The 57,671-nt window shown below is 70.7% G+C and carries 45 protein-coding genes and 1 tRNA gene (2 of these 46 only partly in view); 31 read left to right on the forward strand and 15 right to left on the reverse strand.

The annotated features are described in order from the left end of the window. On the forward strand, positions 1-279 hold the 3' portion of the coding sequence (locus AAW14_RS11940) for a hypothetical protein (RefSeq protein WP_265562929.1). Its footprint begins 420 nt before the window's first position; 279 of the gene's 699 nt are visible here — the last part of the coding sequence; its start codon lies beyond the left edge, outside the window; it ends in the stop codon at positions 277-279. A gap of 356 nt (positions 280-635) precedes the next feature. On the opposite strand, the gene AAW14_RS11945 is transcribed toward AAW14_RS11940, so the two are convergent. Beyond that, positions 636-709, reverse strand: a tRNA-Gly gene (locus AAW14_RS11945). 501 nt (positions 710-1,210) lie between these two features. Between AAW14_RS11945 and dcd the strand changes: the two genes are divergently transcribed. The 3 genes from dcd (at position 1,211) to AAW14_RS11960 (ending at position 3,068) form a co-directional block, all read left to right on the forward strand. After that, positions 1,211-1,786, forward strand: a complete 576-nt coding sequence (gene dcd, locus AAW14_RS11950) for a dCTP deaminase (RefSeq protein ID WP_265562932.1) — start codon at positions 1,211-1,213, stop codon at positions 1,784-1,786. Between the two features lie 7 nt (positions 1,787-1,793). Further along, positions 1,794-2,303, forward strand: coding sequence for a phosphoribosyltransferase (locus tag AAW14_RS11955; RefSeq protein WP_265562934.1), 510 nt, complete (start codon positions 1,794-1,796; stop codon positions 2,301-2,303). Between the two features lie 330 nt (positions 2,304-2,633). Beyond that, on the forward strand, positions 2,634-3,068 hold the full coding sequence (locus tag AAW14_RS11960) for a hypothetical protein (RefSeq protein ID WP_265562935.1): 435 nt from the start codon (positions 2,634-2,636) through the stop codon (positions 3,066-3,068). Positions 3,069-3,202: 134 nt separating this feature from the next. Here the strand turns inward: AAW14_RS11960 and AAW14_RS11965 are convergent, their stop codons facing one another. Together AAW14_RS11965 and wecB are read right to left on the reverse strand one after the other, a co-directional pair. Next, positions 3,203-4,099, reverse strand: a complete 897-nt coding sequence (locus AAW14_RS11965; RefSeq protein WP_265562937.1) for a YIP1 family protein — start codon at positions 4,097-4,099, stop codon at positions 3,203-3,205. A 278-nt stretch (positions 4,100-4,377) separates the two neighbouring features. Beyond that, positions 4,378-5,655: a non-hydrolyzing UDP-N-acetylglucosamine 2-epimerase gene (wecB, locus tag AAW14_RS11970; RefSeq protein WP_322741064.1), complete on the reverse strand. Its 1,278-nt coding sequence runs from the start codon at positions 5,653-5,655 to the stop codon at positions 4,378-4,380. Positions 5,656-6,054: 399 nt separating this feature from the next. On the opposite strand from wecB, the gene AAW14_RS11975 reads away from it, so the two are divergent. Beyond that, positions 6,055-6,807 carry a WecB/TagA/CpsF family glycosyltransferase gene (locus AAW14_RS11975; RefSeq protein ID WP_265562939.1) on the forward strand — a complete coding sequence of 251 codons (753 nt, stop codon included), beginning with the start codon at positions 6,055-6,057 and terminating at the stop codon, positions 6,805-6,807. A gap of 92 nt (positions 6,808-6,899) precedes the next feature. Beyond that, complete coding sequence (gene wecC / locus AAW14_RS11980; protein ID WP_265562941.1) at positions 6,900-8,141, forward strand: UDP-N-acetyl-D-mannosamine dehydrogenase; 1,242 nt, start codon at positions 6,900-6,902, stop codon at positions 8,139-8,141. A gap of 75 nt (positions 8,142-8,216) precedes the next feature. Here the strand turns inward: wecC and AAW14_RS11985 are convergent, their stop codons facing one another. Further along, positions 8,217-8,876, reverse strand: coding sequence for a class I SAM-dependent methyltransferase (locus AAW14_RS11985; protein ID WP_265562943.1), 660 nt, complete (start codon positions 8,874-8,876; stop codon positions 8,217-8,219). Positions 8,877-9,276: 400 nt separating this feature from the next. Here AAW14_RS11985 and AAW14_RS11990 point away from each other — a divergent pair, with 400 nt between their 5' ends. The 6 genes from AAW14_RS11990 to asnB (AAW14_RS12015) all read left to right on the forward strand — a co-directional run bounded on the left by AAW14_RS11990 (position 9,277) and on the right by asnB (AAW14_RS12015) (position 20,169). After that, positions 9,277-10,818: a glycosyltransferase family 4 protein gene (locus AAW14_RS11990; RefSeq protein ID WP_265562945.1), complete on the forward strand. Its 1,542-nt coding sequence runs from the start codon at positions 9,277-9,279 to the stop codon at positions 10,816-10,818. 1 nt (position 10,819) lies between these two features. Beyond that, positions 10,820-12,739: an asparagine synthase (glutamine-hydrolyzing) gene (gene asnB, locus AAW14_RS11995; protein WP_265562947.1), complete on the forward strand. Its 1,920-nt coding sequence runs from the start codon at positions 10,820-10,822 to the stop codon at positions 12,737-12,739. Further along, entirely contained in the window at positions 12,726-14,732 is a 2,007-nt protein-coding gene (locus tag AAW14_RS12000) for an alginate lyase family protein (RefSeq protein WP_265562949.1), read from the forward strand. The genes asnB (AAW14_RS11995) and AAW14_RS12000 overlap by 14 nt, the downstream gene beginning before the upstream one ends. Continuing rightward, positions 14,729-15,934, forward strand: coding sequence for a glycosyltransferase (locus AAW14_RS12005; protein ID WP_265562950.1), 1,206 nt, complete (start codon positions 14,729-14,731; stop codon positions 15,932-15,934). The genes AAW14_RS12000 and AAW14_RS12005 overlap by 4 nt, the downstream gene beginning before the upstream one ends. A gap of 1 nt (position 15,935) precedes the next feature. Further along, on the forward strand, positions 15,936-18,218 hold the full coding sequence (locus AAW14_RS12010) for a bi-domain-containing oxidoreductase (protein WP_265562953.1): 2,283 nt from the start codon (positions 15,936-15,938) through the stop codon (positions 18,216-18,218). A gap of 61 nt (positions 18,219-18,279) precedes the next feature. Then, on the forward strand, positions 18,280-20,169 hold the full coding sequence (asnB, locus tag AAW14_RS12015; protein WP_265562955.1) for an asparagine synthase (glutamine-hydrolyzing): 1,890 nt from the start codon (positions 18,280-18,282) through the stop codon (positions 20,167-20,169). Here the strand turns inward: asnB (AAW14_RS12015) and AAW14_RS12020 are convergent. From AAW14_RS12020 to AAW14_RS12055, 8 genes are all read right to left on the reverse strand, one after another. Then, entirely contained in the window at positions 20,148-21,461 is a 1,314-nt protein-coding gene (locus AAW14_RS12020; RefSeq protein WP_265562957.1) for a lipopolysaccharide biosynthesis protein, read from the reverse strand. The two genes, asnB (AAW14_RS12015) and AAW14_RS12020, sit on opposite strands and share 22 nt — an antisense overlap. Before the next feature lie 41 nt (positions 21,462-21,502). Further along, positions 21,503-23,005, reverse strand: coding sequence for an O-antigen ligase family protein (locus tag AAW14_RS12025; RefSeq protein ID WP_265562959.1), 1,503 nt, complete (start codon positions 23,003-23,005; stop codon positions 21,503-21,505). Between the two features lie 220 nt (positions 23,006-23,225). Beyond that, entirely contained in the window at positions 23,226-24,533 is a 1,308-nt protein-coding gene (locus AAW14_RS12030) for a hypothetical protein (protein WP_265562961.1), read from the reverse strand. Positions 24,534-24,604: 71 nt separating this feature from the next. Beyond that, entirely contained in the window at positions 24,605-26,077 is a 1,473-nt protein-coding gene (locus AAW14_RS12035; protein ID WP_265562962.1) for a sugar transferase, read from the reverse strand. 240 nt (positions 26,078-26,317) lie between these two features. After that, positions 26,318-28,585 carry a (Fe-S)-binding protein gene (locus AAW14_RS12040; protein ID WP_265562964.1) on the reverse strand — a complete coding sequence of 756 codons (2,268 nt, stop codon included), beginning with the start codon at positions 28,583-28,585 and terminating at the stop codon, positions 26,318-26,320. Between the two features lie 218 nt (positions 28,586-28,803). Then, a complete protein-coding gene (locus tag AAW14_RS12045; protein WP_265562967.1) occupies positions 28,804-29,763 on the reverse strand; it encodes a glutaminyl-peptide cyclotransferase in 960 nt (319 codons plus the stop codon). Between the two features lie 35 nt (positions 29,764-29,798). Then, positions 29,799-31,676 (reverse strand): DUF4012 domain-containing protein, encoded by a 1,878-nt coding sequence (locus tag AAW14_RS12050; protein ID WP_265562969.1) that lies wholly within the window; start codon positions 31,674-31,676, stop codon positions 29,799-29,801. Continuing rightward, positions 31,673-32,377, reverse strand: a complete 705-nt coding sequence (locus tag AAW14_RS12055; RefSeq protein WP_265562971.1) for a hypothetical protein — start codon at positions 32,375-32,377, stop codon at positions 31,673-31,675. Before AAW14_RS12055 ends, AAW14_RS12050 begins: the two co-directional genes overlap by 4 nt. Before the next feature lie 329 nt (positions 32,378-32,706). Between AAW14_RS12055 and AAW14_RS12060 the strand changes: the two genes are divergently transcribed. From AAW14_RS12060 to AAW14_RS12095, 8 genes are all read left to right on the forward strand, one after another. Next, on the forward strand, positions 32,707-34,170 hold the full coding sequence (locus AAW14_RS12060; protein WP_265562973.1) for a polysaccharide biosynthesis tyrosine autokinase: 1,464 nt from the start codon (positions 32,707-32,709) through the stop codon (positions 34,168-34,170). After that, entirely contained in the window at positions 34,167-34,736 is a 570-nt protein-coding gene (locus AAW14_RS12065) for a low molecular weight phosphatase family protein (protein WP_265562974.1), read from the forward strand. The genes AAW14_RS12060 and AAW14_RS12065 overlap by 4 nt, the downstream gene beginning before the upstream one ends. A gap of 155 nt (positions 34,737-34,891) precedes the next feature. Beyond that, the gene (gene dnaK / locus AAW14_RS12070; protein WP_265562976.1) at positions 34,892-36,739 is read left to right on the forward strand and encodes a molecular chaperone DnaK; all 1,848 of its coding nucleotides are present in this window, start codon (positions 34,892-34,894) and stop codon (positions 36,737-36,739) included. Beyond that, positions 36,736-37,389, forward strand: a complete 654-nt coding sequence (gene grpE / locus AAW14_RS12075) for a nucleotide exchange factor GrpE (RefSeq protein ID WP_265562978.1) — start codon at positions 36,736-36,738, stop codon at positions 37,387-37,389. The genes dnaK and grpE overlap by 4 nt, the downstream gene beginning before the upstream one ends. Before the next feature lie 39 nt (positions 37,390-37,428). Then, entirely contained in the window at positions 37,429-38,598 is a 1,170-nt protein-coding gene (gene dnaJ, locus AAW14_RS12080) for a molecular chaperone DnaJ (protein WP_265562980.1), read from the forward strand. A 4-nt stretch (positions 38,599-38,602) separates the two neighbouring features. Beyond that, entirely contained in the window at positions 38,603-39,052 is a 450-nt protein-coding gene (locus AAW14_RS12085) for a heat shock protein transcriptional repressor HspR (protein ID WP_265562982.1), read from the forward strand. Between the two features lie 466 nt (positions 39,053-39,518). Next, entirely contained in the window at positions 39,519-40,625 is a 1,107-nt protein-coding gene (locus tag AAW14_RS12090; RefSeq protein ID WP_265562984.1) for a sugar ABC transporter substrate-binding protein, read from the forward strand. Positions 40,626-41,083: 458 nt separating this feature from the next. Further along, entirely contained in the window at positions 41,084-42,121 is a 1,038-nt protein-coding gene (locus tag AAW14_RS12095) for a helix-turn-helix transcriptional regulator (RefSeq protein ID WP_265562986.1), read from the forward strand. Between the two features lie 116 nt (positions 42,122-42,237). Here the strand turns inward: AAW14_RS12095 and AAW14_RS12100 are convergent, their stop codons facing one another. After that, entirely contained in the window at positions 42,238-43,224 is a 987-nt protein-coding gene (locus AAW14_RS12100; protein ID WP_265562988.1) for a helix-turn-helix transcriptional regulator, read from the reverse strand. A 366-nt stretch (positions 43,225-43,590) separates the two neighbouring features. On the opposite strand from AAW14_RS12100, the gene AAW14_RS12105 reads away from it, so the two are divergent. The 3 genes from AAW14_RS12105 to AAW14_RS12115 all read left to right on the forward strand — a co-directional run bounded on the left by AAW14_RS12105 (position 43,591) and on the right by AAW14_RS12115 (position 47,591). Next, the gene (locus AAW14_RS12105; protein WP_265562990.1) at positions 43,591-43,926 is read left to right on the forward strand and encodes a hypothetical protein; all 336 of its coding nucleotides are present in this window, start codon (positions 43,591-43,593) and stop codon (positions 43,924-43,926) included. A 288-nt stretch (positions 43,927-44,214) separates the two neighbouring features. Beyond that, on the forward strand, positions 44,215-46,812 hold the full coding sequence (gene clpB / locus AAW14_RS12110) for an ATP-dependent chaperone ClpB (protein ID WP_265562992.1): 2,598 nt from the start codon (positions 44,215-44,217) through the stop codon (positions 46,810-46,812). Positions 46,813-47,066: 254 nt separating this feature from the next. Further along, the gene (locus AAW14_RS12115; protein WP_265562994.1) at positions 47,067-47,591 is read left to right on the forward strand and encodes a YbjN domain-containing protein; all 525 of its coding nucleotides are present in this window, start codon (positions 47,067-47,069) and stop codon (positions 47,589-47,591) included. A gap of 140 nt (positions 47,592-47,731) precedes the next feature. Here the strand turns inward: AAW14_RS12115 and AAW14_RS12120 are convergent, their stop codons facing one another. Beyond that, positions 47,732-48,046 (reverse strand): hypothetical protein, encoded by a 315-nt coding sequence (locus tag AAW14_RS12120; protein ID WP_265562997.1) that lies wholly within the window; start codon positions 48,044-48,046, stop codon positions 47,732-47,734. Between the two features lie 57 nt (positions 48,047-48,103). Continuing rightward, positions 48,104-49,303: a pyridoxal phosphate-dependent aminotransferase gene (locus AAW14_RS12125; RefSeq protein ID WP_265562999.1), complete on the reverse strand. Its 1,200-nt coding sequence runs from the start codon at positions 49,301-49,303 to the stop codon at positions 48,104-48,106. Positions 49,304-49,441: 138 nt separating this feature from the next. Here AAW14_RS12125 and AAW14_RS12130 point away from each other — a divergent pair, with 138 nt between their 5' ends. The 8 genes from AAW14_RS12130 to AAW14_RS12165 form a co-directional block, all read left to right on the forward strand. Then, on the forward strand, positions 49,442-49,711 hold the full coding sequence (locus tag AAW14_RS12130; protein WP_265563001.1) for a hypothetical protein: 270 nt from the start codon (positions 49,442-49,444) through the stop codon (positions 49,709-49,711). A gap of 539 nt (positions 49,712-50,250) precedes the next feature. Continuing rightward, positions 50,251-50,823 (forward strand): DUF2617 family protein, encoded by a 573-nt coding sequence (locus AAW14_RS12135; RefSeq protein ID WP_265563003.1) that lies wholly within the window; start codon positions 50,251-50,253, stop codon positions 50,821-50,823. Positions 50,824-50,968: 145 nt separating this feature from the next. Then, a complete protein-coding gene (locus AAW14_RS12140; RefSeq protein WP_265563005.1) occupies positions 50,969-52,621 on the forward strand; it encodes a polyamine aminopropyltransferase in 1,653 nt (550 codons plus the stop codon). Between the two features lie 67 nt (positions 52,622-52,688). Beyond that, entirely contained in the window at positions 52,689-53,621 is a 933-nt protein-coding gene (locus AAW14_RS12145; RefSeq protein WP_265563008.1) for an SRPBCC family protein, read from the forward strand. A gap of 182 nt (positions 53,622-53,803) precedes the next feature. After that, positions 53,804-54,592, forward strand: a complete 789-nt coding sequence (locus AAW14_RS12150) for an aldose 1-epimerase (RefSeq protein WP_265563010.1) — start codon at positions 53,804-53,806, stop codon at positions 54,590-54,592. Between the two features lie 10 nt (positions 54,593-54,602). Continuing rightward, positions 54,603-55,151 (forward strand): orotate phosphoribosyltransferase, encoded by a 549-nt coding sequence (gene pyrE, locus AAW14_RS12155; RefSeq protein WP_265563012.1) that lies wholly within the window; start codon positions 54,603-54,605, stop codon positions 55,149-55,151. Positions 55,152-55,291: 140 nt separating this feature from the next. Continuing rightward, positions 55,292-56,323 carry a class II fructose-bisphosphate aldolase gene (fbaA, locus tag AAW14_RS12160; RefSeq protein ID WP_265563014.1) on the forward strand — a complete coding sequence of 344 codons (1,032 nt, stop codon included), beginning with the start codon at positions 55,292-55,294 and terminating at the stop codon, positions 56,321-56,323. A gap of 93 nt (positions 56,324-56,416) precedes the next feature. Further along, positions 56,417-57,671: the 5' portion of an MFS transporter gene (locus AAW14_RS12165; protein ID WP_265563016.1), read on the forward strand. Its footprint extends 245 nt past the window's final position; 1,255 of the gene's 1,500 nt are visible here — the first part of the coding sequence; its start codon is at positions 56,417-56,419; its stop codon lies off the right edge, out of view.

The raw sequence follows: 57,671 nt of genomic DNA on the forward strand, positions 1-57,671 counted from the left end.
GCGACCTCATACGAGAAGCAGCTCAACGAGCTGGTGCGCAGCTGCCAGGACGAGCCGGCTGGTCACTGGTACTACGGCAAGGGGCACACCATCAACGTGAGGGCCGGCGAGGGCAGTTGGTACCCGGTCTTCAGCGGCGACAGCAAGGTTGCCGGTGGTGTCGCGGTGATCCGTAGTGGTCACAGGTTCGGCATCGTCGAACTCTCCGGTCAGCCCAGCGACGACCCCAGCTACATGGAAGGCATCGCGGCCGCTGCCATCAACCGGCTGGCCGACTGATCTTGCTGCGCCACACAGCGTGTCGGTGATCAACGCCCGAACCAATACCGTCGTCGGCACCATCGGAACCGGCATCGGCCCGGACTCAGAGGGAGTGGGGACCGTGGATTCCCAGGGATCGATCTGACGTATCCAAGGGGGACTCGGTCAGTGGCACTCCGACGAGGACCGGCAACGCGAACTCGCCGCCGGGCTCGACGACCTGGTGCGCGCCGCACGTGCGAGGCACCGCAAGGATGCGCGCACGCACCACAGGGAGGAGCCACCGCAGAGCCAATGGTGCGGTCATGGTGCGCACCCTGCCCACCGGTCTAGACAACAAAGAACCCCCCGGTCTCTGACCTGGGGGTTTCGCATGGAGCGGGTGACGAGAATCGAACTCGCGCTCTCAGCTTGGGAAGCTGATGTTCTACCATTAAACTACACCCGCGTAAGACGCCGGTTCATCCGGTGTCCGAACGCTCGCTCACTGTACCTCATGTCGGACCCCCGATGCTGAAGCCGTGGGGTCCGACGTCGTTCCGGGGTGTGGATCCGGCTGCGGCGGGCGCGAGTTGGGGCGTACGGTGGGTTGGGGAAGAGGCGCCGCGCGTGGTCGGAGTGGCCCCTGGAGGGCCGTCCCTTTCATCCCGTAATGTGGCTTTCGTCGTCCGTCACGCCAGTGAGACGAAGGCTCTTGGGGAAGGGACTCTGAGGACTTGATGGAGCGCACCGTCGTCCGTTGTGCCGAAGGGCACGTGTTCAGCACCGCTTCGTTCCCGATGCAGCAGGCCGAGCGCCTCGGCCCCGGCCGGCTCGTCCGGTGTCCGCGCTGCGCCCGGCTCCGCAGTGCGGTTCCGGTGGCCTTGCAGAAGCAGTAGCGAGGGAGCGATCCGGGCGCGCGGGTCATCACGATTGTGGTGGCTCCGCGCGCCTTGCGTATTCTCAGGGAGTGCTTCTCTCAGACAAGGACATCCGGACCGAGATCGACAAGGGGCGGGTCGTGATCGACCCGTTCGATCCGACCATGGTGCAGCCCTCGAGCATCGACGTGCGGCTCGACCGCTACTTCCGGGTGTTCGAGAACCACAAGTACCCCCACATCGACCCCTCCATCGAGCAGGTCGACCTCACACGGCTCGTCGAGCCCGAGGGCGACGAGCCGTTCATCCTCCACCCCGGGGAATTCGTCCTCGCCAGTACGTACGAGGGCATCTCCCTGCCCGACGATCTTGCGTCGAGGCTCGAGGGGAAGAGCTCCCTCGGCCGGCTCGGGCTCGTCACGCACTCCACGGCCGGGTTCATCGACCCCGGCTTCTCCGGGCATGTGACGCTCGAGCTGTCCAACCTCGCCACCCTGCCGATCAAGCTCTGGCCGGGCATGAAGATCGGGCAGCTGTGCATGTTCCGGCTCAGCTCGCCGGCCGAGTTCCCCTACGGCAGCGAGCGGTACGGCTCGCGCTACCAGGGCCAGCGAGGACCCACCGCCTCCCGGTCCTTCGTGAACTTCCACCGGACGCAGGTGTGAGCGAGGCATGACCGAGGCTCGGGAGAACCTGACCTACGAGGCGTTCGGGAACGCCGTCCGCGATCTCGCCCAGGCCATCTCCGACGACGGGTACGAGCCCGACATCGTGCTCAGCATCGCGCGCGGCGGAGTGTTCGTGGCCGGCGGGCTCGCGTATGCGCTGGACTGCAAGAACATCCACCTGGTCAACGTGGAGTTCTACACGGGTGTGGGCACCACGCTCGAGATGCCCGTCATGCTGGCTCCCGTCCCCAACGCGATCGACTTCACCGAGAAGAAGGTGCTGATCGCCGACGACGTGGCCGACACCGGCAGGACGCTCAAGCTGGTGCGCGACTTCTGTCAGGAAACCGTCGCCGAGGTCCGCTGCGCGGTGATCTATGAGAAGCCCCACTCGCTCGTGAAGTGCGAGTACGTGTGGAAGCGGACGGACAAGTGGATCAACTTTCCCTGGAGCGTCCTGCCTCCGGTACGTAAGTCGGGGGAGCCGATCACGCCTTCCAGGGAGGCCTTCTAGGCCTGCCCCCGGCCTGGGTCGATGGCAGAGTCTTTGGCAGACGGGATGGGAGCTCTGTTCGCCGGTTCCGCCGGGCGGGCGCCGCGTCCTCGGGGGAGTCCAAGTCCACGGTCACCCCATGACGTGCCCCGGCGGTAGGCACATGGGCCATTGAGATGATGATCCGGCATGTCTGACCCGGCCCCGGCTGCGGCCGCCGCATCCTGAGGGAGGCCACCCCCCTCGGAGGCCGCCTCGCTCCCCGCGAGCAGGGCACAGTCCGACGTAGAAAGCAGGTCGGTCATGCGTGCTGGACCCGGATCGGGGCGCTTTCCCCGCTATACGAGCGTGTTGACCGGCAGCCTCATGGCTCTGCTGGCCCTGTTCGCCTTCGGCCTGGTCACCCCGGCCCAGGCGACCGCTCCCGCTCATCAAAAGGCATCCCGGGTGATCGCGGCACCGGTTTCGGCGCACAACCGGTGCGGTGGACATGTCCACAATGACCGCCATTCGCGCGTGCGCGGCGGCCGGGACAAATGCAGATACCAACAGGTCTCCCACACCGAGCAATGCGGGCCCGATACCTTCTGCGAGGCCACGGCGACCTGTCCGCCCGGGACGGTGGTCACAGGCGGGGGCATCGGCACCAACACCTTCATCAGTGATCAGGTCTGGCTCTACGAGACCAAGCCGACCAGCGACACCACGTGGCAGGGCACCTACCGCAACCGAACCAACATCACCTTCCCCATCACTGCCTGGGCCGTCTGCGCCAACCTCACCTGACGCCTCAGCCACGTGCCTGCGGGCCCGACCGTGAGCAGGGGCAGCCCGTCACACCGAAAGGGCCCCGACGGACGCTGCGCCGGGGCCCTGGTGCGGGGTACATCAGCCTCGGCTACGACCGCGGCGGCCGTGCCTCAGAACGTGCCCAGCTTCACGATCGACAGGATCGCGATCAGCTGGATGGCCGACGCGCCCAGGGCCTTGGGCCAGGGCAGGTCGTGGGACTTGGAGACCATCAGGGTCAGCAGCGCACCCGCCGCGATCCAGGTGGCCCAGCCCAGCAGCTGGACGAAGGGGGCGTCGCCGCCGAAGAACATCGCGACGACCAGGCGTGGCGCGTCCGTTATGGACATGATCAGCATGGAGAGGCCGACCGTGGGCTGCCAGGCGCCGTCACCGCCGAGCTGGCGGGCCAGGGTGTGGGTGACCACGCTCAGGATGAAGGTGCTGAGCACCATCGCCACGGCCGTCGTCAGGACGATCGGCACCGCGTTGGAGAGAGTGGCGTTGATCGCGTCATGGCGCGCGCCGTCGAACCCGAAGACCGCGAGCAGCCCGTACAGGAAGGTCACGATCAGGGCCGGGGCCCACATCGTGTAGTCGCGCATCTGCAGGAAGGTGCGGGACGGGGACATCACGATGCCCCGCAGCAGGTCCTTCCAGTGCAGACGCGGCCCGATCGGGGGCGCCGAGGCCTGGCCCGCGCGGTAGGTCCCGCCCTGGTTGTAGGGGTCCTCGCCGACGGCGAACGCCTGGGTGTGGCCCGGGTTGTTGGCGGCATACGGGTCCGGGGTGCCCGGGTGGCCGTGGCCGCCGTCGCCGAAGTACTCCGGCTCGCCCTGGCCCCGCGGCGCCTGCCACTGCGGGCGGCCACCGTAGGGCTGTGCTCCGCCGTACTGCTGCTGCGGCGGCGCGGAGGGGTAGCCGTACGGCGGGCCCTGTGGCGCCTGCTGTCCGTACGGGGGTCGTTGCGATCGCGCTTGAGGCGCGCGGTTGTTGTCCCGGCCGCGCCCGATCCTGAATCCAGCCACGTCTTCGAACGTACCCGGTCCCGGAGGGCGGCGTGCCGGGCCCAGGGCAAGGGCCCGGCTTTGCTGCCGAGCTGTGACATCCCCTAGGGGCCCCTGAAGTGGAGAATCAGGGGGGTCTCAGTGACCCCCGGGGTTTTGGGGTACGACACGGGGAAACTTCGCGCCCCACACCCCGTACCCAGGCTCGTAACCCACACCCCGTACCCCACATCCCGTACCCCACGTCACCGGCACCGCGAGGCGGCAGCCTGCGGTCCCGGTGACCGAGGACGGCTCCCTCACTGGTGGCCGGCGCTGCCCGACAGGGAGAGGCGGAGCCCGTCCCCTTCAGGACCGGCGGCCAGGGCGTCGTGCCGGCGAGTCTGCGCCGGGAGGTCGTCCCCGGCCGTCGCCGCGGCGGACACGGCGGACGTGCCGATGAAGTCCGCCGGTGCGTCGGACAGTCCGAACCAGTGGCCCAGGGCCTGCACCATGCGCTCCGCCGCGCGCCCGTCACCGTAGGGATTCACGGCCTGCGCCATCCTGGCGTGCGCCACGGGGTCGTGCAGCAGTCGTGTCACCTCCGCCACGATGCGTGCGCCGTCGGTGCCCACGAGCGCCACGGTTCCCGCGGCCACCCCTTCGGGGCGTTCGGTGCTCTCACGCATCACCAGGACCGGCTTGCCGAGGCTCGGTCCCTCCTCCTGGACGCCGCCACTGTCGGTGAGAATGAGGTGCGCACGGTTCATGAGATGGGCGAAGCCCTCGTAGTCCAGCGGCTCGACGACCCTGACGTTCTCACGTCCCGCGACCTTGGGCAGGATGGCGGACCGTACCGCCGGATTGCGGTGGATGGGGAAGACCACCAGCAGGTCGGGGTGGAGCGCGGCCAGTGTGGCGAGGGCGCGGCCGATGGACTCCATGCCTTCGCCCCAGGACTCACGACGGTGCGCTGTGACCAGGAGCACTCGTCGGGGGTCCGTCTCCAGGAGCCTCACGACGGGGTCGGACACCTGGCCGGCCGTGCGGTCCACGGTCCTGAGCAGGGCGTCGATGACCGTGTTGCCGGTGACGACGACCGATTTCTCCCCGACTCCCTCGCGCAGCAGGTTCTGCCGTGCGGTCGTGGTCGGCGCCAGGTGCAGGTCCGCGAGCCGGGTGGTGAGCCGGCGGTTCATCTCCTCCGGATACGGGGCGTACTTGCTCCGTGTCCGCAGCCCCGCCTCGAGATGGAAGACGGGGATCTTCTGGTAGAACGCGGCCAGCGCACCCGCCAGTGTGGTGGTGGTGTCCCCCTGGACGAGCACTGCGTCCGGACGCTCCTTCTCCAGGACGGGCCGCAGCCGGTGCAGCGTGCGGTTGGTGATGTCGGTCAGCGTCTGCCCCGCGCTGAGGATGTCCAGGTCGTAGTCGGGTTCGATCCCGAACAGCCGGTTCACCTGGTCGAGCATGGACCGGTGCTGCCCGGTGACCGCGACCAGCGGCTCGAAATCGGCCGACTCCCGCAGCGCCTCGACAGCGGGAGCCATTTTGATCGCCTCCGGCCGGGTTCCGTAAACGGCCATGATTCGCTTCACGTTTCTCCTCCGGCTGTGGGGTCACCGCACGGGTGCATATGCAGCTAGCTATCGCGCGGGACCACGGCCGCAGCGCAGGCGAGCACGTCGGTCGGCTGGCCGGATGAGAGAAATCGCCCTTTCAGGTTGTCGGTGATCGGCCGGACCGCTGTTCCCGCGGTCCTTTCGGCCGGGAGCGCCGTGTGCGTCGCGGCGCGGACCGGGGCGTAAGGCGGCCGCTCTCCGGCGGAGACCGGCGTCGGCGGGCGGGGTGGTCCATTCGAGTTGCGTTACCGGCCGGTCGCTCACTTCGCGACGGTGTGGGCGGCGCAGGCGCATAGCGTGGCGGACACGTCCACTGTCCAGGCGGAGGCTATGGGGCCAGACAATGTTCCCGCACCGATGGACCGGTCGGCGCGCTTGAGCGAGACGCTTCCGGTTCCCGTCTGCGGGGTGCCGGTGCACGCGTTGACCCTGGCGGAAAGCGTCGCCGCGGCCGAGGAGTTGATCGCCGAAGGACGGCCTCACCAGCACATGTCGGTGAACGCGGCGAAAATCGTCAGGGCCCGACGCGATCCCGGGCTGGCGAGCATCATCCGTTCCTGTTCCCTGGTCAACGCCGACGGGCAGGCGGTGGTGTGGGCCGGTCGCATGCTCGGCCGGACCCTTCCCGAACGGGTCACCGGGATCGACCTCATGCTCGCGCTGTGGGAAAGCGCGGCGCGCCGGCACTACCGGGTCTTCCTGCTGGGCGCCGAGCCCGACGTGGTGCGCAAGGTGGCGGCCGTCGCGACCAGCCGGGGCGTGGACGTCGTAGGGCACCGCGACGGCTACTGGCGGGAGGAAGAGGAGCCGGATGTGGTCGCCGCCGTCCGTGCGGCCCGTCCCGACCTGCTCTTCCTCGCGGTGCCGACGCCACGGAAGGAGTACTTCCTCGCCCGGCATCTGGCCGCTCTGAACTGCGGGCTGGCGGTGGGCGTCGGCGGGTCCTTCGACGTGGTGGCCGGGCTCAGGGCGCGTGCCCCCCGATGGATGCGCAGGGCCGGCCTGGAGTGGTTCTTCCGGCTCCTGCAGGAGCCGCGGCGTCTGTTCACGCGCTACCTCGTCGGCAACACCGCCTTCGTCCTGCTGGTCCTGCGCGATGCCGTGGCGCGGCGGAACCCCCGCGGATAGCACCGTGGCCGTTCCCCCTCCTCCTCGTCCTTGGGCAATGACTCCGCTCCCCCCGTGTGCTTCTGCCAGACGAAGTTGAGAAAGGAAATCGTGTGTTCAGCACCGTCTCCGTTGTAGGGCTCGGATACATCGGGCTGCCGACCGCTGCCGCGCTCGCCACCAAGGGAGTGGACGTCGTCGGCGTGGACGTCAACCAGGCCACGGTCGACCTCATCAACGCCGGACAGGCGCCCTTCGTGGAACCGGACCTCGCCGTCGCGGTGAGCGGTGCGGTGGCAATGGGACGTCTGCGCGCCTCGTCGAAGACGGAGCCCGCCGACGCGTTCATCATCGCCGTCCCCACGCCCGTGGGCGAGGACCAGGAGCCGGATCTCTCCTGTGTCCGTGACGCGGCGGCGGCGGTGGCCGATGTGCTGCAACCCGGCGCGCTCGTGGTCCTGGAGTCGACGTCGCCGCCGGGAACGACGCTGCGGCTCTCCCAGTGGCTCGCCGAGCGGCGGCCGGACCTGACCTTCCCGCACAGCGCCGGCAGTGCCGCGGACGTGCATGTCGCGCACTGCCCGGAGCGTGTGCTGCCGGGCAGGATCATGATCGAGATCGTCACCAACGACCGTCTGATCGGCGGGGTGAGCGAATGCTGCGGCGCGCGGGCCAAGGGCCTGTACGAGTTGTTCACCCAGGGGCGGTGCCATGTCACGGATGCCACCACCGCGGAGATCGCCAAGCTGAGCGAGAACGCGTTCCGCGACGTCAACATTGCCTTTGCCAATGAGCTTTCGATGATCTGCGACCGGCTCGGCGTCGACACCGCCGATGTGATCGCCCTGGCCAACCGGCATCCGCGGGTCAACATCCTGCAACCGGGCCCCGGGGTGGGCGGGCACTGCATCGCCGTGGATCCGTGGTTCATCGTGAGCGCGGCACCCGAACAGTCCCAGTTGATCAGAACCGCGAGGCAGGTGAACGACACCAAGCCGGGGCACGTCATCGCCGAGGTGAAGAACACGGCCTCGCGCTTCAAGTCCCCCGTCATCGCCTGCCTGGGACTCGCCTTCAAGGCGAACGTCGACGATCTGCGGGAGAGTCCCGCCCTGCACATCGCCTCGGAGCTCGCCCGGCAGGAGGTCGGCCGCCTGCTCGTGGTCGAGCCGCACATCGACGAACTGCCCGCCGTGCTGGCCGAGACGGGACAGTCGAAGCTCGTCGACCTCGAGGCGGCTCTCCACGAAGCCGACGTCATCGTCCTGCTGGTCGACCATGACGCGTTCCGTCCGGTCAAGCGGACCCAGCTGAGGGGGAAGGTCGTCTTCGACACGCGGGGCATCTGGCGGTAGCGCCCGGCGGGCGGCGCCGGCTCTCCGCGAGCCGGCGCGGCGAGGTGGACCGGCCGGGCCGTCGGCCCGGCCCCGTCACCGGCGGCCGGTCACCACGACGTACCAGCCGAAGGGGCGGAGCCAGTCCGGCAGGAGGTAACCGCTGAGGGCCGGGTGCTCGGTGCGTACGCGGACGTCATGGAATTGCGAGAACAGGCTCCTTGCGGACTGCCGGCTGTAAAGACGCACGAGCGGGCGCTGTTCCAGGGCGTCCGCTCCGTATTCGAGCTCCGGAAGATAGTCCCGCCACGTCTGCGAACGCCAGCGAAGCCGCACCGCGTATTCCACAGCCTTTTGCGCGGCGAACATGCTGTGTTTGTGGTACAGCGCGACCAGGAATGTCGCGCCCGGACGCATGACCCGCCACATCTCCGCGATCGCGCGCTCCGGGTGGTCCGTGTGGTGCAGCACCCCGAAGGAGTAGACGCCGTCGAACGACTGGTCCGGGAAGGGCATGTCCTCGGCATCGGCCACCTGAGCGGTTCCGGGACGCCCCTCCAGCTCCAGACGTGTCTGAGTCAACTGGGCGCCGTGGGAGGCCAGGTCGATCGCGGCGGTGTCCCCGGCGAGTGAGGCGATGACGGAGTGGTCGGTGCCGGCGCCGCACCCGATCTCCAGGACGCGCCCCCCGCGGGGCACCCACGAGCGGATCAGATCGGGAAGCCAGGGCTGCAGCGCGTATCGACTGCGTGTCATTTGTTCGTAGAATTCTGATGTTCCTTCCGGTGCGGCTGCGAGGTTGATGCCCGCCGGATTCTCCGACCATTGTTTTGTCGCAGCTGCGCGCGCTTCGGTTTCCATGAAGTGGATGCTACCCACTACGGTTGGAAAAGCGTTTTCCATGGGGCGGCGATTCATGGTCCCGGGATGATTTTTCTGTATTCCGGTGTTGCAGGGTCGACAGAGGAAGTCGCGGCCGTATGTTGGCCTTCGCCCGCACGCCCACGGCCGTCCTCCGGAGGTTCCACTGTCTGTTCACAGCGATGGCCGAAGCGGTAGGGGCGGGGGACCGAGGTGGGCTGTTCTGGCCGAGTCGCACTCCCAGGTCCCCGGGGCGGGGAGGGCCGCCGCCCAGGTGCTGGGGCAGGAACCCGTGATGGTGATGGCCGCGCACGACGCGGTCCGCAACCTCGGCAGCTACCGGGCACAGCTGAGGCGGCTGGACGTGTCGGGTGTCGCGCTGCTCAGCAACGACGCGGCGCGCAGAACGTTCGCCGGCCCGTTCGACCTGGTCCTGGCGCTGGCGCCGGTACGTGAACGATGCGTCATCGACGCGCGACCGCCCGGCCGCAGGCTGCCGGCCGGCGGCGCCGGGTCCGTGGTGGCGCGCTGCGCCCGCGACGCCGCCACGGCCGGCCGCATCCTTCTGCGGGGGCTGACGTCCCAGGTTCAGGGGCCGCCGAAGAACGCGTCCGGTGCCGCCCCGGCGGAACGGTCCTGGATCCTCGCACTCTGGCGCGACGCCGCGGACGCCGGAGTGGGCGGGGCGGTCACTCATGTGGCGGGCATCCTCGCCGGATTCCGGCAACTCGGCCGGCCGGTGGCCCTGGTGACCAACGGCAGCCCGCCCGAACCGCTCCGGGCCGCGGTCGATGTCGTCGAGACCACCGCACCGTTGCCCCGGGGGGCCCGGTTCACCAGGGAGTCGGCGTGGGCCGCCGCCAACGACGAGATGTGCCGGACGGCGCTCGATGTCGCCCGCCGTATGCCGCCGGCCTTCGTCTACGAGCGCAATGCCTTCCTGACCCGCGCGGGCGCCGATGTCAGCCGCCGACTGGGTGTCCCGTTCGTTCTGGAATGGAATGCCTCTGCGGTTTGGGCGCACCGGAACTGGTACCGGCAGGCTCCCGCGAAGAAGCTCTTCGGGATCCTCGGGCAGCGTTACGAGCGGTACTCCGTGAACAGCGCCGATGTCGTGGCCGCTGTCTCAGTCGGCGCGGCGAGGATGGCGACGGACGCGGGAGCCGACCCGGCGGGCATCCAGGTGGTGGCGAACGCGGTCGACCCGGCGGACGTCCCCGAGCCGGCACCGCGGGCCCTTCGCCGGGGCACCCTGCTGGGCTGGGTCGGCAGTTTCGGCCCCTGGCACGGTGTCGAGGTGGCCATCGAATGCCTCCGCCACCTCCCGCTCGACGTAGAGCTGGTCATGGTCGGTGACGGGGAGCAGCGAGCGGCGTGCGAGCAGATGGCGGCCCGGCTGGGCCTCGGCGACCGCATCACCTGGACCGGGAGCCTTCCGCGGACCGAGGCGCTCGAGGTCCTGTCCGGCTGCGACGTCCTGCTGTCGCCCCACGTGTGGAAGGGGGACGGCACCTTCTTCGGCTCGCCCACGAAACTGTTCGAATACATGGCGCTCGGCAGGCCCATCGTGGCCAGCCGTCTGGAGCAGATCGGCGAGATCCTCGTCGACGAGGTGACGGCGATGCTCACCGAGCCCGGAAACCCGAAGTCCCTCGCCGCCGGTGTTGCAAGAGTGCTGGAGCTGCCCGACCGGGGGGCGGCGATCGGACTCGAGGCACGCCGGCAGGCGCTGGCGGAGCACACCTGGGACAGGCGGGCGGCACAGATCCTCTCAGCGCTGTCCCTGCCGTCCCTGCCGTCCCTTCCGGCCCCCCGGCCGGTCCTGGAAAGAGGCTGACATGTGCGGCATCGCAGGGGTCTACGAGTACGGACGCGCGGTGGGGCGTGTCACATCCGAAACGGTCACGCGCATGCGGGACACCCTCGGCCACCGGGGCCCGGACGGCGCCGGAGTCCATGTCAGCGAGGACGGGCGGGTGGGACTCGGCCACCGGCGGCTCGCCATCGTCGACCTGTCGCACGGCATGCAGCCCATGTTCGGCGAGGACGGGGAGTGCCTGGTCTTCAACGGGGAGATCTACAACTATCCGGCACTGCGCCGCGAACTCGAAGGCAGGGGCGCCCGCTTCCGCACCGACTGCGACACCGAGGTGATCCTGCACGCGTACCGGCACTACGGTGATGCGTGCGTCGAGCGCCTCACCGGCATGTTCGCCTTCGCGCTGTGGGACCCCGGTGCCGAGCGGCTTCTGTTCGCCCGTGACCCGGTCGGGGAGAAGCCCTTCTACTGGACCGTCCAGGACGGCACCTTCCTGTTCGCCTCCGAGACCAAGGCGCTGCTGGCCCACCCGCGGGTCACCGCCGAGGTCAACACCGCGGTTCTCGAGAGCTATCTGGCCAACCTCGTGGTCCCCTCCCCGGCGACCCTCTACCGGGGCATCAACAAGCTGCCTCCCGGGACGGCCGGCACGTGCGACGCCAGGGGCGTGCGGACATGGCGGTACCGGGACCTCGCCGCGGGCCGCACATTCCTCGATGTGTCGTTGTCCGACGCGGCGGAGCGGGTACGCACCCTGCTGCAACGGTCCGTGCAGGCACGGCTGATGAGTGACGTTCCGGTCGGGGTCCTGCTCAGCGGGGGCTTCGACTCCACCTCGCTGGTCGCGCTGCTGCGTGACCGCGCCGAGGGCACCTCGACCTTCTCCGTGGGCTTCGGTGACGCACCGGAGCTGGACGAGCGGCACGAGGCGCGCTGGGTGGCCCGGCATTTCGGTACCGACCACCACGAGGTGACGGTCTCACCCCGGGAGGCGCTGGAGACGCTGGCGGCCATGGTCCACCACCAGGACGAGCCGCTCGCCGATCCGGTCTGCATGCCCCTCGGCTTCGTCTGCGCCCTGGCGCGGCAGCGTGGTGTCCCCGTAGTGCTGGCCGGTGAAGGCGCCGACGAACTCTTCTGGGGATATCCGACCTATTCGCGTGTGATGCGACGGCAACGCGAGCTGCAGCTGTTCCAGAAGCTGCCCGCCGGGGCGCGCCGCCTGCTCACCGGCGTGGTGCCCCGCTCCCGGCGCGGCAGGGCCTACGAGATTCTCGCGGGCGCCGCCGCGGGCAGGCAGTACCCGATGCACTTCCCGCTCTGCATGCCCACCACCCTGCGCTCGGATCTGCTGATCCCCCGCCAGTACGACCCGCCGCTCGTCCGGCCTCCGCTCGGCGACGGAGAAACCGGACTGCAGACGGTGGCGTTCGACACCCAGCACTACGAGTTCTCGCTCCGGCTGCCGGAGCTGCTTCTCATGCGCATCGACCGCTTCTCCATGGCGCACTCCGTCGAGGCCCGCGTTCCCTTCCTCGATCCGGAGCTCGTGGAGTTCGCCTACCGGCTGCCCGTCCACTACAAGGTGGACCGGGACCGCACGAAGGTCGTACTGCGACAGGCCCTCGCCGACATCGTGCCGGAGCGGGTGATGAAGCGGAGGAAGCAGGGCTTCGGTGCCCCGATCGCGCACTGGTTGCGCGGCCCGATGGGGGACGCACTGCTCGACCTGCTGGACTCACCCGCGATGGGCCGGTACTTCCGTACCCGGACGCTCGCCGAGATGGCCGCCGAACACCGGGCCGGACGGGCACAGCATGCGTGGTCCCTGTGGCCCGTCCTCAACTTCGCGGTGTGGCACCGGGTGTGGGTCGAAGGCGTCCCGGCCGATGAGCTGACCGACCGGATGATGAGCAGGTGCACCGTTGAGGCACGCTGACCGCCCCGACCGCCCCGACCACCGCCCCGACCACGGCCCCGAACGGCCCCGGCGCCTTGCCCGCCTGCGGCGGCTGGCCGTGTCGGCCGCCGCGCTGCCGCCCGGCGTGCTGGCCGCGGAGGCGGGATGGCGGATCGCGCGCAAGGGGGCGAGGGCGCTCGAGGACGGACGGGAGCGGAGGGCGGGGTCGCGGCCGCCTCTCCCGGAGCCCTGGAGGCCCTTCCTCCTCGGCGGAGTCGGTACCCGTTCGAAGGTGGCGCCGAGCCCGCTGGAGCTCGAGGAGTGCCTGCGCGAGGCGGATGCGGCGCTCGACGGCAGATTCACCGTCCTCGGTCACGGGCCCGTGGCGATGACCCCCGAGGGGCGGGGCTGGCACCAGGACCCCGTCCACGGCTTCACCTGGCCCGCCCGGCACCACCGTTGCCTGGGCCCCGTCCCGGGCCTCGCCGACATCAAGGTTCCCTGGGAGGTGGGCCGGCTCCAGTGGCTGGCCGCTCTCGCGCGGGCCCACGTCTACACCGGTGACTCCCGGTACCGCGACGGCGCGGTGGACCTGCTGCGGTCGTGGGCCGAGGCGAACCCCGTCGGCTCGGGGCCGAACTGGGCGAACGCGATGGAGGCGGGGATCCGCGCGGCCAACCTGGTGTGGTCCGCGGAGATCCTCGGTGATCCGGAACTGACCGCTCTGGCCGGTGGGATGCTGCGAGACCACGGATGGTTCATCCTGGGGAACCTCGAGTACACCCCGCGCCTGACCAGCAACCACTACCTCGCCGATCTCGTCGGCCTGGTCCACGCGGGCGGGGCCCTGCGCCACAGCGCCGCCGGGCGCCTCTGGCTCCGGGCGGGCGGGCGGCAGTTACAACGGGAGGTCCTCGGACAGTTCTACGAGGACGGCTCCAACTTCGAGGCGTCCACCGGGTATCACCGTCTGTCGACCGAGCTGGCACTCATGGGGTTGCTCGCGCTGCGGCGCCTGGGCGTCCCCGTCCGTCCCGAGGCCCGGGACCGTGTGCTGTCGGCGGTGGAGGTGCTGTCCGCAGTCACCAAACCCGACGGGCTGCTTCCCGCCCTCGGTGACGACGACAGCGGTCTGGTGGCCGGCCTGCAGTCCGGCCGGAACCCTCGTGACCCGGCCCCCGTTCTCGCCGCCGCGACCGTCCTGAGTGGTCCGGGTCCTTCCGGTCGGGCGGCGCAACCCGCGCCCGAACTGGCGCAGTGGTGCGGGGCGCGGGCCGGTGGCGCCGGTGCCCGGCCCCGGGCCGCGTCCTTCCCGGGGGCCGGCTGGTACGTGCTGGCCGACGGGCCGTACTGGTGCCTCACGGAGTGCGGGGGCGTGGGCCAGCACGGCAACGGCGGGCACGGGCACAACGACACGCTCTCGTTCGTGCTGTGTGTGCAGGGCCGGGAGTTCGTCACCGATCCCGGAACCGGCGTGTACACCGCCGATCCCGAACTGCGGAACCTGCTGCGCGCCACCCGTTCCCACGCCACGGTCGAGGTGGACGGTGAGGAACAGAACCGCATCGACCCCCGACAGCTGTTCACCATGGGAAACGACGATCGCGCGCGAGTGGTGCACACCCATGGGGACAGTGCCGGCCGGCAGGTCGTGGAAGCGGTCCACGACGGCTACCGCAGGCTCGGTGATCCGGTGGCGCACCGGCGCCGCTTCACCCTCGACCGGGACGGGCTGACCGTCTCGGACACCGTCGACTGCGCCGCCGGCCACACCCTCCTGGTCAGCCTTCCCCTGGCACCGGGCGTGTGTGCCGAGCCGCGTGACGGCCACACCGTGCTGTCCGCCGACGACACGCTGGTGGGACTGGCCCAGACCGCCGGGCCCGAACTCTCCTTCCGTGTCGAGGAGATGCCGTGGTCCCCCGCCTACGGCCGGATCGACACCACGCACGTCCTGCGCGCGACCTTACGGGTCGACGGCCCGGTCACCTGGACACTGCGGTTCAGTCTGGCGGACGGAGCACGGGAATGAAGATCCTCATGGCGGTGGTGTCGGACCTCCGCAGCGACGCGCGCGTGCGACGGGAAGCGGTCTCGCTGGCCGCGGACGGGCACCAGGTACGGGTCGTGGGCTTCGACTCGGCCATCCGGCGCCGGACCGAGACGGTCGAGGAAGGCGTCCGCTACGAGGTCCTGCCGTTCCCGCGGAGGAACCTTCCCAGGCCGCTGCGGCTGGCCCTCGCGGCCGTGGGTCTGCTGCGCGCGTCACTGCTCATGGGCCGCGGTGTGCCGGACGCCGTGCACTGCCACAACCTCCATCTCAGCCTGCCCGCCCTGCTGGTCGCCCGTCGTCACCGCGCCGCGCTGGTCTACGACGCACACGAGCTGGAGGCCTCCATGCACCGAGGGCCGGTGCGGCAGCTGATCGAGCGGTGGGAGCGGGCGGTGTGGCGGCGCGCACGGGCCAGGATCACCACCAATTCCTCGCGTGCGACCTATCTGGAGAATCTGCACGGAACCCGGCCCGTCGTCGTCGGCAACTACCCCCGTACACCGGGCGCCGGAGTCGAACCGAAGGACCTCCGCACCCGGCTGGGCATTCCGCGTGACCGGCTCGTGCTGATCTTCCAGGGAGGGTTCTATCTCGACTCCCGCTGCTTCGACACCGTCGCGGCCGCACTGCGGGACCTGCCGGAGTGGCACTGGGTGATCATCGGCTTCGGCAGCGACGACAGGGTGCGGAAGCTGCACGAGCTGGTCGCCGAGTGCGGCATCGAGGACCGCACCAGCATCCTCCCCGCGGTCCCGGTGGACGAACTCCTCTCCTACACCGCGGCGGCGGACGTCGGCGTCGTCGCCCTCGCCAATGTCGACCTCAACTGCTACCTGGGCGACACCAACAAGCTCTTCGAGTACCTGATGGCCGGTCTGGCCGTGGTGGGCAGTGACTTCCCCGAGGTCCGCAGGGCCCTGCTCGGCAACGGGATCGGCCCGGCAGGTGCCCTCTTCGACCCGGCGGACCCCGCATCGGTGGCCCGCGCGCTGCGCGAGGTCGCAGACGACCTGGGCACGTTCCGGCGCAACGCCGAGAAGCTACGCGGCACCTACTCCTGGGAGGCCGAGAGCAGGACGCTGACGTGCCTGTACCGTGCGCTCGCCACTCGGGGGGACGCACGGCCCGATACCGAACAGGGGCGGCCGGCTGAGCCGTCCAGTCTTCCGAAAGGCGCTTGACGTGAAGGCAGTACTGCTGTCGGCCCGGGACGGTTCGATCAGTGTGGGGGAGATGCCGCCCCCGGTGGTGCAGTGGGGCACGGTGCTGATCCGCACCACTTACTCGCTGATCAGCGCGGGCACCGAACGGGCGACCGTGGAGACGGGCGCCAGCAGTCTCCTGGGTAAGGCACGGCAGCGTCCCGACCAGGTGCGGCAGGTCCTCAACACGGCCCGGCAACTGGGTGTCGTCGAGACCTACCGGATGGTCCAGGACCGGCTCGACCGGCCCATGACGCTCGGGTACTCCTGCGCCGGTGTGGTGATCGCGGTCGGGGAGGGGGTCGACGACCTCGCCCCCGGCATGCGGGTGGCCGCGGGCGGAGCCGGTTACGCCTGCCACGCGGAGCTCGTGACCGTGCCCCGCAACCTCGTCGTGCCCGTACCGGACGGGGTGGAGGACCGGTGGGCCGCGTTCGCCACAGTGGGCGCCATCGCACTCCAGGGAATCCACCAGACCGAGGCACCCTCGGGTTCCCGTGTCGCGGTGATCGGGCTCGGGCTGGTGGGGCAGCTCACCCTGCGGATTCTGCGGGCCTACGGGTACGACGCGGTCGGCGTGGACCAGGACCCCGCGGCCGTCGAGGCGGCGCGCGCGGCCGGATTCGTCGCCCACCCCCGGGGGGCGGAGGACCTCTCCGGGACCGTCGCGCGGCACTGGGGCGGCGCACGGGCGGACGCGGTCCTGGTGACCGCGGCGACCTCGAGCACGGATCCGGTCGAACTGGCCGGGACCCTGGCGCGGGACCGGGCCACCGTGGTCATCGTGGGAGACGTAAAGGTGGCCCCGCCCCGGTCGTCGTACTACCACAAGGAACTGACGATCCGTTACTCACGCTCGTACGGGCCGGGTCGCTACGACCCGCGCTACGAGGAGGCCGGCCAGGAGTACCCGGAAGGCTATGCGCCCTGGACCGAACGCCGCAATCTGGCCGAGGTCCTCAGGCTGGTGCCGAGCCTGGACCTGGAGAGCCTCGACCCCCGTGTCTTCGCCGTCGAGGACGCCGCCGAGGCCTACCGGGTCCTCAACACGGAACGGCCGCGTCGCCGCCCCGCTCTGCTGCTGCGCTATCCCGGCACCGCGGAGGTCACCGAGCCGCCGCGGCACCAGGGCGAGGCCGTCACGTGGTCACCGCCCGCCGGAGAAGCGAGGATCGCCGCGATCGGGGCCGGGAACTTCGCCACCAAGATGCTGTTCCCGCATCTGCACCGTGAGCAGGGCGTCCGCTTCTCGTGGGTGGCGAGCGCGCGAGGCCTGACGGCCGTCCAGCAGAGCAGGCGATGGGGATTTTCCGATGTCGCGGAGAGCGCCGAGCACGGGCTCGCGTCGGGCGACGCCGACTGCGTCATGGTGCTGTCCCGCCACGACAGCCATGGGCGCTACGCGGCCGAGGTGCTGCGCCGCGGGTTCGCGTTGTACTGCGAGAAGCCCGTGGGGCTCACGGAACAGGAGCTGGAGGAGGTGGCGGCCGCCTGGTCCCGGTCCGGCGCCCCGGCGCTCGCCGGTTTCAACCGCCGGTTCGCCCCGGCCGTACGGGAGTTGCGGGCGGCCCTGCCCGAGGGGGCCCCGCTCCAGGTCGTCCACCGGGTCTTCGCCGGCCGGCTGCCCGACGACCACTGGTACTTCGACCACCGGCAGGGCGGCCGTCTGCTCGGCGAGGTCTGCCATTTCATCGACACCGCGAACTTCCTCGTACCGGGCAGACCCGTGAGCGTGACCGCCACGGGTGTCGACGGCAGGGACCCGGTGTCGGCCCAGAGCGTCACCCTGCAGATCGCCTACTCGGACTCCTCGACCGCTTCCGTCGTGTACGGCGGGCTCACACCGCCCGGGGCCCCCAAGGAGCTCATCGAGGTGGCCTGCGACGGTGTCGCCGCCAGGATCGAGGACTTCGGGTCCCTGACGCTGTGGAAGCGGGGGAAGAAGTCGGAGTCGGTGTACCGGGGAGCGCCGAAGGGGCATGCCGAGGAGATGCGGGCCCTGACACGGCTGCTGCGGGGCGAGAAGGTCGTCGAGGCGGACTTCCGGCTGGCGCTGTGGAGCTCACTCGTGGCATGCCGCGCCGCTGCCGCCCTCGCGGAGGGTGGCCGGTCCGGGACCGCACCGTCCACCCCCGCGCTCGCGGAGGTCCTCGGCTGCACACCCACCGGCCTTGGGACGGGCAGCCCCGCGGGCGCGGTCCCGGAGCAGGCCTTCGGCACGCCCGAGGGCGCCGTGGGTACGACGGGAGGTTCCGGCGCATGAGTTCTCCGGGCGCGGCCGTTCCGCCGGCGGGTACGGCGCCGAGTGCGACGACGGAGGCCTGATGTGCGGCTTCGTGGTGGTCCTGAACCGCGCTGCGGCCGCGGGCGATCCGTGTACGACGATCGAGCACCGCGGCCCGGACTCGTCCGGGCACCAGGACCTTCGGGGCGCGGACTGGCGCGCGTCACTGCACTTCCGCCGGCTCGCGATCATCGACGTCGGCTCCCGCAGCGACCAGCCCTTCGGTGACGCCGAGCGGGGGTTCCTCGTCTACAACGGGGAGATCTACAACGCCCCCGAGCTGCGGGGGACGCTGCGGTCCCGAGGTGTCCGGTTCACCACCGAGGGCGATACCGAGGTCCTCCACGAACTCCTGCTCCAGCCCGACGCCGGACAACTGCTCGGGCAGGTCGACGGGATGTTCGCCTTCGTCCAGGTCCTGCCCGATGGACAGGTGCGCTACGGACGCGACCGGCTGGGCATCAAGCCCCTCTACCTCGCATCGGACACATCGGGCCGCCTCCTCGCCCTGTCCAGTGAGATCGCTCCGCTGCGCGCGATCGGCCTCGCCGACCACGTCGACCCCGTGGCCGTCGCGCAGGCGGCGATGTTCCTCTGGACGCCTCCCCCGCGCACCGGCTGGCGTCGCGTGCACGCGGCAGGGGCCGGTGCCGTGCAGTGCGTCCTGCCGCCCGAATACGCGCGCCACCGGCTCGTCTGGCGGGCGGAGACCGCCGCGCCGGCGCAGGCCATCGGTGAGGCGGTGCGTGAGTCGGTGCGACGCCAGGTCAGGGCGGACGTCCCGGTCGGGCTGCTGCTGAGCGGGGGAGTCGACAGCACCTGGCTGGGCGTGGAACTGGGCCGGGCGGGGTTCTGCGGCCCCGTCTTCTCGGCACGTGACGCATCGCCGCGGCAGGACCCGGCTGAGCCCTTCGAGGGGGACGCACCCTACGCCGAGCGGGCGGCCCGTCACCTCGGAATGCCCCTGCACTGGGTGGACCTCGACGTCGATGTGCTGCGGCAAGTGCCCGAGATGGTGCGGGTGATGGAGCTGCCCTTCGGCGACCCGGCGGCCATCGCGCTCATGCGCCTGTCGCGGGCCGCCCGCGCCGAGGCGACCGTGCTGCTGTCCGGGCTCGGGGTGGAAGAGCTGTTCCTGGGATACGAGCGGTACCAGGCCGTACGGATGCTGCAGCGGATTCCCGCGTCCGGCCGAAGGCTTCTCGGGCGTGCGTCGCAGGGCCCGGTCCCCGGGAGGTTCCGCGAACGGATGGACAAGCTCGGCCGCATGTGCCTGCAGAGCCCCCGCGACTGGGCCTGGGGCGGCCAGTCCTACTTCACGGCCGAGGAATGGGCACAACTGGCTCCGAAGGTCGAACTGGACGAGGTCACGGCAGCCCACCACGACATCACCGACCCCCTGCTGGCGGCGGGAGCGAGCCCTTTGCGCGCCGTCGCGGAGTGCGACCGGCGCCTGTTCCTGCCGGGCCTCAACCTCCTGTACGCGGATCGCGCGTCCATGCGGGCCAGTGTGGAACTGCGCGTGCCGTTCCTCGGCGAACCCGTCGTCGCCGCGGCGCTCGCCGTGCGAGCGGAGGACCAGCTCCGCACCGGGAACGGCAAGGCGCTGTTCCGGGCCGCCGCGTCGGCCGCGGGGGTTCCCGACTTCGTCACGCGCCGTTCGAAGACGGGGTTTTCAGCGCCGGTCCGCTCCCTGCTGAGGCGGCACGGACGGTACCTGTGGGCATGGGTGCGGCAGTCCGGGATCTTCGACGAGCTCTTCGACCGGCGGACTGCCGACCGGTTCGTGACCGAGCACGTGTCGGGAGAGCGCGAGCGCGGGCTCGCCGTTTTCGGCTTCTTCTGCGCGGCGGTGTGGTGGGAGATGCACGTCGACGGGGACGGGCGGGTCACCGAAGCCCTTCAGGACTACCGCGCGGTCGCGCCCTGACCCCTCTGCGGCGGGACCGTGGAGCCGTTTCCCGGGTGTCCCCCGCGGTCAAGGCGGGTGGTCTCCCCCGCTTCCACGGCCCGCCGGTAGCGCAGAACGTGGGCGATCAGGTTGACGGCCAGCGCGAGAAGGCTCGCCCATGCCGCTCCCGCGGCCGAGTAGGCCGGAATGAGCAGGAGGTTCAGCACCAGGTTGGACACCGTCAGGGTGATCGCCGCGGTCCGCAGGTCGGAGCCGAGCCCGTGCGCCGAAAGGAAGGAGTTGAACAGGCGGGTCACCGCACTGATCACCTGCGCCGCGGCGAGGACCGGTACCAGGCCCGCCGCCATCACGAACTTGTCGGAATAGACGAGCCGGACCAAAGGCTCGGCCAGCATGCTCAACGCGACTGCCGGTACGGCGCTCACCACCGTCACCGTCGCGACCCAGCGCCGCTCCATGCGGGGCCGGCGGGTGAGCCGCCCGAAGAGCGCCGTCGCCAGACCCGCACCGGGCAGCGAGATGGGCGTGGCAAGCGAAGCGGCGCACATGTAGCAGGCGAAGGAACGCGGATCGCTCGCGGCACCGAGCATCAGCGTGTCCATGTGGTACGTGCCCATGCTCAGCACCCGGCCGACGTAGGCCGAGAAGCCGTAGGCACGGGCGTCACGGAGCATGCGCGAGGCGGTTGTGCGAAGGCCGCGGAACAACGGCCGGAGGTACGCCAGGAGCGCGACCCAGCCGGCCAGCAGGAACAGGGCGTCCGCCAGGAGAGCCCCTGACGGTGTCAGCCGTACCCCGGCCGCCGGCATGGCCATGAGCACACCGAGGAAGCCCAGCCGCGACAGTACGGAGGCGATCGAGTAGCTGTGGAGCCGGTCGAGGCCCTGCGCCGTCTGCAGGCACACGAAGTCGAGCGGGTACCCCATGGAGACGAGGGCCGCCACTCTCAGAGCCGAGCCGGCGTGCACGGTCATGCAGGCGTCCACGATCCAGGACAGCGCGAAGACGGTGACCCCGAACAGGACGGACACCGGCACGAAGAACGCCACGACCGCGCCGGTGACGCGACGCCGCTCCGCCGGGCCCGAGAGCGCCAGCATCCGCGCCGCGGGGAGGAACAGCCCGAACTCGAAGAACATCCCGCTGAACAGGAGCAGTTGTCTGCCGAACGTGTAACTCGTGTAGGCGTCGACGTCCAGGGCCCTGGCCAGCAGCGCGGAGGTGATCACGCCGAGTCCGCCGAGCGCCGCGCTCGAGCAGGCGAAGCCGACGGCCTGACGGACCGTCCTGGAGGAGCAGGCGACCCTCATCCTTGCGCACGTCCGCACGGCGGCACCGACGCAGGCGGCCGTCACGACACCGGCCCCGCGAGCAGCGTCCGAACCGCCCGCTCCGGGGCCGCCGCAGCGGCCTCCTCCCGGGCCGGGCGCCGCGGGGCCGTCTCGACGGCCGACGCGGCGAGTGCAAGGACCACGGCCAGCACGGCGTTGCTCGGCCCCAGCGGCAGCATCGTCAGCTCGACGGAGAAGGCCAGATAGGACACGGTCCCGGCGATCACGGCGGCGTGCAGCACCTGGCGCGTCGCATCCCCGCGTGCCGCCCGGGCGAGCCGGCGGATCATCCTGGCGCCGTATCCGCACACGGCGAGCAGGGCCGCGAAGCCGATCAGGCCCTCTTCGGCGAGCGTCCCGACGAATGAGCTGTGCGGGGACTGCACCGACCGCACGCCCCACACCACCTTGGGATCGACCCGCTTCTGCGCCTCGACGAACTGGTTGATCCCCACCCCGGTGAACGGGGCGGAACGCCAGATCTCCGCACCGACCTGATACGTCGCGAACCGGCCGGCCACGTTGTCGGTGTCGGACATGCGGGAGCGGAAGAGGTCGTTGCTCTGCAAGGGCACGAAAAGGATGAGCGCCCCCAGGACCACGGCGACGGCCACGGCGGCGAGCCTGAGCTTCTTCCCGACCCGCAGGCCGAGCCCGAGGAGGAGCACCAGCAGGGCACAGGCCCAGGCCACGCGGAACAGCGAGAGCGCCATGCCCGTGATCTGCACGGCGGCCAGCAGCGGGCCCGTGAACGCGGGACACCCCCTGCGACGCGTGCCGTCGGTGCTCGCGCTCATCCACCAGAACAGCGTCGCGGCGAGCGTCAGGGCCAGGGTGAGCGCATAGACCTCCGGTGTCGCATAGGGCCCGGAGACGCGGACGATCCCGCCGACCTCGGTGTCGGTGCGCACGACGCCTCCGCTGAGGGTCGCCAGCTCGTATCCGAAGAAGTGCTCGGTGATACCGAGCGCGGCCACGAGGGTGCCGCAGACCATCAGTCCCGCCGCCCACGCCCGCAGCCGACCGGGACTGTCGGCCGTGCGGCGGCACACCGCGAAGGCGATGCAGGGGAGCAGGATCGCGTCGATGAAGGTCTGCAGTGCGCCCAGGATGCCGGGCTGAGTGGTCAGGGCGCGGAACAGGAAGACGGCCGCGAACACCGTGACCGCGGTGACGAAGGCCCGCACACCGGGTGCGCCCGGCCTTCGGGCCCGGCGCGTCAACAGGACCGTGAGAGCCAGGGCACCCAGGTACAGACGGTCGAACGTCAGCAGCGTCCCCGACTGCGGATAGCGGGCGAAGGGATGGAGAGCGGGAGAAAGGACCAGCCAGGCGAGGCCCGCGATGTGCGGGTTCCGGCCGGCCACGAGGGCGAAAGCCGTCACCATCACCGCGGCGAACAGGATCACCGAGGGCACGCCCGGCCGGAGGAGGAAGGCGGCGAGCGCCACCGTGCCGAGTCCCGTGTAAAGGACGGCACAGAGGGTCGCGGGGGTGACTTTCCGAGCCCGATTCGTCTTCAAAACGGCCACTGGCTCTCCGAATATCCGTCCGGCAGGGTCGTTTTCCGTGCCGAGGTCGCGGAGGCACACGCTAGTCTCATGACTTCCTCTGCGATGTCGGACGACGCACCTTATCGGCCGAATTTCCACTCCGAATGAGCCGCATGGGTAAGAGAGCGGCAGGCGAGACGACGCAATTACCGAAAAGGAATTCTTCACACGGTACGACGCATTCGACTGCCTATTGGAGTCGAATATTTCGGGGGCGGGGCGGAAAGGCCCGGGCCGCTCCGCCCGGGCCTTCAGGAATTCCCGGGCCGGCGGAGGGGCGCGAGCCGCCCGCCACGACGGCGTGCAGGGCGGTCAGCGCGTCAAGCAGGGGAGCGGCGCTCCAGCGGGGCGACTGCCACAGGGCCCCGTTCCCCCGGGAGGCCTCGGTCCGCGTGTCCGTGCCCAGACCCGGGTAGCGGTCGACGACCGCCGCCAGTACGGCCCATGCGAAGTCGGCCGTGGCGAAGCCGCGTTCGGTCGCCCACGCCGCCATCCGTACCGCTGTCGCGTCGTTGTTCGGGTCGCGTCTGGTCCGGCCGCCCGCAAAGTAGAGAGGCAGCGGCCCGTCGAACAAGTTCCGCAGGTAGTGGACCGCCCCCCGCTCCAGAGGGGTCCGGACGTCCATGCCGAGCAGCGCGCCCGCCTGTTCGAGGCGCAGCAGCACATACCCGGTGTGGAAGCCGTCCACCCAGCCCAGCCGCGGGCCCCGCCCGTACGGCCAGCAGCCGTCGGAACGCTGGCTGTTCAGGCTCACCTCGACGGCGCCGCGGGCGGCATCGGCCAGGCGGTCCGCCAGACCGGCGGGCAGCGCCCCGGCGCGGGCCAGCCGGGCGGCGAGCGCGGCGCCCATGAGGTTGGCGTTGTGCACGAGGACGCCGCTCGTCGGGGTGTAGGTGAAGAACTCGCCGTTGTACAGGTGTTCCAGCAGACCTCGGGCGAGCGAGCGCACCGCATCGTCGTCGAGAGTCCCGGAGTCCAGGCAGCCGTCCGCGCAGAAGGTGGTGGCCACGAGGTTGGGGACCGACGCGGGGTAGTACGACCAGCGGGTCTGTACGTCGAACTCGTAACGCCACAACCCGGCGTAACGCCCCGTCAGCTGCTCGGCGGCCGTCCACCGGCCCAGACGCAGCGCGCGGTCCTGCCACAGGGGGAACGCGGAGAGCCGGGCGCAGGCACCCGCGGCGCATCCGGTGGCCGTGGCGGTGCGCAGCGGGCGGATGCCCAGGACCGGGCGCAGATCGACCGGGCTGCGCTTGACGGTCTGCAGGAGGGCCTGGCGCAGCACGCGGTGACCGGCCAGCCGTCCCAGTGGGCCGGTCAGTCCGTCGTACGGGTCGGGGCCCGCCCAGTCGCGGGCGTCGGCCCACCGGAAGAGCCGCTCGGCCAGGGCGAGTACGTCCCCGGCGGCACGCGGCTCGTGGAGGCGGTCGCCCTCGGTGCGGTGGTCCGGTCCGCAGCGGGCGCGGGGCGAGTGGCCGGTGGGGGATGTCGACGGCATGGGCCCTCCGCAGGGATCGCCGGTGGTGGTCGTCGTCGGTGCCGTCGAACGGACGCGGTCCGGGCGGCTGCTCAGTAGGCTCCGGTGCCCGCGATGACGGCGCGGACCGTGCGGACCAGGACACCGAGGTCCACGGACGGGGACCAGTTGTCCACGTACCTGAGGTCCAGGGCGATCGTCTCGTCCCAGGAGAGGTCGGAGCGGCCGCTGACCTGCCACAGACCGGTCAGGCCCGGCTTGACGGCCAGTCGGCGCAGTTCCACCTCGTCGTATCCGGCGACCTCGTCGGGCAGCGGCGGCCGGGGGCCGACCAGGGACATGTGCCCCTGCACCACGTTGAACAGCTGGGGCAGTTCGTCCAGGGAGTAGCGGCGGAGCACCCGGCCGACGCGGGTGATCCGCGGGTCACGGCGGATCTTGAACATGCGGCCGTCCTGCTCGTTGGTCCCGGCCAGCTGGTGCCTGAGCCGTTCGGCGTCGGCGACCATGGTGCGGAACTTGGCCATGGTGAAGGGCACTCCGCCGCGGCCGATGCGGGTCTGCCGGTGGACGACGGGGCCCGGGGAGTCCAGTCGTACGGCGAGGGCGACCACGGCGAACACGGGGCTGAGCAACGCGATCAACAGCGCCGCGCCCAGCCGGTCCGTCACCGACTTCAGCAGTGCCGCGAGCCCCCGCCGCAGGGGCGGGGCCACGTTCAGCATGGTGAGTCCGGCCACGGATGAGACGTCCACCCGGCGTCCGGCCACCTCGGTCAGGCCCGGCACCACCACGAGCGGGCACTCCTCGCCGTGCAGGGCCCACGAGAGCCGCCGAAGACGTGTGCCCGCCATGTACGGTCCCGGCACGACGAGGACCACGTCCACGCCGAGCCGCCGGGCCGCCTCCAGCACCGGGGCGGAGTCGGCCGACATGCGCGGCGGCGCCTGTCGGCCCAGGCGGGCGGCGATCGGGGCCAGGGCCTGCGGGTCGGCCTCGCCGATCGGGCAGACGCCGACGACGACGAACTCGTGCTCCGTCCGCTTCGCGAGGTGGCTCACCAGTCCGTCGACGGCGTCCGCCTCCCCGATCACCAGGGCGCGGCGCACGGCCCGGCCGCCGCGGCGCCGGGTGATCAGATGACGGTGGATCAGCGAGTGCGCGGCGGCGCTGGCCGGGGCGCAGGGCAGCAGGGCCGTCAGGGCGAGCAGGAACGGGGATTCGTCGCCCGTCGCAGCCCGTACCACCGCGAGCAGTCCGACCAGCATCAGCCAGTCCTGCAGCGCGGGGCCGATGTTGTCGCGCTCACCGAGACGGCGTTCGGCGTAGCGGTCCCGTGCGCCGCGCACGAGCAGCCAGGCCAGGGCCGCCACCATCGCGTACGCCGCGCCACGGGCGTCGTCGGCCAGTGCGAACGCCAGATACACGGGCACGGCGGCGCCGGCCGCGTCGCCGAGGGCGGCGGCCGGTGCGTACCAGACGGGCTTGCCGGTACGGCGCCCAGTCGGTGGCTGCTCCCGGATGACCTGTGTCTGCGTATGACTTGCCGCTGGTACGTGGGGCATGGTCTCCCCGAACAGCCACATTCGCCCTCCAAGCGGGATCAAAAGCGACTAATCGAGTGTGTATGGCCGACCACGGGGGATCGGGCTGCGACGCTGGGCCCGGGCCAACTGTCACCCGATGAGCAGAGCCTCATGCCCGCTGCATATGCGGATCCGTCGGTGACCGGTGCACGCACCACATGCACGAGGGGCCGGGATCGCACCCGCGATCCCGGCCCCTCGTCGGCGTGTGAACGCCGGCTACTTCACGGGCTCCGGCTCCGGCTCGCTCTCCGTCTCCGCCTCGCCGGCCGGGTCGACCGGAGTCTTCACGGAGTCGAGGAGCAACTGGGCGACGTCCACGACCTGGATGGACTCCTTCGCCTTGCCATCGTTCTTCTTGCCGTTGACCGAGTCGGTCAGCATGACGAGGCAGAACGGGCAGGCGGTGGAGACGATGTCGGGATCGAGCGACAGGGCTTCGTCGACACGCTCGTTGTTGATGCGTTTGCCGATCCGCTCCTCCATCCACATGCGGGCGCCGCCGGCGCCGCAGCAGAAGCCGCGCTCCTTGTGGCGGTGCATCTCCTCGTTCCGCAGGCCCGGGACCTTGGCGATGATCTCGCGCGGAGGCGTGTAGATCTTGTTGTGGCGGCCCAGGTAGCAGGGGTCGTGGTAGGTGATGATGCCCTCGACCGGGGTCACCGGGACCAGCTTGCCCTCGTCGACGAGGTGCTGCAGCAGCTGGGTGTGGTGGATGACCTCGTAGTCGCCGCCGAGCTGCGGGTATTCGTTGCCGATCGTGTTGAGGCAGTGCGGGCAGGTGGCGACGATCTTCTTCGCCGACTTCGGCTTCTTCGTCGACTCGTCCTCGTCATCCTCGCCGAAGGCCATGTTCAGCGCGGCCACGTTCTCCATGCCGAGCTCCTGGAACAGGGGCTCGTTGCCGAGGCGGCGGGCGGAGTCACCGGTGCACTTCTCGTCGCCGCCCATGATCGCGAACTTGACGCCCGCGATGTGCAGCAACTCCGCGAAGGCCTTGGTGGTCTTCTTGGCCCGGTCCTCCAGCGCGCCCGCGCAGCCGACCCAGTACAGGTACTCGACCTCGGACAGGTCCTCGATGTCCCGGCCGACGACCGGCACCTCGAAGTCGAGCTCCTTGGTCCACTCCAGGCGCTGCTTCTTGGCCAGGCCCCAGGGGTTGCCCTTCTTCTCCAGGTTCTTGAGCATCGTGCCCGCCTCGGACGGGAACGCGGACTCGATCATCACCTGGTAGCGGCGCATGTCGACGATGTGGTCGACGTGCTCGATGTCCACCGGGCACTGCTCGACGCAGGCGCCGCAGGTGGTGCAGGACCACAGGACGTCCGGGTCGATGACACCGTTCTCCTCGACCGTGCCGATCAGGGGCCGCTCGGCCTCCGCGAGAGCCGCGGCGGGGACGTCCTTGAGCTGCTCCGCGGACGCCTTCTCCTCGCCCTCCATGGTCTTGCCGCCGCCGGCCAGCAGATAGGGGGCCTTGGCGTGCGCGTGGTCGCGCAGCGACATGATCAGCAGCTTCGGGGAGAGCGGCTTGCCGGTGTTCCAGGCGGGGCACTGCGACTGGCAGCGGCCGCACTCGGTGCAGGTGGAGAAGTCCAGCAGGCCCTTCCAGGAGAACTGCTCGACCTGGGAGACGCCGAAGACGTCGTCCTCGCCCGGGTCCTCGAAGTTGATCGGCTTGCCGCCCGAGGTCATCGGCTGCAGCGCGCCCAGCGCCGTCCCGCCGGTCGCGTCGCGCTTGAACCAGATGTTCGGGAAGGCGAGGAAGCGGTGCCAGGCCACACCCATGTTGGTGTTGAGCGAGACCACGATCATCCAGATGAAGGAGACGCTGATCTTGATCATCGCGACGAGGTAGACCAGGTTCTGCAGCGTGCTCGGACCGAGGCCCTTGAAGGCGAGGACCAGCGGGTACGAGGCGAAGTACCCGGCCTCGTAGTGTTCCACGTGGTGCAGGGCGCCCTCGAGGCCGCGCAGAGTGTAGATGGCCAGGCCGATGGTGAGGATGACGTACTCGACGAAATACGCCTGACCGGACTTGGAGCCCGCGAACCGGGACTTGCGGCCGGGCCGGGAGGGCAGGCTCAGCAGCCGGATCGCCATCAGGACGACGATGCCGAGGGTCGTCATGACACCGATGAACTCGGTGTACATCTCGAACGGCAGGAAATCGCCGATCAGTGGCAGCGTCCAGTCGGCCTTAAAGAGCTGGCCGAACGCCTGGGCGAGGGTCGGCGGCAGCGTCAGGAAGCCGACCGCCACGAACCAGTGGGCGGCGCCCACGATGCCCCAGCGGTTCATCCGCGTGTGGCCCAGGAACTCCCGCACCAGCGTCACGCTGCGCTGGTAGGGGTTGTCGGTCCGGCTGCCGGCGGGGACGGGCTGGCCGAGCTTGAAGTACCGGACGAACTGGCCGACGGCGCGTGCGAGCAGCGCAACGCCGACCACGGTCAGGACCAGCGACACGATGATCGCGGCGAGTTGCATTTCGGGGCTCCTCGGGCCTGCGAGGGTGTTTCCTCCGTGTACTTCCTGTGTACTCCGAAGGCGCGATTACTAAGCGGTAACTTATGCAGTCCGTCTGAGACTACCCACTTATGCCGCCGCACTGTAGTGGCGCAAGCGGTGATCTGCGTCGCTGTGGGTCCCCGGCGCCGGCTTCCCCAGCCCCTGGTCAGCGGCCGGGACGGCTCCCCGGCCGAGGCTCAGCGGCCGGAGCCGCTTGTCCGCCCGGCCGGTACGAACACCACACGGAACATTCTGGGCCAGAACTTCCCGGTGATCAGGAACTGGTCGGTTCCGGGAACGGCCGCGATGCCGTTCAGGGTGGACCCGGGGACGAGCTCGTCGTCGCGCAGCAGACCGGAGGCGTCGACGCTCGCCGTCACCGCGCCGGTGGCGGGGTCGATGCGCACGATCCGGTCGGTGAAGAGCACATTGGCGTAGACGGCCGCGCCGACGCACTCCAGCTCGTTCAGCTGGGTCACCGGCCGGCCCGCCTCGGTCACGGCGACCCCGCCCGTCCTCGCCAGCGTGCGGGGGTCACGGAACGTCAGCCGTGCGGAGCCGTCGCTGGTCACCAGCCGGTGCCGGGTCCGCTGGAGGCACATGCCCCAGCCCTCGCCCGGGTACGGGACCCGGCGCAGCTCGGCGAGCGTCCGGGCGTCGCGCTCGACGGCGATCCGGTCGCGCCAGGTCAGCTGCCACAGGGTCCGGCCGAGCACGGTGATCCCCTCCCCGAACAGGGGAGCGGGGAGCGCGGCGCGGACCGTGGGCTTCCGGCCCGCCGGGCCCGCCCGCACCGAGGACTGGCCGGAGATGCCGGTGGCTTCGTAGAGCCTGCCGCCGGCGATCTCCAAGCCCTCGGTGAACGCCCCGGAGTCGTGCGGGAGGGTCCCGAGCACCTTGACCCGCAGGCGCTGGACCGGGGGCGCGGAGGTCCGCGGCCCGCGCGTTGCCCGGCCCGCCGCGTCGTCGGGGGCACGCTCCGCCGCCGCACAGGACGCGAGCAGGAGCACACCCACGACCACCATCGCGGCCACTCGTCTCAGGCGCCCGGACGTGGCGGCGGTCCCGGCGGGGGCCACCGGCTCGGTCATGGCCGCCCCCGCCTGGCAGGCCCGCCCGGGCGTGGCCTCCCGCGCCCCGCCCGACCGCTCAGACACGGTCGCCCCCGTTCTCGGACACGTCGCCCCCGTTCTCAGACATGGCAGGCACCGCTCGGCTTCAGCGTGGCCCGCAAGGGGGTCACCAGGGGCTGCTGGAGCAGGGTGGGAGTGCTGTCCGCGTGTGGTTCCCGCAGGTGCAGGACCAGCGTGCGGCTGGAGCCGGCGGGCAGCTCCAGGTTCAGCGAGAACACCGAGTGGCCGCGTTCGACGCCGAACGCGAGCAGCGCCGGGTGGCCGTCGAGCGTGGCCTCGGTGAGGTTGGCTCCGACCCCGGCGTAGTACGACACCAGGAGCCGGTTGTCGCCCGGCCGGGTGCGGTAGGCCGGGCGGTCCTCGCGCAGCGTGACGTAACCGGGCAGGCCGGAAGCGGGGGCCCGGTTGGCCAGCTTCACGGTCACGGTGACCGGGCGGTCGCCGCGGGTGCAGCCGCCGCCCGCTTCCCAGACCAGGCTGCGGTCGAGGTAGTAGTCCAGCTTGGAGCCGGCCGCGTTGTTCACCACCAGCCCAGCGAAGGGACCGGGGGCGTCGGGGAGCGCGCCCGAGTAGGGGCGTGACTCGAGCAGCTGCTGCTCCGCCGGATGGGCGCTCCACACCTTCAGCCGGCCGTCCCGCTGGGCGTCGTGCACGGCGACGAGCAGACCGGGCAGCAGACGCGTGTCGTCGACCGCCGCCATCATTCGCCCGGCCGCCGCGCGGGCCGCGTCGACGAAGTACGCCTTGCGCCGGGCCACGTCGTTGTAGCGCGCGTAGCTGGCCCGTTCGGTGACGTCCACGACGTTGTCCGCGCTGAGCTCGGTGCCGTCGGCCATGCGAGCCGGGCCGGTGACCCGCAGCAGCCGGCCCAGCATTGCGGGGTCGACGGCGATCGCACCGTCCACGCGTTCGCCGGTGTGGTTGCGCCAGTACGAGGCCCAGAGGCGGGCCGCGTACGGGAAGTGCGGGCTCATGTTGGAGTTGGCCCACACACGGGCCGGGGCGTTGCCGTCGTAGCGGGCCGCGAACTCGGCTCCCAGGTCGACGTTCGCCTTCGCCTTCTCCATCTCGGTGTTGTTGCCGAACCGCTCGAAGGACAAATGGCCCTGACGGGCCTTCAGGACCGCGAAGGCGCCCGCAACGCCGCCGGTGCCGCGGGCCTCGGCGATGTTCTGGAAGGCGAGGAAGTAACGCCGTTCCTCCTGCGCGCCGAGCATGGACGGCAGGACCCGGGCCGCGAGGGAGGCGTCGGCCATCACCGGGGCGAGCCGGTCCATCTGCCGCGCGAGGTCCGCGCGGGCCCGGTCCGCCGCCGGGAGCCAGGTGGACCGGGGCAGCCCGTGCACGTCGGCCCGCACCTCGGAGACGACACGTGCCGCCCGTACGAGGTCCGGCGCGTGCTGTTGCAACGACGTCAGGGCCTGCGCCATCCCGCCGCCATGGTCGTTCGGGGCGGGCGCCGGCAGGGCACCCGCCAGCGGGGACAGCACCTCACCGGTCAGCCTGTCGGCCGCGTACGCGGCACCGCGTACGGTGCCGAACGGGGCGCCGACGACGGGCAGCCGGGAGGCGGAGTACCAGGCCGGGCCGGTGGTGAGGTCGTGTGCCCGAGCGGCGTGTTCGGCCGCGGAACGCACCATCTGCTGGCGGTGCTGGGCGGAGCCGGCCGCCCCGGCGGAGCCGGGCGTCACCGAGTGCCGTAGGGCGTCCAGGTCCCGCTGGGCGGCAAGCAGTTCCCAGCGCGCGAACAGCCCGGTGACACCGATCCAGACCGCGCCCGCCACCGGAAGCGCCACGAGGGCCAGCAGCGTGATCTTGAGCGCGCGGCGCCGGCCCGGCTCCCCCTCGCGGGAGCGACCGGGCCGGCGCAGGCGGACGGCGCCCCGGCCGGAGCCGGGACGCCGTGGTTCCGCCGTAGCGATGTCCTGCTCCGTCATGAAGTGCGGCGACGGCGCACGGCCAGCATCGTGCCTCCGCCAGCCGCGATCAGCGCGGCCGCGGTGCCGCCCACGGCCAGGGCCTTCTCGCTGCCGGTGGCCGCGAGACCCGCGCGGCTCTGGGAGCGCCTCCGCCCGCCGAGTCCGTTGGCACTGTTGGCGCCGTTGGCACCGTTGGTGCCGTTGAAGCGACCGGCCGCACCGGCTCCCTCGTTTCCGCCCGGCCTGCCGGGCCGGTCGTCGTCACCGGGCCCGCCGGGTCCGCCGGGCCTGCCGGGCCTGCCGGGCCCGCCCGGGCTCGGGCTGGGCGATGGCGCGCCGGGGGCGGCCAGCACCTGGAGGGAGGCGGTGACGACGTGGTGGTGGTTCCCCCTGAGCTCGAGGGTGTGTGTGCCGGCGACCACCCGGGTCGGGATGGTCAGCGTTTCCGTCAGACTTCCGGTGTCGTCGGCGATGAAGCGCCCGAGGACGATCGGACGTGATTCCACCGACACCGTGACGCGCTCCCGCCGGAAGAAGCCGTGCGCAGTGAGGGTCAACTGATCACCGGCGGTCACCGTGGTCTTGTCGAGAGACAGGGTCGGGGGCGGCGGCGGGTACTGGGCGTGGGCGGTCTGGGCACCAACCAGCGGTACCGCGACGAGCACAGCAGCCGATGCTGCCGATGCGAGCGCGGCCCGCCATGTGGGCGATGTCGTCATTGTTGTCCTCTCCTCGACTTCAGTCCTGGCCAGGCGGTTGCAGCGTCGGCCGTCATCACTATCTAGATACATCGAATAAATGGGACATATCTGCCTCAACTAACGTGACACCGCCGAGAAGTCACCGGATGGGGGAGCGCTCGGTCCTCGATGGCCCACATCGCCGCGCCGACCGAGTGACGTGCGATGTGCGTCGCCGGGGTCGTTTGACGGGCCGTTCGGTGGTGGCTCCCCCGTTCAAGGGGCGGGAGTCCCTATGGTCGGCTGTGCGCATAGGGAACAGAACATCTCAATTCGGGTGGTTCCCTCGGTTCTATGAGGGGTGCAGTGTGGAACTCCATGGATTCCTGAAGGCTCTTGCCAGGCGCTGGCCGACCGTTCTGGTCTGCCTGGTTCTCGCGATCGGCGCGGCGTTCGCGGCTACAGCCTTGAGTACTCCCGTCTACGAGGCCAGGACCCAGCTCTTCGTCGCCACCCGCTCCGGTGAGGACACCGCCCAGCTCAACCAGGGCCAGAGCTTCTCGCAGGCGCGAGTGCAGTCGTACGCCGCGATTGTGACGACACGTCAGGTCACCATGCCCGTGGTGAAGGCGCTCAAGCTGCGCACCACGCCTGAGGAGCTCGCCTCCCGAATCACCGCCGTCGCGCCGCCCAACACCGTGCTCATCGACATCACTGTGCAGGACACCGTGCCCAAGCGGGCGGCGCGCATCGCCAACGCCGTGGCCAAGCGGTTCAGCGCGGTCGTGGAACGGCTGGAGGCGCCCCGGCACACGGCCGGACCGGACCGGATCGCGCACGGCCGCAAGGGCGATGACTCCTCGCCCGTCTCCCTCGGTGTGACCCAGGAGGCCGTTCCGCCGACCGTTCCGGTCTCGCCCCGGCCGCTGTTGAACCTGACCGTGGGCGTGCTCGGCGGTCTGCTGCTCGGCGCGGGGGTGGTCGCCCTGCGCGAGACCCTCGACACCACGCTCAAGACGAGTGAGGCACTCGGCGCGTTCATCGCGCTGCCGGGCCTCGGCTCCATTCCGTACGACAGGGGCGCTCCCCGGCAGCCGCTGGTCACCGCCGATGTGCACTCCAAGCGCGCCGAGGCGTTCCGCAAGCTGCGCACCAACTTGCAGTTCTCGCAGGTCGACGACCGGCCCCGGGTCATCGTGGTGACGAGTTCGGTGCCCGGTGAGGGCAAGACCAACACCGCGGTCAACCTCGCCCTTTCGCTCGCCGAGGCAGGCGTGTCGACCTGTCTGGTGGACGGCGATCTGCGCCGGCCGTGTGTGGCCCCGACCTTCGGTCTCGTCCGGGACGCCGGTCTGACCACGGTGCTCATCGGGCAGGCCCGCATCCAGGACGTGATGCAGCAGGCCGGCACCGGCGGCCGGCTCTCGGTGCTCGCCAGCGGCGCCGTACCGCCGAACCCGACGGAACTGCTCGCCTCGGCGCGCATGGAGGAGGTGCTGCACGAGTTGGCGAGCCTCTACGAGGTGGTGATCGTCGACTCCGCGCCGCTGCTGCCGGTCGCCGACACCGTGGGGCTCGCCTCGCTCACCCAGGGCGCACTGCTGGTCGTCCGTGCCGGCCGGACCAGCCGGGAGCAGGTCCGCACCGCCGCACAGTCGCTGGAGCGTGTGGGCGTCCGCGTCCTCGGCACCGTCTTCAACATGGCGCCGGTCCCCAAGGGCGACCGCTACGGCGCCTACGGCCGGTACGGTGACCTGCCCGCTCCTCGTACGTCGGCTCCCCACCGGGATGCCGCCGCGCCCGCGGTGCGGCGTCCCGCCCGCGAGCAGTGACCACTGTCCTGTTCGTGTGCACGGGCAATGTGCACCGCTCGGTGCTCGCCGAGCGGCTGCTGGCCGCCCGGCTCCCGCCGGGCTCTGAAGTGCGGCCGGAGAGCGCCGGGACCGAGGCGCGGCCCCGGGCGGGCATGGAGAGTGCCACCCGGGCGGCGCTGGAGGAGCTGGGCGGTGACGGCTCGGGCTTCGAGGGCCGCCCGCTCACCGAGCGGCTCGTGGCGGGAGCGGCGCTGGTCCTGGGGCTCGCGCACGAGCACCGGGAGGCGGCCGTGCGGCTCGCTCCGGCGGCCATGCGGCGATGCTTCACCCTGAAGGAGTTCGTGCGGCTCGCCGGGGGACCCGACGGGGCGGGAGGCGGACAGGGGGCCGTGGGCGGTCTCGGCGCCGTGGTGGCGGCCGCGGCCGCCCGCCGTGGTGCCGCCGCCCCGGTCCCACCGGAGGAGGACGAGATCGCGGACCCCTGGGGAAGGCCGCACGATGTGCTGTACGGGTGCGCTCGTGAGATCGACACAGTGGTGCGCAAGCTCGTCCCGCTGCTCGGAGCGGGCGTGCCAAGCATCTGAATCCAGCCATCCCAGGCCCTCACCTGCGGTTCTCCCCTGCTTGCCGTATTCCGTCGGACAAAAGTTGAGTCCGCCCGACTCAGGTCTGTTGACGCCGTACCGATGCCTCATGCATCCTTGAGCCTGTTCCACTCAAGTCAGCTGGAGGAATCACAATGGCACGTGCGGTCGGCATCGACCTGGGCACGACTAACTCCGTCGTCAGCGTTCTGGAGGGCGGCGAGCCCACCGTCATCACCAACGCCGAGGGCGCCAGGACCACGCCGTCTGTCGTCGCCTTCGCCAAGAACGGTGAGGTGCTCGTCGGCGAGGTTGCCAAGCGTCAGGCGGTCACCAACGTCGACAGGACCATCCGGTCGGTCAAGCGCCACATGGGCACCGACTGGAAGATCAACCTGGACGGCAAGGACTTCAACCCGCAGCAGATCTCCGCGTTCATCCTGCAGAAGCTGAAGCGGGACGCGGAGTCCTACCTGGGCGAGAAGGTGACCGACGCGGTCATCACCGTCCCGGCGTACTTCAACGACTCCGAGCGGCAGGCCACGAAGGAGGCCGGCGAGATCGCCGGTCTGAACGTGCTCCGCATCGTCAACGAGCCCACCGCGGCCGCCCTTGCGTACGGCCTCGACAAGGACGACCAGACGATCCTCGTCTTCGACCTCGGTGGCGGCACTTTCGACGTGTCCCTCCTGGAGATCGGCGACGGCGTCGTCGAGGTGAAGGCCACCAACGGTGACAACCACCTCGGTGGTGACGACTGGGACCAGCGCATCGTCGACTACCTGGTCAAGCAGTTCGCGAGCGGCCACGGCGTGGACCTCGGCAAGGACAAGATGGCCCTCCAGCGCCTCCGCGAGGCCGCCGAGAAGGCCAAGATCGAGCTGTCCTCGTCCACCGAGACCTCGATCAACCTGCCGTACATCACCGCGTCCGCCGAAGGCCCGCTGCACCTGGACGAGAAGCTGACCCGGGCTCAGTTCCAGCAGCTGACGGCCGACCTGCTCGAGCGCTGCAAGACGCCGTTCCACAACGTCATCAAGGACGCCGGCATCTCCATCAACGAGATCGACCACGTCGTCCTCGTGGGTGGCTCGACCCGTATGCCGGCCGTCGCCGAGCTCGTCAAGGAGCTGACCGGCGGCAAGGAGGCCAACAAGGGTGTGAACCCGGACGAGGTCGTCGCCATCGGCGCCTCGCTCCAGGCCGGCGTCCTCAAGGGCGAGGTCAAGGACGTCCTGCTCCTCGACGTGACCCCGCTGTCCCTCGGCATCGAGACCAAGGGCGGCATCATGACCAAGCTCATCGAGCGCAACACCACCATCCCGACCAAGCGCTCGGAGATCTTCACCACGGCCGAGGACAACCAGCCGTCCGTGCAGATCCAGGTCTACCAGGGCGAGCGCGAGATCGCGGCGTACAACAAGAAGCTCGGCATGTTCGAGCTGACCGGTCTGCCGCCGGCGCCGCGTGGCGTCCCGCAGATCGAGGTGTCCTTCGACATCGACGCAAACGGCATCATGCACGTCACGGCGAAGGACCTCGGCACCGGCAAGGAGCAGAAGATGACCGTCACCGGCGGCTCCTCGCTCCCGAAGGAAGAGGTCGACCGGATGCGCCAGGAGGCCGAGCAGTACGCGGAGGAGGACCACCGCCGCCGCGAGGCCGCCGAGACCCGCAACCAGGGCGAGCAGCTCGTCTACCAGACCGAGAAGTTCCTCAAGGACAACGAGGACAAGGTCCCGGCCGAGATCAAGACCGAGGTCGAGAGCGCGGTGTCCGAGCTCAAGGAGACGCTGAAGGGCGAGGACACAGCCGAGATCCGCAGCGCCACGGAGAAGGTCGCGGCCGTCTCGCAGAAGCTCGGCCAGGCCATGTACGCCGACGCCCAGGCCGCGCAGGCCGCGGGCGGTGCCGGTGACGCCGGTGCCGGCCAGGCGAAGGCCGACGACGACGTCGTCGACGCCGAGATCGTCGACGAGGACCGTAAGGACGGTGCCGCGTGACGGAGGAGACCCCGGGCTTCGAGGAGAAGCCCGACGTCCCCTCCGGCGCCACCCCTGATGACGCCGAGCCGCAGGCCGCTTCCCCCTCTCCGGAGGAGGCGGCGGCCCCGGCGGGGGACGCAAGGACCGCGGGTCTGGTGGCCCAGCTGGACCAGGTGCGTACGGCGCTCAACGAGCGCACGGCGGACCTCCAGCGCCTCCAGGCCGAGTTCCAGAACTACCGTCGCCGCGTCGAGCGCGACCGGATCACGGTCAAGGAGATCGCCATCGCGAACCTCCTGACCGAACTCCTGCCCGTGCTCGACGACATCGGCCGCGCACGGGAACACGGCGAGCTCGTCGGCGGCTTCAAGTCCGTCGCCGAGTCGCTGGAGACCGTCGCGGCGAAGATGGGTCTGCAGCAGTTCGGCAAGGAGGGAGAGCCCTTCGACCCGACGATCCACGAGGCCCTGATGCACTCGTACGCGCCGGACGTCACCGAGACGACGTGCGTGGCGATTCTGCAGCCCGGGTATCGGTTCGGTGAGCGCACCATCCGCCCCGCGCGGGTGGCCGTCGCGGAGCCGCAGCCGGGGGCGCAGACGGTCAAGGCCGAGGAGACGACCGAGGCGGGCGACGACAAGGAGAGCGGTGGCCCGGACGAGGGCTGACGTACACCGACGAGGCATAGGGAAGGAGGGACGTCGGGGATGAGCACCAAGGACTTCATCGAGAAGGACTTCTACAAGGTCCTCGGCGTCCCCAAGGACGCCACCGAGGCCGAGATCAAGAAGGCCTACCGGAAGCTCGCCCGCGAGTTCCACCCGGACGCCAACAAGGGCAACGTCAAGGCGGAGGAGCGCTTCAAGGAGATCTCCGAGGCCAACGACGTGCTCGGCGACCCCAAGAAGCGCAAGGAGTACGACGAGGCCCGCGCCCTCTTCGGCAACGGCGGCTTCCGCCCCGGCCCCGGGGCGGGCGGCGGCTCGTTCAACTTCGACCTGGGCGACCTCTTCGGCGGCCAGGGCGGCGCCGGAGGGAGCTTCGGCGGCGGTCTCGGTGACGTCTTCGGGGGCTTGTTCAACCGCGGCGGCGGCGCGGGCACGCGCACTCAGCCGCGGCGCGGCCAGGACATCGAGTCCGAGGTGACGCTCAGCTTCACGGAGGCGGTGGACGGCGCGACCGTACCGCTGCGCATGTCCTCGCAGGCGGCCTGCAAGGCCTGTTCGGGCACCGGCGACAAGAACGGCACGCCCCGGGTGTGCCCGACCTGCGTCGGCACCGGGCAGGTGGCGCGCGGCTCGGGCGGCGGCTTCTCACTGACCGACCCCTGCCCGGACTGCAAGGGCCGCGGTCTGATCGCGGAGAACCCGTGCGACGTCTGCAAGGGCAGCGGCCGGGCGAAGTCGTCCCGGACGATGCAGGTCCGCATCCCCGCGGGCGTGTCCGACGGGCAGCGCATCCGGCTGCGCGGAAAGGGCGCACCGGGCGAGCGGGGCGGTCCGGCCGGCGACCTGTATGTCGTGGTGCATGTGGACCAGCACCCCGTCTTCGGCCGCAAGGGCGACAACCTGACGGTGACGGTGCCCGTGACGTTCTCGGAGGCGGCACTCGGCGCCGACATCCGGGTGCCCACCCTCGGCGGGCCCCCGGTGACGCTGAAGCTGCCCCCGGGCACGCCCAACGGGCGCACGATGCGCGCCCGCGGCAAGGGCGCGGTCCGCAAGGACGGCACCCGTGGCGACCTGCTGGTCACCATAGAGGTGAGCGTCCCCAAGGACCTTTCGGGGAAGGCTCGTGACGCGCTGGAGGCGTATCGCGAGGCCACCGCGGGCGAGGATCCGCGGGCGGAGCTGTTCCAGGCCGCGAAGGGAGCATGATGAGATGGACGGCCGTCGACGCAACCCGTACGAACTGACCGAGGAAACCCCGGTCTATGTCATCTCGGTGGCGGCCCAGCTCTCCGGACTGCACCCGCAGACACTCCGCCAGTACGACCGTCTGGGGCTCGTCTCCCCGGACCGCACGGCCGGCCGGGGCCGGCGCTACTCGGCCCGGGACATCGAACTGCTCCGTCAGGTGCAGCAGTTGTCCCAGGACGAGGGCATCAACCTGGCCGGCATCAAGCGCATCATCGAGCTGGAGAACCAGGTCGCCGCGCTCCAGTCCCGTGTCGCGGAGCTGGAGGCAGCGCTGGACGGCGCGGCGGCGGTAATGCGTCAGCGCGAGGCGGCGGTGCACGCCTCGTACCGCCGCGACCTGGTGCCGTACCAGGAGGTCCAGCAGACCAGCGCACTGGTGGTGTGGCGCCCGAAGCGGCAGCAGCAGGACTGACCCAAGCACGGGGAAGGGGCCCTGAGGAATCCTCAGGGCCCCTTCCCCGATCGCACCCTCGCCGCCCGTCTTCTTCGGTGTGCCCGAAAATGCGGTGTTCGCGGAGAACTGCCGTTTGCGGGCGGATGGCGGCCCGAAGCGGTGCCGTTGCGCGCGTGGTCCTGCTCACTTCGTGCGACCGGCCGAACACCGGCTATGTGCAGGGGAGTTGACTTACCGTCGGCCGGGGGATCCCTGCAGGCGACGGACGGAAACTTCATCGAACGAAGGTTTGGAAACTACCTCCGCATCGCACTCTCTTGGTCTTCACTTGACTTCCACAGGGATGCTGTTGCCATCTCGTTAGCCCGTACTCCTTGACGCTGCATACTGTCGCCGCGTTGGCTTTCAGCCACCTGGGTCGCAATGCTGCTCCCCCGCCCGGAAGGCACCTGATGTGAACGCTCGTACCACCCGTAGGACCGCTGTGCGTCGTACCGCCATAGCCCTGGCCGCCTCGGCGTCGGCCGTTTCGCTCGCCGCGTGCGGCGTGATCAGCGGAGCCAGCGGGAGCAGCAGCTCCGCGTCCCCGAAGAAGGGCAACGACATCACGGTCGGCCTCCTTCTGCCCGAGAAGGAGAACCCGCGGTACGACAAGTTCGACTACCCCATCATCAAGAGCCAGGTCGCCAACCTCACGAGCAACAAGGGCAAGGTCGTCTACGCCAACGCGGACGCCGACGCGGACAAGCAGAACCAGCAGCTCGACCAGATGGTCGCCGACAAGGTGGACGTCCTGCTGGTTGACGCCGTGGACAGCAAGGCCATCGCGTCGGGCATCAAGAAGGCCAAGGACGCGGGCATCCCGGTCATCGCCTACGACCGGCTCGCGCAGGGCCCGATCGACGCGTACATCTCCTTCGACAACGAGCTGGTCGGCCAGGTGCAGGGCCGTGCCCTCGTCGAGGCACTCGGCAGCAGGGCCTCGACCAGCAAGATCGTCATGATGAACGGCTCGCCCACCGACCCGAACGCGGCGCAGTTCAAGGAGGGCGCGCTCAGCGAGCTCCAGAGCAAGGTGAACATCGTCAAGTCGTTCGACACCAAGGACTGGCAGCCGGAGAACGCCAAGAGAAACATGCAGGAGTCGATCCGGGCCGTCGGGCTGAGCAACATCGCCGGGGTCTACTCGGCGAACGACGGCCTGGCGGGCGCCGTCATCGACGCGCTGAAGGAGGCGGGCGTCAGCAAGCTCCCGCCGGTGACCGGACAGGACGCTTCGCTGGACGCGGTGCAGCGGATCGTCGCGGGCGAGCAGTACATGAGCGTGTACAAGTCCTACCCGCAGGAGGCGAACAACGCCGCGGAGATGGCGGTCGCCAAGGTCCAGGGCCACTCGATCGAGTTCGACGCGCTGACGCGGGACAAGGTCGACAGCCCGACGGAGCAGAAGATCCCGTCGATGCTGGTGCCGGTGGTCGCGCTCACCAAGGAGAACATCAAGGACACGGTGATCCAGGACGGCATCTACACCGTCCAGGACATCTGCACCACCCAGTACAAGGCGGACTGCACGGCGATCGGCCTGAAGTAGCCGGCCGCCGGAGACCGCGAGGCTGCCGCCGGCTCCTGTGAGTGCCGCCCCGGCGGGGCGGCACCCCGGCCCCACGGTCCGCTGTGTACGTGAACCCACCGTCACCTCCGGCGGCCCCCCCGCCCCCTGCCCCCTGACCCCGGCTCCCGGCTCCCGGCCCCGGGGTACAACCCTTGGTGCGAGGTGGCGTTCTCGTGGTCGCATCGCTGCCCCGGGCCCCCGTCAGCTTTGTGCAGACGGAAGTTCCGGAGGTAGGGAGAATCAGGGATGTTCCGGGGCGATTACGGGCGTTGGGGCGGCGGAGCCGTGTTGCGGAGGCGGGCGACGCCGCGCATAGTTGCGCTGCGAAGGCGTGCGGCGCGCGGCGCGGAGGGCGCGTGTCCGGGCACGTGGACGGACGTCGCTGACGAGCCGCGTCGCAGGACGCTGGAGCCAGGAGTCGGAGCCAGGGGTGGAAGATGGCCGGGCACGGGACGGACGCGCATCCGCACGGCGCTGACCGGCTCTGCGAGGCCGGCAACCGCGTGTACTCCCGGGCCGTACGCCGGGGCCGGGTGCCCCGCGCCGACGCCGCGTCGGTGCCGTGCCTGCTGGAACTGGCGCTGCTGCACCCCGACCCCGACGACATGGACTGGCTGGTGCCGACCTCGCCGCAGGAGGTCATGACCCGGCTGCTGCGCGGCATGCACGAGGAGGTCAGCGCGAGCCAGGCACGGGTGGGCACGGCGGTCGCCGCGGTCGAGTGGTACGCCGGGCTCGACGGTCGTGAGCAGGGCCCCGGGGAGGGGGTGGCGATCCGCGTCCTCGACGGGCTGCCGCGGATCCGGGCCGCCATGGACGAGGCCACGGAGCAGTGCACGGCCGAGGTGCTGACGGTCCAGCCGGGCGGCATCCGCCGTGAGGACGAACTCTCCGAGGGCCTGCACCGGGCGCTGGAGATGCGCCGCCGGGGCGTGCGCATGCGCGATCTGTACACGCATGTCGCCCGGCACGGCCAGGGTCTGCACAACTACATGGAACTCATGGGGGACGCGGCCCAGGCGCGCACCCTCGACGAGGTGCCCGAGCGTCTGATCGTCTTCGACCGCACGGTCGCCTTCATCCCGGCGAACGCGGATCGCACGATCGCGCTGGAGCTTCGTCACCCGGCCGTGATCGACTACCTGGTGACGGTCTTCGAGCGTCTGTGGCGGCTGGCGATCCCGCTCACGTCGCCGCTGCCGGACACGGGCATCGACGGCATCACCCACCGGGAGCGCTCGATCGCGGCGCTGCTCGCGGAGGGCCACCAGGACGCGGTGGTCGCCGAGCGCCTGGGCATCAGCGTCCGTACCTGCCGTGCGCACATCGCACGTCTGTCCGAGACCCTGGGCGCGGCCAGCCGTACGCAGCTGGGCGTCCGCATCGCCCAGGCAGGGCTGGACGGCCCCCTGCGTTCGGCCGAGCTGCTCCAGGTCACCGCTCCCGGGGGTCCGGAATCCCCGGGCGACCTCTGAGACGGCCGGACCGGCCCCTCCTCGCGCTGCAGAGGGCCACGGCGGGCCCGGACCCCGCCCGCGTCTCCGGCGGCGGCAGACACCCGTCCCAGGGCTTCAGTGGCCCCGTGCAGACTTCAGTGGCCCCGTTCCAGGATTCCCGACTGCGCTATGAGGTAGCCCAACTGGGCCCTGCTGCCGCTGCCGAGTGCCGCCGCGATCTTCGCTATGTGGGCGCGGCAGGTGCGGACGTTCATGCCCAGCCGGCGGGCGATCGCCTCGTCGACGTGGCCCTCGATGAGGAGCTTGGCGATCGAGCGCTGCACGCCCGTGATGCCGTTGGTGTCCACCGCGTTGGGCACTTCCTCGGTCAGCGGGACCGCGCGCTGCCACAACTGCTCGAAGACCATGGCGAGATACCGTACGAGGCCGGGGTGGCGCAGCTCCAGGGCCACGCTCCGGTCCTCGCTGGCCGGGATGAAGGCGACCGTCCGGTCGAAGATGATCAGCCGCTCGATCAGTTCCTCGAGCGTACGGACCTGGATCTTGCCGTCGGAGATGCGGTCCACGTAGGCGAGGGTGCTCTGACTGTGGCGGGCCGTGTGCTGGTAGAGCGTACGGATGCTGACGCCGCGGTCGGCGAGCGGCCTGTCGCGCTCCAGCGCCTCCATGAGGGTGTCGGCGGGGCGGCCGCCGCCCGGCTGCACGGTCAGCATCTCGGTGCGGCACTCGGCGGTGGCCGAGTTGAGCGCCCCGTTGATCCGGTCGAAGCCCTCGAGGACGGTGATCGAGTGGAGACTCGCCTGGGGACTCTGTGTACTGATCGTGATGAACGGATCGAAGGACTCGGTCAGTTCTATCGTCTGTAGCCGGCGTTCCTGTATCTCGCGCTCCAGCGGGTGCAGCCGCTGGGCGAGCGCGACGGACGGGGGAACCGGCCGTAGCCAGTTGGCGTCGTCGGGATCCGGATGCAGCAGCGCGAACTCCAGCAGACATGGCGCGGGTTCCACCTCGGAACGGGTGATCCGCCCGGAGCGCAACGCATTGGCGTAAAGGCGCGCTCCGTCGTCGCACAACTCAGTGACAGCGTGGGGATGTGTCGGTTTTGAGTTGTTTGTGATCATTTCTCCACCCCCCAGGGTCCTGAACGTGCAGGAACATGATGCATCGCCCCTGTGGCATTGACGTGCCTGAATGAGCCATCGTCTTGTGCTGCGGGGGAGAGGATTCCATCAAGTGAGGACGAAGCCGACTATGCGACCGAGATTGCTTGGTTCAGTGCTTGCAGCCGTCTTCTCCACCGCAGTGGTTCTCGGTGTTCAGGGCGGCTCGGTTCTTGATGCCGGGCAGACCCCATCGGTGGTCCAGTCGGACAGCGGCTGGAACGCCGTGGCGCGCGCGGCCACGCAGGCGGACAGCGGTTGGAACGCCGTGACGGCGGCCGTCGGATCGGACAGTGGCTGGAACGCCCATCCCGCGGACGCAGACGCATGACGATTCCTCCCGACGACCGCTCGTTCCGACGCGAAATGGCCACCGCCTACCGCTCCGGCTGGCACTTCATCGACCTGGTCACCGCCATCCCCCACAGTGGTGACTCGTTGATGGTGACCGTGTTCGGAGAGCCCGTCGTCGTCACCCGGGACGAGGACGAGGACGTGCGGGCGTACCGGCTTCTGCGGCGGCCTCGGGGGGCGCCGCAGCCCGTACGGTGCGCCATACGCTACGGAATGATCTTTGTGAACCTGGACCGGCGTGACCACCAGCTGGCCGAACCGGACAGCCCGGAAGTGAGGACCATCTCAGCCACCCCCCGCAGTGCCTGACGCGATTCCCCCGTCGTAAAAAAGTCGCTCAGGTGCTTCCCCCCGCAGCGGCGTCACCGTGACCTGAACACGGTGACGCCGCTGCAGTTATGTCGGGAGTCCTCCGGGTATTCCCCGGATTTGACGGTGGCCGAAAACCGGCCGTCCCCCGGCGCCGCCCCCTCGAGTCGCCGCTCTTCCTACCGTCCCGCTTCTTGAGTGGATTAGACTCAACTTTGTGTACGTTGCTCTAGTCAGCGTGGAAGACGACAGCTGAGCGCGAGCCGAGGCAAGGAGGAGAAGGCGAACGTGGACGCCGAGCTGACCAACAGGAGCCGGGACGCGATCAACGCGGCCAGTAACCGGGCCGTGTCGGAGGGCCACCCGGATCTCACCCCCGCCCACCTGCTCCTCGCGCTGCTCGAGGGCCAGGACAACGAGAACATCATCGACCTGCTGGCCGCCGTGGACGCCGACCAGGCCTCCGTGCGCTCAGGCACCGAGCGCGTGCTCGCCGGTCTGCCCAGCGTGACCGGGTCGACCGTCGCGCCGCCCCAGCCCAACCGCGAGATGCTCGCCGTGATCGCCGACGCGACCAAGCGTGCCAAGGACCTCGGCGACGACTACCTCTCCACCGAGCACCTGCTCATCGGTATCGCCGCGAAGGGCGGCGCCGCCGGCGACGTACTCTCCCGGCAGGGAGCGAACGCGAAGAAGCTCCTGGAAGCGTTCCAGAAGAGCAGGGGAGGGCGCCGGGTGACGACCCCGGACCCCGAGGGCCAGTACAAGGCCCTCGAGAAGTTCGGCACCGACTTCACCGCCGCGGCACGCGACGGCAAGCTCGACCCGGTCATCGGCCGGGACCAGGAGATCCGACGTGTCGTACAGGTGCTGTCCCGCCGTACGAAGAACAACCCGGTCCTCATCGGTGAGCCCGGCGTCGGCAAGACCGCCGTCGTGGAGGGGCTCGCCCAGCGGATCGTCAAGGGCGACGTGCCCGAGTCCCTCAAGGACAAGCGGCTGGTCGCGCTGGACCTGGGCGCCATGGTCGCGGGCGCGAAGTACCGCGGCGAGTTCGAGGAGCGCCTGAAGACCGTCCTCGCCGAGATCAAGGAATCCGACGGCCAGATCATCACCTTCATCGACGAGCTGCACACCGTCGTGGGCGCCGGTGCCGGCGGTGACTCCGCCATGGACGCCGGCAACATGCTGAAGCCGATGCTGGCCCGCGGCGAGCTGCGCATGGTCGGTGCCACGACCCTCGACGAGTACCGCGAGCGGATCGAGAAGGACCCGGCGCTGGAGCGCCGCTTCCAGCAGGTGCTGGTCGCCGAGCCGACCGTCGAGGACACCATCGCGATCCTGCGCGGGCTCAAGGGCCGGTACGAGGCGCACCACAAGGTGCAGATCGCGGACAGCGCACTGGTCGCCGCGGCCACCCTCTCCGACCGCTACATCACCTCCCGCTTCCTGCCCGACAAGGCCATCGACCTGGTCGACGAGTCGGCCTCCCGGCTGCGCATGGAGATCGACTCGTCGCCGGTCGAGATCGACGAGCTCCAGCGCGCCGTGGACCGCCTCCGCATGGAGGAGCTGGCGCTCAGCAAGGAGACCGACCAGGCCTCCAAGGAGCGCCTGGAGAAGCTGCGTCGCGACCTCGCCGACAAGGAGGAGGAGCTGCGGGGCCTGACCGCCCGCTGGGAGAGGGAGAAGCAGTCACTCAACCGTGTCGGTGAGCTGAAGGAGAAGCTCGACGACCTGCGCGGCCAGGCCGAGCGCGCCCAGCGCGACGGCGACTTCGACACCGCATCCAAGCTGCTGTACGGCGAGATCCCGGCCGTCGAGAAGGAGCTGGAGGCCGCCTCCGAGGCCGAGGAGGAGGCCGTCGGCGACACGATGGTGAAGGACGAGGTCGGCCCGGACGACATCGCGGACGTCGTCGCCTCCTGGACCGGCATCCCCGCCGGACGCCTCCTGGAGGGCGAGACGCAGAAGCTGTTGCGCATGGAGGACGAGCTCGGCAAGCGGCTCATCGGCCAGACCGAGGCCGTGCGCGCGGTCTCGGACGCCGTACGCCGCAGCCGGGCCGGCATCGCCGACCCGGACCGCCCGACGGGCTCGTTCCTCTTCCTCGGCCCCACCGGCGTCGGCAAGACCGAACTGGCGAAGGCGCTCGCCGACTTCCTCTTCGACGACGAGCGGGCGATGGTCCGCATCGACATGTCGGAGTACAGCGAGAAGCACAGCGTCGCCCGCCTGGTCGGTGCCCCTCCCGGGTATGTGGGCTACGAGGAGGGCGGCCAGCTGACGGAGGCGGTGCGCCGCCGCCCGTACAGCGTGGTTCTCCTGGACGAGGTGGAGAAGGCGCATCCGGAGGTCTTCGACATCCTCCTGCAGGTGCTGGACGACGGCCGTCTGACGGATGGTCAGGGACGCACGGTCGACTTCCGCAACGCGATCCTCGTGCTGACCTCGAACCTGGGCAGCCAGTTCCTGGTCGATCCGGTGACGAGCGAGGCGGAGAAGAAGGAGCAGGTGCTCGAGGTCGTCCGTGCCTCCTTCAAGCCGGAGTTCCTCAACCGCCTCGACGACCTGGTGGTCTTCTCGTCGCTGACGAAGGAGGAGCTGGCCCGGATCGCCCGGCTCCAGATCGACCGGCTGGCCAGGCGGCTGTCGGAGCGGCGGCTGACCCTGGAGATCACTGCCGAGGCCCTGGAGTGGCTCGCGGACGAGGGCAACGACCCGGCGTACGGCGCCCGCCCGCTGCGCCGCCTGGTCCAGACGGCCATCGGCGACCGCCTGGCCAGGGAGATCCTGGCCGGGGAGGTCAAGGACGGCGACACGGTCCGGGTGGACCGGTTCGCCGACGGTCTCCTCGTGGGCCCGGCGACGGGCAAGACGCTGTAGGCGCGGCGGGTACGGCGGTCGCCCGTCCGTTCCGCGGGAACGGGCGGGCGACCCGTTGTCCGGAGCTCTTCCACCGGGGTACTCGGAGCGCGGACGCCCAGGTGACCGGAGCGCGGGCCGTCCGAGTGACCGGAGCGCGAGCCGCCCGGGTGACCGGATCGTGTCAGCCATCGGCTGACACGATCCGCCGGGGCTTGCCACCCCCCTCCCCGCATGGGGGAGGATGGCGGAATCCGTACGAAGGGAAGAACACGGTGAGCATCGACCCGTCCTCGATTCCGAACTTCGGGGGCCAGCCCGAGCCGCAGCCGCCGGCGGGCCCCGTAGTTCCGGATCAGGACCTCGTGAAGCAGCTCCTGGACCAGATGGAGCTCAAACACCTCGTCGACGAAGAGGGTGACCTCGTCGCGCCGTGGGAGCAGTTCCGTACGTACTTCATGTTCCGCGGTGAGGGCGACCAGCAGGTCTTCTCGGTACGGACGTTCTACGACCGGCCGCACAAGATCGACGAGAAGCCGCAGCTGCTGGAGTCCATCGACGACTGGAACCGGCGCACCCTGTGGCCCAAGGTCTACACCCACACGCACGACGACGGCACCGTCCGCCTCATCGGTGAGGCGCAGATGCTGATCGGCACGGGCGTCAGCCTGGAGCACTTCGTCTCGTCGACCGTCAGCTGGGTGCGGGCCGCCATCGAGTTCGACCGGTGGCTCGTCGAACAGCTCGGCCTCACGGAGGAGGTCGACGACGCGGAGGAGCCCGAGGACGACGGAGAGTAGACACCGCCTGGAGGGGCGACCGGGCCGACACCACCAGATGGGCCCATGGACGAAGGAGAGCCCGGCCAGGGCACCCGCCACCACGGCGGCGTGCCAGGGCCGGGCTCTTGCCGTCCGCACCAGTGCCCGCGCCACCACGATCAGCAGCGGGAACGCCGGAGCAGCCGGGTGCCGTGCAGCAGCATGTGCCGGCCGAGCGGTGCGAGCGCCGCGCCCGTCCACAGCCTGTGGGTAATTCCGGGGCCGCGCCGCCGCCGGGCCTCCTGCGCCGCCGCGAGCACCGCCGCAGCCACCGAGAGTGCGGCGGCGGCGAGCACAAGGGCGCCGGTGAGCCGCGCGGCGAGGAACAGCCCCACGCCGGCGACGGCCGTCGCCGGCGGGCGCCGGCCCCTCCGGGCCGCACGGGCACGGTCGCGGTTCTCCGGGTCCGGTGCGGCCGGGGCGCGGTTTCCCACGCCTGGCGCGCCCTCGGCACAAGACCCGGCCGGCCGCGGCCGGCCGGGTGGCTCCCGTCAGCCCCCCAGCTTCTTCAGCCGCCGGGCGGCCTCCTGCAGCACCTCCGTACGCTTGCAGAAGGCGAAGCGGACGAACGGGGCACCGGCCTCCCGGTGGTCGTAGAAGACGGCGTTCGGAATGGCCACGACCCCCGCGCGCTCCGGCAGGCCCCGGCAGAAGGCGAAGCCGTCGCTCTCGCCCAGGGGACGGATGTCGGTGGTGATGAAGTAGGTGCCCGCGGACCGGAACACCTCGAAGCCCGCCTCCGCGAGCCCCGCGGCGAGCAGGTCCCGCTTGGCGCGCATGTCCGCGCGGAACTCCTCGAAGTAGGTGTCCGGCAGCGCGAGCGCCTCGGCGACGGCGTACTGGAACGGTCCCGAGGAGACGTAGGTCAGGAACTGCTTTGCCGAGCGCACCGCCGTGACGAGCCCGGGCGCCGCCGTCACCCAGCCGACCTTCCAGCCCGTGAAGGAGAACGACTTCCCGGCCGACCCGATGGTGACGGTCCGCTCGCGCATCCCGGGGAAGGTGGCCAGCGGCAGGTGCTCGGCGTCGTCGAAGACCAGGTGCTCGTACACCTCGTCCGTGACGACGAGCAGGTCGCGCTCGACGGCGAGTTCCGCGATCGCCCGCAGCTCCGCAATGGTGAGCACGGTGCCGGTCGGGTTGTGCGGGGTGTTGACCAGCAGCAGCCGGGTACGGTCGGTGACGGCGTCGCGCAGCTCGTCGAGGTCGAGCCGGAAACTCGCGCCGTTCTCCTGGTGGGGACGCAGGGTGACCGGCACGCGTACGCCGCCCGCCATCGCGATGCACGCGGCGTACGAGTCGTAGTACGGCTCGAAGGCGATCACCTCGTCGCCGGGCTCGAGAAGCGCCAGCAGGGTGGCCGCGATCGCCTCGGTCGCCCCGGCCGTCACGAGGACCTCGGTGTCCGGGTCGAACGTGAGCCCGTACCGCCGCTGCTGGTGCGCGGCGATCGCGGTGCGCAGCTCGGGAATGCCGGGGCCCGGCGGGTACTGGTTGCCCCGGCCGTCGCGCAGCGCTCGCACGGCGGCCTCCCGGACCTCCTGGGGGCCGTCGGTGTCGGGGAAACCCTGGCCCAGGTTGATGGACCCGGTACTCACGGCGAGAGCCGACATCTCGGCGAAGATCGTCGTGCCGAACTCGGCGAGCCGGCGATTGAGGAGGGGGCGCGCGCTTGAGGTCATGGCCGCCATCCTGCGCCGAAGCTCTGGACTTCCTCAACTCTGCTTTGGCGGCCGGAACGCGGGGGCATTCCCCGTGCACGCACGACACATGCGGGACACAGAGGGGCCCACGGGGGGCCGCTTCGGGGGATTCGAAAGGGGGACGCCATGATTCTCGGTATCGGGCTGGCGATCGTCTTCATCGCGGTGGCCGGACTCCTCATGACGGCCGGCCGCCGCTGCGGAAAGACGGCGCGGCGGTCGTCGCGCAACTTCGGCGGCAGCGGGGGCGGGGACGGCGGCAGCTGGTGGGTCGCCGGAGCCGACGGCGGTTCGTCGTCGGGCGGTCACCACGGCGGCGGCCACCACTCCTGCGGTGGCGGTCACTCCGGCTGCGGGTCGTCTTGCGGCGGGGGCGGATGCGGCGGAGGTCACTGACACGGGGCAGTCGAGCTCCGCAAGGGAACACGCATCCGGAGTGTGCCGAGTGCCCGTCGGGAGAACGTCCCGGCGGGCACTCGGCATGTGCGCTCGGGGACGCGGCTCCGACAGGAGTGCGGCCCCGGCGCGTCAGCGTCCGGTGAAGGCTCCCCCGGCAGGGTGAGCGCACGGGTGCAAGTGCCGGGTGTTGCGCGCTGGGTGCCCGCCCGTTGCCACGCCGTGGAGGGGCGTATGACACATGCGCCAATGCCACTGGCGTACGCCGTAGTTGAACAGTTGAACTGTGGAGCCCTCTGGGGGATGGAAACCCGGCGGACTTGGGTAAAAACGCTGTGGCGGCGCCACAGTTCATGATTCCCTCTCAACCACCCAACGCAGCCCGCGGACGCCCTTCGGACACCTGTCCCCAGGCGTCCCTCCCCACCGGGCCAACCGGACGTACCACCCGACTGGCTGAGCCGGCCCTACCGTCCGGCGCCACGACCGGGGTGCGCGCCGGACCCACTCCTCACTTTGCGTGCTAGCGGAGCCGATCCATGCTCACCACCCTGAACACCTCCTACACCGACACGCGTGCGACCGACCTCGCCTGGACCCTGGGCCGCGAGCCGCTGCCCGCCCTGGCCACGCTCGACCTGGAACTCGCCGGGACACAGCTTCAGTTGAGACTGCTCGGCGCGTCACACCAGGTGCTCCTCGAGGAGGAACGGGGCACCTGCTCGGAGACGGTGGCGTGCATCGCGGGCCCCAGCACCCCGCTGCCGCTGGGTGTCGCCAAGCGGGTCGGCGACTGGGAGTACGAGTTCGCGGCCCGGGTCGAGGTGCTGCCTCCCGGTTCCTTCGCGGGCCGGGCCCAGGAACTGCTGGCGCTGGTCTCCGACCACCCCAACGGCCTGGCAGGCGTCTTCCCCGGCAGCCCGCACGCCTTCACCGCGCTGCTGGCCCAGCACCACGAGGGCCAGGTCCACTGGCGCACATGGCACGCCTATCCGCAGGACGGCCAGCTGGTCGCCACGCGCACTCGTGTGGGGGTGAGGGAGCCGACGGCCCGACGCGATCCGAACGAGGAGCAGCCGAGGTCGGGTGCGCTCAGCCCTTCCGGCGTGTAGGGCAAGGCCGTTCGGGCCGATGACCGGGCACTCGGAGCGGGGTGGCCGCCGGGGCGGCCACCCCGCTCCCGGATGCAACCCGGCACCCCAGTTCCACACGTGTGGGTGACAAAACCCAGCGCAACCGTGACGTAGCGTTCCGACCGTGATCGAACCGCACGTGCCCGCACCACCCGGCGCACCGCGCCCCTGGGGCGAGGGCGGCCAGAGTCGGGCGCGGCTGCCTGTACGCCCCGGCACCGGACGGTTCCTCGTCCTCGCCGGCGTGTTCGTCTGTGCGGCCTGTGGACTTGTGTACGAGCTCGAACTGGTCGCCCTGGCCTCGTACTTGATCGGTGACTCGGTCACCCAGGCGTCCGTCGTGCTCTCGGTGATGGTCTTCGCGATGGGCGTCGGCTCGCTCGCCGCGAAACGGCTTCGCTGCCGCGCCGCGGCCGGGTTCGGCGCCGTGGAGACGGCGCTCGCGCTCGTCGGCGGCTGCAGCGCGATGGCCCTGTACGCGGTCTTCGCCTGGACCGGCCGCTGGGGCGGAGTCTGGTCCGGCGGCCCGCGCTGTGTGCTGGTCGCCTTCTCGCTCACGATCGGCCTGCTCATAGGTGCCGAGGTTCCGCTGCTGATGGAGCTGATCCAGCGCATCCGCCGCCAGGACGCGGGCGGCGCGGTGGCGGACCTGTTCGCCGCGGACTACGTGGGCGCGCTGGTCGGCGGCCTCGCCTTTCCCTTCCTCCTGCTGCCGCAGCTCGGCCAGCTGACGGGCGCCCTGTTCACCGGAGCCGTCAACGCGGTCGCCGGCGGCGCCCTGGTGCTCGGACTGTTCCGGCGGGACCTGTCCCGCCGCGGACGGCTGCTGCTCCTGGTCGCCAACCTCGTGGTGCTGGGCCTGCTCGCCACGGCGGCCATCCTGGTCGACGACTTCGAGCGGGCGGCGCGCCAGGCGGTGTACGGCGGTCATGTCCGGGTCGCGGTGCGCACCGGCGTCCAGGAGGTGGTGCTGACCGGCGGTAGCGGCGGCCGTCCCCTCGAGCTCTTCCTGGACGGACGGCTGAGGGTCAGCGGCCGCGACGAACGCGCCTACCACGAGGCGCTCGTGCATCCCGCGATGAGCGGCGGCCCGCACGCGCGCGTGCTCGTCCTCGGCGGCGGCGACGGTCTCGCGGCGCGCGAGGTGCTGCGGCATCCGGGTGTGCGGCGGGTAGACGTGATCGATCCGGACCCCGCGGTGGTCCGGCTCGCCCGTCGCGACCCGGCCCTGTCCGCGCTGAACGGCAATGTCTTCGCCGACCCGCGCGTCCGTGTCCGTACGGCGGACACGTTCTGCTGGCTCCGGTACACACGCCGCACATACGACGTGGTGATCGCGGACCTGCCGGACCCCGGCATCACCGCGAGCATCAAGCTGTACTCGCAGGAGTTCTACGGCCTGGCCCGCCGCGTCCTTGCGCCGGGCGGCCGGCTGGTGGTGCACGCGGGCCCCGTGACCTCCCGGCCGCGCGTGTTCTGGACGGTCGAGACGACGGTGCGGGCGGCGGGTCTGCGCACGGCCCCCTACCGCGTCGCCCGCCCCGCCCCCGACGCCGCGGCGGACCCCGACCACTCGGTGGGCAGGTCCAGTGCCGCGACCGACTGGGGGTTCGTGCTCGCCGCCCGTACCCGCCCCGACCTGACCCTGGACCCGGGCGAGCCGCGTCTGCGCACGCTGACCGGCGCCTCGCTGCGGGCGGACGCGCGGGCGGCGGCGCGCACCCGGGTGGCGGGGCTATTGCCGTCGACGCTGGTGCACCCCAGATACCCGACCTGACCCCGACGGGTGCGAATCACATGATGCGGGGGTGCGGTTCGGGTCATGCTGGGTAGGCTCGGCTGACATGGAGCATCAGGTGTTCGTTCCGGTTCCCGCCGAGCGGCTCAGGGAGGCGCTGGGCGATTCCGCCCGGGTGGCCCGGGCGATCCCCGGGCTCCAGCAGGACGTGGGCACCGAGCCCGTCGCGGGCCGTCTGAAGGTGCGCGTCGGCGGTCACACGATCACCTACCGCGGCGCCCTGCGGATCGCGGGACAGGAGGACGGCTCGTACTCGGTGGAGGGCGAGGCGACGGAGGCCCGCGGCACGGGCACGGTGAAGCTGTCCCTCTCCCTGCGCCTCGTCCCGGCCGCGGACGGCACGACGGTCGCGTTCACGGGGACGGCCACGGGCGAGGGCCGGATCGCGGAACTCCCCGGGGACACGGTGACGTCGTCGGCGGCACGCCTGCTGGCGCGGTTCGCGGAGAACCTGGGGAAGCCGGGGACGGAGGCCGGGGCGAGCCCGGAAGAGGCCGCCGACAAGGGATCTGACGCCATGTCAGATGCGGCCCGCGAGGGATCGCGGAAGCCGCAGGGAGCGGCGGCGGAACCTTCGGAGGCGGCGGAACCTTCGGAGGCGGCGGCCGAGCGCGCCGAGACACCGGTGGAGCCTCCCGAGGCGTCGGCGGAACCTCCCGCCCCCTCGGTCTTCGACACCGACGTCCCGCTGCCCTCCCTCGATCCCTTCGCCGACGAGGACCGGGACGGCGGTGACCTCGTGCCGGACGAGTTCGGCGACGAGGACGAGCCCCCCGCCGAGGCGGCGCACGCCCGGCGCACGATGATCGGCCGCAGTGCCGAGGAGGTCGACCACGCGCCCCCGCGGGGCCGCTACGCCCCCGTCCCCGCCACGGAGACGACGACGGCCACGGAGACGCTCCGCTGGGCGGCCCCGGCCGCGGTCGTGATCGTCGCGTCGGTGATCGTGGCGGGCCGCCTGCTGCGCCGCCGCCGCTGACGCGGCCGCCGTTGTCTCGTGCGGCCCGGTGCGCCGCCCCCGCCGACCCGCGGCACCTCACCCGGCGCCGTCGTCCCGCCCCCACGGCTCGGCGTCGTCGTACGCCCTCTTGACCGGGGGAGCTACGCCCCTCTTGATCGGAGAAGCTACGCCCTCTTGATCGGGGAAGTAGGGTCGGCCTCGTGAGTAACGACGAGATCACGTTGGCCGCGGAAGACGCGGAAGTCGTGCTGGCGCCGGGCAACGGCGGGCGGGTGCGGAGCCTGCGCGTCGGCGGTAGGGAGCTGCTGCGTCAGGGCGAGCGGTTCGGGTGCTTCCCCATGGCCCCCTGGTGCGGACGGATCCGGGAAGGCAGCTTCCGAGACGGCGGCGCGGTGCACCAGATGCCCCTGAACGCGGCGCCGCACGCCATCCACGGCACCGTCCGGGACGGCGCCTGGCGCGTGGCCCGCGCCGACCCGTCCGAGGCCGCCCTCACCTACGACCTGGTCGCCCCCTGGCCCTACCCCGGCCGCGTCACCCAGCTCGCCACGCTCACCGAGGACTCCCTGACGCTGACCATGTCCGTGGAGACGTACGACTCCTCGTTCCCGGCCCAGATCGGCTGGCACCCGTGGTTCAACCGCACCCTGGACGGCGAGGACGTCCGCGTCGACTTCAGCCCGGCCTGGCAGGAGGAGCGCGGTGAGGACCACCTGCCCACAGGGCATCGCATCGACCCCAAGCCCGGCCCCTGGGACGACTGCTTCGGCATGCCCGGCGGCGTCGACGTCACCCTCACCTGGCCGGGGCGGCTGGAGCTGAAGGTCACCAGCCGCGAGGAGTGGGTGGTGGTGTACGACGAGCAGCCGGAGGCGGTGTGCGTGGAACCGCAGACCGGGCCGCCCAACGGGCTCAATACCCTTCCGCGCCTGGTCACGCCCATCGACCCGCTGGAGGCCACGACGACGTGGACCTGGCGTCGCCTCTAAGCTGACTGCCATGAGTGACGTACGCGGCGAGCTGCTGCAGCAGATCAAGGACAAGGCCGTGGTGCACGGCAAGGTGACCCTGTCGTCGGGCAAGGAAGCCGACTACTACATCGACCTTCGCCGCATCACCCTCGACGGCGTGGCCGCCCCGCTGGTCGGCCAGGTCATGCTCGATCTGACCGCCGACCTGGACTACGAGGCGGTCGGCGGCCTGACCCTGGGCGCCGACCCGGTGGCGACCGCGATGCTGCACGCCTCCGCGGCCCGCGGGAAGTCGCTCGACGCGTTCGTGGTCCGCAAGGCCGGCAAGGCCCACGGCCTGCAGCGCCGGATCGAGGGCGCCGAGGTGGCGGGCCGCCGGGTCCTGGCCGTCGAGGACACCTCGACCACGGGTGGTTCGGTGCTGACGGCCGTCGAGGCGCTGCGGGAGGCCGGTGCCGAGGTCGTCGCGGTCGCCACGATCGTGGACCGGGCGACGGGCGCCGCCGAGGCGATCGCCGAAAAGGCCGGGGTTCCCTACCTGTTCGCGTACTCGAAGGACGACCTGGGCCTGGACTGAGACACGGGGTTATCCACAGGCTGGACAGGGTGGGCGAAGCATCCGGTCACGTCTGGGAAGATGGGGCCGACGATGACGTCACTCCCTAGGTCAGGGCCGTAAACACGCAGAACGCACCCGCACATACAAGGAGCGGACAGATGCCCATCGCAACCCCCGAGGTCTACAACGAGATGCTCGACCGGGCGAAGGCAGGCAAGTTCGCCTACCCGGCCATCAACGTGACCTCCACCCAGACCCTGCACGCTGCGCTGCGCGGCTTCGCGGAGGCCGAGAGCGACGGCATCGTCCAGATCTCGACGGGTGGCGCGGAGTTCCTTGGCGGTCAGTACAAGAAGGACATGGTCTCCGGCGCCGTGGCCCTGGCGCAGTTCGCGCACGTCGTCGCCGAGAAGTACCCGGTCAACGTCGCCCTGCACACGGACCACTGCCCGAAGGACAAGCTCGACGGGTACGTCCGCCCGCTGCTCGCGATCTCCGAGGAGCGCGTGGCCCGCGGTGAGAACCCGCTGTTCCAGTCCCACATGTGGGACGGCTCCGCGGAGACCCTTGCCGACAACCTGAAGATCGCCCAGGAGCTGCTGGAGCGGGCCCGCGCCGCGAAGATCATCCTCGAGGTGGAGATCACCCCGACCGGCGGTGAGGAGGACGGCGTCTCGCACGAGATCAACGACTCCCTCTACACCACGGCCGAGGACGCGATCCGCACGGCGGAGGCGCTGGGCCTGGGCGAGAAGGGCCGCTACCTGCTGGCGGCGTCGTTCGGCAACGTGCACGGTGTGTACAAGCCGGGCAACGTCGTCCTGCGTCCGGAGCTGCTCAAGGAGCTGAACGAGGGCGTCGCCGCCAAGTTCGGTCTGCCGGCCGGCAGCAAGCCGTTCGACTTCGTCTTCCACGGCGGCTCCGGCTCCTCCAAGGAGGAGATCCTGACGGCGCTGGAGAACGGCGTGGTCAAGATGAACATCGACACCGACACGCAGTACGCCTTCACGCGTCCTGTCGCCGACCACATGTTCAGGAACTACGACGGCGTCCTGAAGGTCGACGGCGAGGTCGGTTCCAAGAAGGCCTACGACCCGCGCACCTGGGGCAAGCTTGCGGAGGCGTCGATGGCGCAGCGCGTCACCGAGGCCTGCGAGAACCTCCGCTCCACGGGTACGAAGATCAAGTAACTCCCCCCTGGTGGGCGGGGTGCCGGACGGTACCCCGCCTCCGGGTTCGTCGTACGTCTGGCTCGAGAACGGCCGACGCGGGATGATCCGAGCATGGCTGTCACCGCGCAGCAGCTTCCTTCCGTACGGATCGGCTCCCCGCGGGGCAAGTGGATCCTGCTGACGACCGTGCTCGGCTCCAGCATGGCCCTGCTGGACTCCACCGTCGTCAACGTCGCCCTTCCCCGTATCGGCCACGACCTCGACGCGAATCTCGCCGCCCTCCAGTGGACCGTGAACGCGTACCTGGTCACGCTCGCCGGGCTGATCCTTCTGGGCGGCGCCCTCGGTGACCACTTCGGCCGCCGCAAGGTCTTCGTCATCGGAGTCATCTGGTTCGCCTCCGCCTCCCTCCTGTGCGGTCTCGCCCCCAACCCGGTCGTCCTGATTGCCGCCCGCGCACTCCAGGGCATCGGCGGCGCCCTGCTGACCCCCGGCTCGCTCGCGCTCATCCAGGCCTCCTTCCACCCGGACGACCGCGCACGGGCGGTCGGCCTCTGGTCCGGCTTCGGCGGCATCGGCGCCGCCGTCGGCCCGTTCCTCGGCGGATGGCTGGTGGCCGGTCCCGGCTGGCGCTGGGTCTTTCTCCTCAATGTGCCGCTGGCCATGGTCTGCGCGCCCATCGCGATCAGGCACGTTCCGGAATCGGCGGACGACCGCACCCACGGCCGTTTCGACGTCCTGGGTGCCGCGCTCTGCGCCCTGTCCCTCGCCCTGGTGACGTACGCGCTCATCGAGGCCCCCAACGGCTCTCCGGCCGTGGCTCTCACGGCGGCCGCAGGCGTGGGCGCGGGCATCGCCTTCGGGTACGTCGAGAAGCACCGCACCGACCCGATGATGCCGCTCGACATCTTCGGTTCCCGCCAGTTCACGGCGGTCAACCTGGTGACCCTCTGCGTCTACGCGGCCTTCGGCGGCTTCTTCTTCCTCACCGCGCTCCAGCTCCAGGTGGTGGCGGGTTACTCGCCGCTCCGAGCCGGTACGGCACTGCTGCCCACGACCGTGCTGATGCTCCTCTTCTCGTCCCGCTCGGGCGCCCTCGCCGAGCGCATCGGCCCGCGCATCCCGCTCACCGTCGGCCCCCTGCTCTGCGCGGCCGCCATGCTGCTGATGCTGCGTGTCGGCAAGGGCGCCTCGTACCTCGTGGACGTCCTGCCCGCCCTGCTGGTCATGGGCGCGGGCATGGTCACCCTGGTCGCACCGCTGACCGCGACCGTGCTCGCCTCGGTGGACACCGGCCGGGCCGGCCTCGCCAGCGGGATCAACAACGCGGCGGCCCGCGCCGCCGGTCTGATAGCCGTGGCCGCGC

This window comes from Streptomyces hygroscopicus (assembly GCF_026168105.1).
Classification (GTDB): domain Bacteria; phylum Actinomycetota; class Actinomycetes; order Streptomycetales; family Streptomycetaceae; genus Streptomyces; species Streptomyces hygroscopicus_D.

Bases quoted from the DNA above. Each gene is read 5' to 3' on its own strand.
- AAW14_RS12085 (WP_265562982.1), top strand. From the start codon at position 38,603: ATGGACGGCCGTCGACGCAACCCGTACGAACTGACCGAGGAAACCCCG.
- fbaA (WP_265563014.1), top strand. From the start codon at position 55,292: ATGCCCATCGCAACCCCCGAGGTCTACAACGAGATGCTCGACCGGGCG.
- AAW14_RS12020 (WP_265562957.1), bottom strand. From the start codon at position 21,461: ATGAGGGTCGCCTGCTCCTCCAGGACGGTCCGTCAGGCCGTCGGCTTC.
- AAW14_RS12105 (WP_265562990.1), top strand. From the start codon at position 43,591: ATGACGATTCCTCCCGACGACCGCTCGTTCCGACGCGAAATGGCCACC.
- asnB (WP_265562955.1), top strand. From the start codon at position 18,280: ATGTGCGGCTTCGTGGTGGTCCTGAACCGCGCTGCGGCCGCGGGCGAT.
- AAW14_RS12095 (WP_265562986.1), top strand. From the start codon at position 41,084: ATGGCCGGGCACGGGACGGACGCGCATCCGCACGGCGCTGACCGGCTC.
- AAW14_RS12035 (WP_265562962.1), bottom strand. From the start codon at position 26,077: ATGCCCCACGTACCAGCGGCAAGTCATACGCAGACACAGGTCATCCGG.
- dnaJ (WP_265562980.1), top strand. From the start codon at position 37,429: ATGAGCACCAAGGACTTCATCGAGAAGGACTTCTACAAGGTCCTCGGC.
- AAW14_RS12130 (WP_265563001.1), top strand. From the start codon at position 49,442: ATGATTCTCGGTATCGGGCTGGCGATCGTCTTCATCGCGGTGGCCGGA.
- AAW14_RS12040 (WP_265562964.1), bottom strand. From the start codon at position 28,585: ATGCAACTCGCCGCGATCATCGTGTCGCTGGTCCTGACCGTGGTCGGC.
- AAW14_RS12030 (WP_265562961.1), bottom strand. From the start codon at position 24,533: ATGCCGTCGACATCCCCCACCGGCCACTCGCCCCGCGCCCGCTGCGGA.
- AAW14_RS12125 (WP_265562999.1), bottom strand. From the start codon at position 49,303: ATGGCGGCCATGACCTCAAGCGCGCGCCCCCTCCTCAATCGCCGGCTC.
- pyrE (WP_265563012.1), top strand. From the start codon at position 54,603: ATGAGTGACGTACGCGGCGAGCTGCTGCAGCAGATCAAGGACAAGGCC.
- asnB (WP_265562947.1), top strand. From the start codon at position 10,820: ATGTGCGGCATCGCAGGGGTCTACGAGTACGGACGCGCGGTGGGGCGT.
- AAW14_RS12145 (WP_265563008.1), top strand. From the start codon at position 52,689: ATGGAGCATCAGGTGTTCGTTCCGGTTCCCGCCGAGCGGCTCAGGGAG.
- AAW14_RS12135 (WP_265563003.1), top strand. From the start codon at position 50,251: ATGCTCACCACCCTGAACACCTCCTACACCGACACGCGTGCGACCGAC.
- AAW14_RS11990 (WP_265562945.1), top strand. From the start codon at position 9,277: ATGGTGATGGCCGCGCACGACGCGGTCCGCAACCTCGGCAGCTACCGG.
- dnaK (WP_265562976.1), top strand. From the start codon at position 34,892: ATGGCACGTGCGGTCGGCATCGACCTGGGCACGACTAACTCCGTCGTC.
- AAW14_RS12100 (WP_265562988.1), bottom strand. From the start codon at position 43,224: ATGATCACAAACAACTCAAAACCGACACATCCCCACGCTGTCACTGAG.
- AAW14_RS12005 (WP_265562950.1), top strand. From the start codon at position 14,729: ATGAAGATCCTCATGGCGGTGGTGTCGGACCTCCGCAGCGACGCGCGC.
- AAW14_RS12050 (WP_265562969.1), bottom strand. From the start codon at position 31,676: ATGACGGAGCAGGACATCGCTACGGCGGAACCACGGCGTCCCGGCTCC.
- AAW14_RS12055 (WP_265562971.1), bottom strand. From the start codon at position 32,377: ATGACGACATCGCCCACATGGCGGGCCGCGCTCGCATCGGCAGCATCG.
- AAW14_RS11985 (WP_265562943.1), bottom strand. From the start codon at position 8,876: ATGACACGCAGTCGATACGCGCTGCAGCCCTGGCTTCCCGATCTGATC.
- AAW14_RS11955 (WP_265562934.1), top strand. From the start codon at position 1,794: ATGACCGAGGCTCGGGAGAACCTGACCTACGAGGCGTTCGGGAACGCC.